Consider the following 57,671-nt stretch of genomic DNA (forward strand, 5'->3'; position numbering starts at 1 on the left):
CCGCAGTACGGTTTTCCTGCGCCGCGTATGGTCGCTGGATGCCAGCCGTCGCGACCTGTCCACGCCGCACCAGGCGTATTCGGACTTCAACATCGTGGTGGACCGCTACCCGAACAGCCGCTACGCCGCCGATGCGCGCCAGCGCATGCTGGAGCTGCGTGACGTGTTCGCCCAGCATGAGCTGGACAACGCCCTGTACTACATGCGCCGCGGCGCCTGGGTCTCGGCCGCCGGCCGCGCCAACTACCTGCTGGAAACCTACCCGCAGAGCGCCTTCCAGTACGACGCCGTGGCTGTGCTGGCCGATTCCTACACCCACCTGGGCAACAAGACCCTGGCCGACGATGCCCGCCGCGTCCTGCAGCTGAACCAGCCGGACCACCCGTGGCTGGAAGGCAAGTGGCCGAAGTACCCGTGGATGATCCGCAAGCTGAACCCGTTCGCCGGCGAGAAATCCGCCAGCACCGGCCAGCGCAACGCGCGACTGGAAAAGAAGTAAGAGAGGGCCCCGAAAGGGGCCTTTTCTTTGTCGGTAGATCCACGCCATGCGTGGATGGTTCGTACGCCCATCGACCACGACACTAGGAATTCTACGAATTCCCGGCGGATGCGACGCCGGTCGCATCCCGCTCCGGCGACGCCCTCCACACTGCGGCGCAACGGCCATCCCGGCCGTGAAGGAGCGCCCCATGACCCTACCGCCCCGCCGTTTCCGCCCCCTCGCCTGCCTCCTTGCCACCGCCCTGCTGGCGCTGTCCTCGGCCCCCCTGGCTGCCGCACCGGGTGCACCGGGTGATCTGCTGTCTGCTGCCCCCTATCGCGCGTCATGGGTGCCGTCCAAGGCTGCGCAGGCCTACAAGCTCCACTACCGCACCCCGGATCTTCGCGGCCAGCTGGCCGAAGGCACCGGCCTGCTGTACCTGCCCGCCGGCGCGGCTCCAGCGGGCGGCTGGCCGGTGGTGTCCTGGGCACATGGCACCCAGGGCATCGCCGATCGCTGCGCGCCCTCGGTGTCCGGCCCCTACCAACCCGAACGCGACGGGCGCTTCCTCGATCAGTTCCTGGCCCAGGGCTATGCGGTGGTCGCCGCGGACTACCAGGGGCTCGGCAGCCCCGGCGAGCATGCCTATCTGCATGTGCGCACTGCCGCGCGCAATGCCATCGACCTGGTCAAGGCCAGCCGCCAGTACCTCGGCAACGCAACGCTGTCGCCGCGCTGGGTCTCGGTTGGTCATTCACAGGGTGGCGCTGCAGCACTCACAGCCGGGCATCTGGCGCCCACCTATGGCGGCCCTTCCCTGCACTACCGCGGCAGTTTCACCACCGGCACGCCCACCGCCGTCGAGCTGACTGCGCTGGTGATGAAGCCGGACAACCGCACCGCCAATCCTGGCGCGCTCAACGCGTATCACGCGTATCTGCTCGACGGTCTTTTGCAGGTTGCGCCACAGATCGACCGCGTCCTCAGCGACACCGGTCGCGCCCGCGTGGCAGTGGCACGCGAACAGTGCCTGGGCGAATTGGCCACCACGCTGGACGGTGCAGATACCGGCAGCATGTTCACTGCACCGCTGACCAGCGTGCCGGGCATCTGGGCGGTGCTGTACGACTATCTCGGTGTACCGCGCCGCGGCTTCAGCCAACCGCTGATGCTGGGCCACGGCAGCGAGGACCGCGATGTGCCCTATCTGACCACCCTGCTGTATGCCGCAGGCCTGGCCCTGCGAGGCGAGCCGGTCGCGTTCCGGCGTTACCCGGTCGACCACCGCGGCACGCTGGATGCGGCGGCGGCGGATGGCCTGGCGTTTGTGCGGGCACGACTGGGGGACGGACGCTTCAACGACGCTGCGGAAACTGCCAGCCTCGAACAACTGCTTGAGGACGCCCGGTAGATCCACGCCATGCGTGGATGCGCGCTATACGGGTTGCCGGCCAGCGGCCGGCACTACCGAACGGAGTAGAGCCACGCCATGCGTGGATACGCGGTATAGGGGGTTGCCGGCCAGCGGCCGGCACTACCGAACGCACTAGAGCCACGCCATGCGTGGATACGCGGTATGCGGGTTGCCGGCCAGCGGCCGGCACTACCGAACGCAGTAGAGCCACGCCATACGTGGATACCCGGTGTGCGGGGTTGCCGGCCAGCGGCCGGCACTACCGGACGCAGTAGATCCACGCCATGCGTGGATACGCGGTATGCGGGTTGCCGGCCAGCGGCCGGCACTACCGAACGCAGTAGATCCACGCCATGCGTGGATACGCGGTATGCGGGTTGCCGGCCAGCGGCCGGCACTACCGAACGCAGTAGAGCCACGCCATGCGTGGATGCACGGTACACGGGTTGCCGGCCAGCGGCCGGCACTACCGAACGCAGTAGATCCACGCCATGCGTGGATACGCGGTATGCGGGTTGCCAGCCAGCGGCCGGCACTACCGGATGCAGTAGAGCCACGCCATGCGTGGATACGCGGTATGCGGGGTTGCCGGCCAGCGGCCGGCACTACCGAACGCACTAGAGCCACGCCATGCGTGGATACGCGGTATACGGGTTGCCGGCCAGCGGCCGGCACTACCCGCCAACCGCAGCTTCAGCCCTTGTAGCCGTTGCTGATCGGGTAACGGCGCTCGCGGCCGAACGCACGGCGCGAGACCTTCGGGCCCGGCGCGGCCTGGTGCCGCTTCCACTCGCTGATGCGCACCAGGCGCAGCACCCGGTCGACCACGGCCGCGTCGTAACCGGCCGCAACGATCTCCGTGCGCGACTGCTCCTGGTCGATGTAGCGGTACAGGATGCCGTCCAGCACGTCATAGGCCGGCAGCGAATCCTGGTCCAGCTGGTTCTCGCGCAGTTCGGCCGACGGCGGGCGGCTGATCACCGCCGGCGGGATCACCGGCGCGCCGCCCACCGTGTTGCGCCACTTGGACAGGCCGAACACTTCGGTCTTGTACAGGTCCTTCAGCGGCGCATAGCCACCGCACATGTCGCCGTAGATGGTGGCGTAACCGACCGCGTATTCGCTTTTGTTGCCGGTGGTCAGCAGCAGGCCACCGAACTTATTGGCCAGCGCCATCAGGATCACGCCACGGCTGCGCGACTGCAGGTTCTCTTCGGTCACGTCCGGCGCAGTGCCTTCGAACATCGGCGCCAGCGATTCCATCAGGCCCTTGAACGCCGGCTCGATCGATACCGCCTCCAGCTTCACGCCCAGTGCCTGGCACTGTTCGGCGGCTAGGTCGTTGGACAGGCCCGCGGTATAGCGCGACGGCAACCGCACGGCGGTGACGTTTTCCGCGCCCATCGCGTCCACGGCCATGGCCAGCACCAGCGCCGAATCGATGCCGCCGGACAAGCCCAGCCACACCTTCTTGAAGCCGTTCTTGCGGCAGTAGTCCTGGATGCCACGGGTCACTGCGCGCCAGGCCAGCGCGTCCATGCTCTCGTCGCCATCGTCCATCCACACGTGCGGCATGAAGCGCCGGCTTTCACCGTCGTACTCCACCACCAGCCACTGGTCGACGAAGGCGGCGGCGGCCGGGTGCACGGTGCCGTCGCCATCGGCCACCACCGAGGCGCCGTCGAACACCAGCGCGTCCTGGCCACCGACCACGTTGAGGTAGGCGATCGCCGCCCCGCTCTCACGGGTGCGTGCGGCCAGCACCGCATCGCGCTGGGCATGCTTGCCACGCTCGTAGGGCGAGGCATTCGGCACCACCACCAGCTGCGCACCGGCGCGCACGGTGTCGGCCAGCGGCTCGGCGAACCACAGGTCCTCGCAGATCAGCAGGCCGACCGGAATGCCGTTGACCTCGAACACGCAGCTGCCGCCATCCGGATCGACATCGAAGTAGCGGCGCTCGTCGAACACCGCGTAGTTGGGCAGCTCGCGCTTGCGGTAGGTCTGCTCGACCAGGCCGTCACGCAGCACGCTGGCGGCGTTGTAGACCACCGCACCGGCCGCCTGCGGCCAACCGACCACGGCGGTGATGCCACGGCAGGCAGCAGCGATGCGGGCCATCGCCTGCTCGCACTCGTACAGGAAGCCCGGGCGCAGCAGCAGGTCTTCCGGCGGATAACCACTCACCGCCAGCTCGGGGAACATCACCAGCTCGGCGCCGTACTCGTCGCGCGCCTGGCCGATCATCTCGATGATGCGCTCGGTGTTGCCGGCGACATCGCCGACCGGGAAGTCGAACTGCGCCATCGCGATGCGGATCGAAGCCATGGGAATCCAGCCTGTGGTTGCAATGTGCCCATTGTAGCGCTGCGCCATGCGCGCGCCGGGCGCGCTCACTGCGTGGACAGCCCCGGCTCAGTAGATCCACGCCATGCGTGGATGGGGTTACCGGGATGGTCAGGGCACCAGACGCAGAAAGGCCGCCCGGAGGCGGCCCTTCTGTTTGAAGCAAGAGCGTCAGTCGAGCATGGCTCGACTCTACACAAGCGGTCTTATTTCACCAGCTTGGCGATGGCAGCGCCCAGGTCGCCCGGCGAGCGGACGGTGACAACACCGGCAGCTTCCATGGCGGCGAACTTGCCTTCGGCAGTGCCCTTGCCGCCCGAGGCGATCGCACCGGCGTGGCCCATGCGCTTGCCGGCCGGAGCCGACGCACCGGCGATGAAACCGACGACCGGCTTCTTCACGTGGTTCTTGATGTACTCGGCGCCGGCTTCTTCAGCGTCACCGCCGATTTCGCCAACCATGATGATGCCTTCGGTCTGCGGGTCTTCGTTGAACAGCTTCAGGCAGTCGACGAAGTTCAGGCCGTTGATCGGGTCACCACCGATGCCGATGCAGGTGGACTGGCCCAGGCCGACTTCGGTGGTCTGCTTGACCGCTTCATAGGTCAGGGTGCCCGAACGCGACACGATGCCGATCTTGCCCGGCTGGTGGATGTGGCCCGGCATGATGCCGATCTTGCACTCACCCGGGGTGATGACGCCCGGGCAGTTCGGCCCGATCAGCACGGTGTCCGGATGCGAACGGGTCAGCACGTTCTTGACGCGCAGCATGTCCAGCACCGGGATGCCTTCGGTGATGCAGACGATGACCTTGATGCCGGCAGCAGCGGCTTCCAGGATCGCGTCGGCCGCGTACGGCGGCGGCACGTAGATGACCGAAGCGTTGGCGCCGGTGCTCTGCACGGCGTCGGCAACGGTGTTGAAGACCGGCAGGTCGATGTGGGTGGTGCCACCCTTGCCCGGGGTCACGCCGCCAACAACCTGGGTGCCGTACTCGATCATCTGAGTGGCGTGGAAGGTGCCCTGCTGGCCGGTGAAGCCCTGCACGATCACCTTGGTGTTCTTGTTAATCAAAACAGACATGGGAATTCCTTGGTGTCGAATCAGGCAGCGTTCTTGACAGCTTCAACGATCTTCTTGGCGCCATCGTTGATGTTGTCAGCCGGGATGATGGCCATGCCGCTGTCACGCAGCAGCTGCTTGCCTTCTTCCACGTTGGTGCCTTCCAGGCGCACCACGACCGGAACCTTGACGCCCACTTCCTTCACGGCGGCGATGATGCCTTCGGCAATCATGTCGCAGCGGACGATGCCGCCGAAGATGTTGACGAAGATGCCTTCAACCTTGTCCGAGGACAGGATCAGCTTGAACGCTTCGATGACGCGCTGCTTGTTGGCGCCGCCGCCCACGTCCAGGAAGTTCGCCGGCTCGCCGCCGTTGAGCTTGATGACGTCCATGGTGGCCATGGCCAGGCCTGCGCCGTTGACCATGCAGCCGATGTTGCCGTCCATGGTGACGTAGTTGATGTCCAGCTCCGAAGCGATCACTTCGGTCGGATCTTCCTGGGTCTTGTCGCGCATGGCGACCAGGGCCTTCTGGCGGAACGCGGCGTTGTCGTCGCTGTCGAACTTGCCGTCCAGCGCGTACAGGTTGCCGTCGTCCAGGATGGCCAGCGGGTTGATTTCAACCAGCGCCAGGTCCTTTTCGTTGAACAGGCGGTACAGGTTCACCATGATGCTGGCGAACTGGCCGGCCTGCTTGGCGGTCAGGCCCAGCTTGAAGCCGAAATCACGGCCGTGGTAACCCTGCACGCCTTCGACGAAGTCGACGTTCAGCGAGTGGATCAGCTCCGGGGTTTCAGCGGCGACCTGCTCGATCTCCACGCCGCCTTCCGAAGAGGCGATGTAGGTGATGGTCTTGGTGCCACGGTCGACCAGCACCGACAGGTACAGTTCCTTGACGATCTCGCCGGCGGTGGTCACCAGCACCAGGTTGACCGGCAGTTCAACGCCAGCGGTCTGGTAGGTGGCCATCTTGGTGCCGAGCATCTTGGCCGCAGCGGCCTTCACGTCGTCGGTGGTCTTGCAGAACTTGACGCCGCCAGCCTTGCCGCGGCCGCCAGCGTGGATCTGCGCCTTGACCATCCAGGGGCCCTGGCCCAGGGAGTTGGCAGCGGCAACCGCTTCGTCCGGGGTCGCAGCGACCTTGCCGGCCGGGACCGGGATGCCGTACTCGGCAAGCAGTTGTTTTGACTGGTATTCGTGGAAATTCATGCGTCACCGTGGGAATAGGAACGACCGCACGCAATTCCTCAGGGCCCCGGCGGGGCGCCGGCATGGACCGCGGCGGGCCCACTATTGTGGCCGAGCCGGCGCCGGGGCGCAAAGAAGTCTGTACAAAACGCCACACCCGGCCAGATTTCCACCGCCATTCAGGCAGTTGCGCCCGGGCCGGCGCTGACCACCGGTATCCACGGCAGGCCAAATGCGCGATCCGGGCGGCTCCGGCGGCATCCTGCCGGGGGCCCTATACTGGTCAACCAAGGTGTGTAGTGTCGGGCTTGCCCGGCGGCTTCCACCGCAGGCCACATAGAAGCGACGAACCCGCCCGGCTTCAGGGGATGCCAGGCAGGGCCGCCGCAGATTCCAGACCCAGGCAGCCAGAAGGGGAGTTCCGGCGTGTCACCCAGTGCTTCATTGATCGACCGCATCGAATCGATTCCGCGGCGTGAGCTGTACTTCTTCGCGCTGTACCGGGTGCTGATCGCCGCGGTCATCGCCGGCCTGCTCTACAGCCCCCTGTCCGGCATGGTCGGCGAGGCCCATCACCCGCGTCTGGCCGATACCGTCGCGGCGATCTATCTGCTGCTGTCGCTGCTGGCCCTGGCGATCGGCCGCAACGAACGCTGGCTGCGCCCGATCGTGGTCAGCAGCGTGCTGGTGGACATCATCGCCGCCACCCTGCTGGCGCATGCCCTGCCCGGTGCCAGCGCCGGCATTTCGATGTCGCTGCTGTTCAACATCGCCGCCGCCGCCACCCTGCTGCCGCTGAGCTGGGGCCTGGGCCTGGCGGTTGCGGCCAGCCTGGCCACCGGTACCGAATACCTCTGGAAGGTGCTCGAAGGCGGTGACCCCACCCGCACGCTGGCCGAGCTGGCCATGTTCGCCACCAGCTACCTGGCGCTGGCCTTCATCAGCTACCAAGTGGGCAACCGCGCGCGCCGCAACCAGCAGCTGGCCAACCAGCGCGGCGACGAAGTGGCCAACCTGTTCCAGATCAACGAACTGATCATCCGCCGCATGCGCACCGGCGTGCTGGTGGTGGACGCCGACAACCGCATCACCCTGGCCAATGAAGCGGCCTCGATGCTGCTCGGCGACAACGACGGCATCGGTGAGACGGGACGCCTGGATCTGGCCAGTGCCGCGCCGGAACTGGCGCGCCGCCTGCAGCGCTGGCGCAACGGCTGGGCCCAGGACGAACTGCCGCTGCAGCTCAACCCCGACCAGCCGGAAGTGCAACCGCGCTTCGCCCGCCTGCTGGCCGGCAGCGAACTGGCGCTGGTATTCCTGGACGACTCCAGCGTGGTCTCGCGGCGCGCCGAATCGCTCACCCTGTCGGCGATGGGCCGCTTCTCGGCCAGCCTCGCCCATGAAATCCGCAATCCGCTGGCGGCGATCAACTACGCCGTGCAGCTGCTGGAGGAAGGCACCGGTTTCAACGAAAGCGACCGCCGCCTGCTGCAGATCATCCGCCAACAATGCCAGCGCACCAACGGCATCGTCGAGAGCGTGCTGGGGCTGGCACGGCGCGAGCGCGCCACACCCGAGAACGTCGACCTGGTCGCCTTCGTGCGCCGCTTCGTGCTGGAGTACAAGCAGGGCCAGACGCTGGAAACCGACAGCATCGAACCGATCATCAGCGACACGGCGGTGATGGCGCAGGTCGACAGCAAACACCTGTACCAGGTGCTCACCGTGCTGGTTCACAACGCACTGAAATACGGCCGCATCGGCCAGCAGCCGGCGCGCGTGCGCCTGCGCGTGGCGCAGCACGAGCGCAGCGCGGTGATCGACGTGATGGACCGTGGCCCGGGCATTCCCGAGAGCGTGGCCGCACAGCTGTTCCGCCCGTTCTTCACTACCTCCGAGCACGGCACCGGGCTGGGCCTGTATATCGCCCGCGAGTTGTGCCGCGCCAACCAGGCACGGCTCGACTACATCCCGGTGCCCGCCGGCGGCTCCTGCTTCCGCCTGGTGCTGCCTGGCCCGCACACGCTGTTGCCCACCTGATTCCAATTCTGTGCGTCAAACATTTGTCGCTTCCAGCCCCCTCGTTTATCTTTCACGCCCATGAACGAAACCCGCAGCGCCCTCGTCGTCGACGATGAACGCGACATCCGCGAACTGCTGGTACTGACCCTCGGCCGCATGGGGCTGCGCATCAGTACCGCCGCCAACCTGGCCGAAGCGCGCGAGCTGCTGGCCAGCAACCCGTACGACCTGTGCATCACCGACATGCGCCTTCCGGATGGCAACGGCATCGAGCTCGTCAGCGAGATCGCCCAGCACTACCCGCGCACACCGGTGGCGATGATCACTGCGTTCGGCAGCATGGACCTGGCCGTGGAAGCGCTGAAGGCCGGCGCCTTCGACTTCGTCAGCAAGCCGGTGGACATCTCGGTGCTGCGCGGCCTGGTCAAGCACGCGCTGGAACTCAACAACACCGAACGCCCTGCGCCCGGCCCCGCCACCGAACAGGCTGCACGCCTGCTCGGCGCTTCGCCGGCCATGGACGTTCTGCGCACCACCATCGGCAAGGTCGCGCGCAGCCAGGCGCCGGTCTACATCCTCGGTGAATCGGGCGTGGGCAAGGAACTGGTCGCGCGCACCATCCACGCCCAGGGCGCGCGTGCGGCTGGTCCGTTCGTGCCGGTCAACTGCGGTGCCATTCCCGGCGAGCTGATGGAGAGCGAATTCTTCGGCCACCGCAAAGGCAGCTTCAGCGGCGCCCATGCCGACAAGCCGGGCCTGTTCCAGGCTGCACACGGCGGCACCCTGTTCCTGGACGAAGTGGCCGAGCTGCCGCTGCAGATGCAGGTGAAGCTGCTGCGCGCGATCCAGGAAAAGTCGGTGCGTGCGGTGGGTGCGGCCAACGAAGAACCGGTGGACGTGCGCATTCTCTCGGCCACGCACCGTGACCTGGCCGAACTGGTCGAGGACGGGCGCTTCCGCCACGACCTGTATTACCGCATCAACGTGATTGAACTGAAGGTGCCGCCGCTGCGCGAGCGCCGCCAGGACCTGCCGGAACTGGCTGCCGCCGTGCTGGCGCGGCTGGCCCGAAGCCACGGCCGTGCCACACCGCTGCTGGCGCCGTCGGCGCTAGAAGCGCTGGCCCACTATGCGTTCCCGGGCAATGTGCGCGAGCTGGAGAACATTCTGGAGCGCGCGCTTGCACTGGCCGAAGAAGACCGCATCGGTGCCGACGACCTGCGCCTGCCGCAGCACGCCCCACGTGCGCCCGGCGGCGCTGCTCCCGCCGAAGCGGTGGCCGACCTGCAGCCGGGCGGTGCCGCCCTGCCCTCGTACATCGAGCAGCTGGAGCGCAGCGCCATCCAGCGCGCGCTGGAAGAGAACCGCTGGAACAAGACCCGCACGGCTGCGCAGCTGGGGATTACCTTCCGCGCGCTGCGCTACAAGCTGAAGAAGCTGGGGATGGAGTAAGGGCCGAACGGCCCTGGTAGGTGCCAACTTTGGTTGGCGTGCGCCGCCGCGCCATCCACGCATGGCGTGGATCCACCCACCAACGTGGTAGTGCCGGCCGCTGGCCGGCAACCTCATGCATCGCGTCATCCACGCATGGCGTGGATTTACCTCAATCCTTGGTAACGCGATTGATCTCGGCCAGGCTGGTCACACCCGCTGCCGCCTTCTTCAACGCCGACTGCCGCAGGTCATTCACCCCGATCTGCTGCGCCGCCTCGGCAATCTGCAGTGCGTTGCCGCCGGCCAGCACGATCGTGGCGATCTCATCGGTCATCGGCATCACCTGGTAGATACCGGTTCGGCCCTTGTAGCCCTCGGTGCACTCATCGCAGCCCACCGCCTCGTACAACTGGATGCCCGCATCCAGCTGCGCCTGGGTGAAGCCCTCGGCCAGAAGCGCGTGCTCCGGCAGGTTGGCCGGTCGCTTGCAGTTGCCGCACAACCGGCGTGCCAGGCGCTGGGCGATCACCAGCGTCACCGAGCTGGTGATGTTGTACGGCGCGATGCCCATGTTCATCAGACGCGCGATGGTCTGCGGCGCATCGTTGGTATGCAGCGTGGACAGCACCATGTGGCCGGTCTGCGCCGCCTTGATCGCAATCTCGGCCGTCTCCAGGTCGCGGATTTCGCCGACCATGATGATGTCTGGATCCTGTCGCAGGAACGAGCGCAGCGCCGCAGCGAAGGTCATGCCGCGCTTGTTGTTCTGCTGCACCTGGTTGACGCCGGGCAAGCGGATTTCCACCGGGTCTTCGGCGGTGGAGATGTTGCGCGTCTCATCGTTGAGGATGCCCAGCGCGGTATACAGCGACACCGTCTTGCCCGAGCCGGTCGGGCCGGTCACCAGCACCATGCCGTAGGGTTTGTGGATGGCGTCGTGGAACAGCTTCTGCTGGTCCGGCTCGTAGCCCAGCTTGTCGATGCCCAGCTTGGCCGCGCTGCCATCCAGGATACGCAGCACCACCTTCTCACCGAACAGGGTCGGCAGCGTGCTCACGCGGAAGTCGATCTGCTTGCTCTTGGAAAGGTTCAGCTTGATGCGGCCGTCCTGCGGCACGCGCTTCTCGGCGATATCCAGCTGCGCCATCACCTTCAGGCGCGCAGCGATGCGCTGGTTCAACTTGACCGGCGCGCGCGCCACCATCTTCAGCAGGCCGTCGATGCGCAGGCGCACGCGGTAGTCGTCTTCGTAAGGCTCGAAGTGGATGTCCGATGCGCCCTTGCGGATGGCATCGACCAGCACCTTATTGACGAACTTCACCACCGGGGTGTCGTCGCCCTTGGCGTCGATGCCTGAGTCGGTACCCGCGCCATCTTCGTCACCCAGGCCGACATCGAGGTTGGCCATGCCCTCGTCGTCGCCGCCCAGCGCATCGCCGATGGTGTCGTGGCTGGCGTGCCACTGCTCGAGCGTGCGGCGGATCTGGTCTTCATCGACCAGGATCGGTTCCACCACCAGATTGGTGTGGAACTTGATCTCGTCCAGCGCATGGGTTGGATTACTAGTACCCACAAACAGCTTGCCACCGCGCTTGAACAGCGGCAGCACGTTGTGTTTGCGCAGCAGCTCCTCGCTGACCAGGCTCATGGCGTTCTGGTTGGCATCGAACGTGGACACGTCGAACAGCGGCATGCCGAACTCGACCGCGTTGGCGGCGGCGAGCTGCGAGGCGCTGACCAGCTTGTTCTGCGCGAACCACGTAGGCAGCGGCTGGCGGGCGGCCGTGGCCTTGGCCATGGCGTCGCGGGCGGAGGCCTCGTCCAAGGCACCGTCCTGGACCAAGCGGCGGGCCAGGCCGGTGATGCCGACGAGGTTGGGGGGGGGGGAACGACGCTCATGGTATTCCTTGTTCTACTCTTACCCTGACGGTAGGGATGCAGCATTGGTAGCGGGTACAGGCCCCTATAAGGCCGGGTAGCTCGGCAGGCGTAGTGGCCCGTTCCGTCGAGCATCAAGCGCAAGCGCCTGCCAGTACTGGTCCGTCAGCTGCCACGACGCTACGGTATCCGCCAGCGATCAGTCGCCATGTTGCATTCCTCAGAACAGATATTAGCCTGATGCTGGGTCAGCCAACTGCTCGGCACCGCAATTTCCCCGCAACAATCATCTTCGTCCCGTGAGCACAGCGTAATGGTCATCGGCTGCCCGTACTGATCATGCGCAGGTTCACCAGACTTGCACCCAGCGCGATGCTGCTTGTAACCAGCGACGGCTCCATGGACTTTCTACGAACAATCTCGGATACAGGGGCCATATGGACTGGCATATCAACCCGACCGACCCGGCATCAACCATGACCATCATCTGGTGGATGGTCGGATGATTGCGAACTCCCCAGTCGCATTCGAATTGCAGGGCTTCGACATCAGCCTTGCAGATTGACTGGAAGGCCATAGAAACGCGCGTAACCGTACCAAAGCGTTCTATAGCGCAGATCCAGCCCCTTTCTTTGATCGAGCAATAGCAACTAATCGACATTAAGCCGAATCTTCGCGATCAGGCCATACCTCCTCACCCATGACGAATACTGGCGATAGACCGGATCCTGACTAAGATGTCGTTCTTCGGTGCGAGCCCTCACCCAGTAGATAGCGTTAATTGCCAACATCGCTAAGCAGGAGAAAAGTGCAGGCCACGCCCCTGACGTTGATAGAAATGGAACGGAGATTAGCCACCAAGAAAGATTTTTACTTATATACGCGGGATGTTTGCTCCAGCGATAGGGCCCATGCGTGATGATTCCTCTATGTGTAAGGTTCGAAAAACGAGGGCCAAAAGCGACCGTTGACCAAGTATAGACCCCAGTAAGCAAGAGGATGCAACCTGCCCACAGCCCTGACACAACTCCACTCGATTCAAACCAATCCCGCCAGTGATTCATATTGCGGGCAATTAACCAGGTATCGACTACCAAGGCACTCAGAGGCGGATAGCACACAAGGGCTGAAAGCCAGCCTGAAATGGTACTGTCCACAGAACGTATTTCACCACCAATACACTTGGCGGTCGAAAGATAGCCGATCAAGCCAAAGGCAGTATCAACCGCATACAGAAGGGCAATGCCAATCGTATAAAAGTAAATTAGGCCAACACTAGTGGGTTGATACTCGAGCCCTGCGATCCAGTTCCATGACCAAGCGAGCATGAGAGGCAGAAAGAAGCACTTCACCCCCCAACCAAGGAGTGCTAAACGCTCATCGTTTGCCATGCTACGTCCACGCAACAATGAAAGTGCGGCTCTTCCAGTTGCTGGTAATGTTTCGCCTAGCAGTTCCGGTCGAAACATAGCCAACATCAACAGAACACTGCCACCGCCGAGCAATACCGGCAGCACTTGTGCGACAGCGCCTCCTGCCCTACCACCCAATTCCATTTGCAATGTCAGGATCACTGACTGCAACACTGCAATCGTAGCTACTCCGAGCAAGACTTGCTTTCGATCCAGCGCTGCAACCGAAGCAGCGACGCCACGAAACTCAAGCCACCACATTGGTAGAGCAGCACCTAACATGAGCGACAGCCACTGCACGAATGTATCGCCGCCAGCAACATATGCCCCTGCAAAGCTCAAAACCGCCCCTAATGCCCCGCAGAAACCCACCTTCTGTGAGACAGCGGATTGAGGACGACTAATCACCATTGCCTCCGCTAAACAGAAACGGGGGCCGATGGCCCCCGTTGGCACAACAGTATCGTTCAACCGCGATTAGCTGCCGCTGGAGGAACTGGTAGCCGGAGCGGTTCCCTGGCAGCTGCCCGGACGGTACTGCGCATCGATCGTACCGGTGCAGTTCCAAGCAGGAACCACGCCATCGGTAACCTTCGAGGCATCCGGAATCAGATAGATGAATTTGCCATCAATCTTGGCAGTATCAATGCCCTTTGCTTCGGCAATGATCTTCGCGCCATCCCACTTCACAGAGGCAACGTACTGCGTAGCCTGAGTTTCCGGCTTCCAATCGGTGCCCGGCAGCTTATTGTTGCTGGCCACGTATTCCGACACGTCGGTACGCAGCGAAGAAGCAGCCAGGATCACTTCCGAGACCTTGGCCTTCTTGGTGTAGTTCGAGTATGCCGGCAGCGCAATGGCAGCCAGGATGGCGATGATCGCGACGACGATCATCAGTTCGATCAGGGTGAAGCCCTTCTGGTTCTTCATGGTGGTACATCCCCAAGATAAGTGGTGGTTGATGTCGGGGGTGGCTGCCGGCCGGCCAAATGACCGGATGAGCAGGCTGCCCGTCCCCGCGGGTGGATCAACGCAGGTTACGTGCCAATCTCCCATGGCAGCGTCTCCCCGATTTCCCCGCGCCAATGATGGCAGCAATTTCGCGGATGGGAACCCCCCAGAAGCGAATCTGCGATGGACGCGGCAATGTGACGCGGTACGTCACCTTTCGTCTCGCCAGGTCGAAAACCCTGCGCGGCGTCACGCCAGCAGGCTCCCCGGACGGCCCTGAACCGGCTACCATCGCCGGTCAGGATGCCCGCCTGGGGATGGCGGGCCTTGGGGAGCCAACATGTCTGTCAGTCGCAGTGCGATCAAGAAAGAGCCCGTGGCGCGTAGCACCATGGAGCTGCAGCCGTTTGTCTGGGAGGGGACCGACAAGCGGGGGATCAAGATGAAGGGCGAGCAGTTGGCGAAGAACGCCAATCTGCTGCGCGCCGAACTTCGCAAGCAGGGGATCAATCCCGGCCAGGTCAAGCCGAAGCCGAAGCCACTGTTCGGCGCGGCCGGCAAGCCCGTGGGCGCTAAGGACATTGCGTTCTTCAGCCGGCAGATGGCTACGATGATGAAATCCGGTGTTCCGATCGTCTCGGCACTGGAGATCATCGGCAGCGGGCACAAGAACCCGCGCATGAAGAAGATGGTGGACGGGATTCGCGCCGACATCGAGGGCGGTTCTTCGTTGAACGAGGCGATCAGCCGTCACCCTGTCCAGTTCGACGAGCTCTACCGCAATCTGGTCCGCGCCGGTGAAAGCGCCGGTGTGCTGGAAACGGTGCTGGACACGATCGCCTCCTATAAGGAGAACATCGAAGCGCTGAAGGGCAAGATCAAGAAGGCCCTGTTCTACCCGGCCATGGTGCTGGTGGTGGCCTTCCTGGTCAGTACCATCCTGCTGGTCTGGGTGGTGCCGCAATTCGAGGAGGTCTTCAAGAGTTTCGGTGCCGACCTGCCAGCCTTCACCCAGATGGTGGTCAACCTGTCCCGCTTCATGGTGTCGTGGTGGTGGCTGATAGCCATCGTCGTGATCGGAGCGGTGGTGGCCATCGCCATGACCTACCGGCGTTCGGAGAAGATGCAGCACACGGTCGACCGGCTGGTGCTGAAGGTGCCGGTGATCGGCCAGATCATGCATAACAGCTCGATTGCCCGTTTCGCCCGCACCACGGCGGTGACCTTCAAGGCCGGCGTGCCGCTGGTGGAGGCGCTGGGCATCGTGGCTGGCGCCACCGGCAACAAGGTCTATGGCGAAGCCGTCCTGCGCATGCGCGACGACGTCTCGGTGGGCTATCCGGTCAATATGGCCATGAAGCAGCTGAACCTGTTCCCGCACATGGTCATCCAGATGACCGGCATCGGCGAAGAGGCGGGCGCCCTGGACGCCATGTTGTTCAAGGTGGCTGAATACTACGAGCAGGAAGTGAACAATGCCGTGGATGCCTTGAGCAGCCTGCTGGAACCGATGATCATGGTGTTCATTGGTACCATTGTCGGTGGCTTGGTCATCGCGATGTACCTGCCCATCTTCAAACTCGGCGCCGTCGTCGGCTAAAGGTATCAATGGCATTTCTCGACCAGCACCCCGGCCTCGGCTACCCCGCCGCGGCCGCCCTGGGACTGCTGCTGGGCAGTTTCCTGAACGTGGTCATCCTGCGGCTGCCCAAGCGGCTGGAGTGGCAGTGGAAGCGCGATGCGCGCGAAGTCCTGGAGGAACCGGACTTCTATGAACCACCCCCACCGGGGATCGTGGTGGAGCCGTCGCATTGCCCGCACTGCAAGCACAAGCTGAGCTGGTACGAGAACATCCCGCTGTTCAGCTGGATCATCCAGGGCGGCAAGTGCCGGCACTGCAAGGCGCCGATCTCGCTGCAGTACCCGCTGGTGGAGGCGCTGACCTCGGTGCTGGTGCTGGCCTGCGTCTGGCAGTTCGGCTTCGGCTGGCAGGGCTTCGGGGCCATCGTGCTGACCTGCTTCCTGATCGCCCTGTCCGGCATCGACCTGCGAACGCAGCTGCTGCCCGACCAGTTGACCCTGCCGCTGATGTGGCTGGGGCTGATAGGCAGCATCGACAACCTCTACATGCCAGCCAAGCCCGCACTGGTGGGCGCGGCGGTGGGTTACCTGTCGCTGTGGACGGTCTGGTGGCTGTTCAAGCAGCTGACCGGCAAGGAAGGCATGGGCCACGGCGACTTCAAGCTGCTGGCGGCACTGGGCGCCTGGTGTGGCCTGAAGGGGATCCTGCCGATCATCCTGCTGTCGTCGGTGCTGGGCGCCATCATCGGCTCGATCTGGCTGTACAGCCGCGGCCGTGACCGCGCCACGCCCATCCCGTTCGGGCCGTACCTGGCCATCGCCGGCTGGATCTACTTCATGTGGGGTGCGCCACTGGTGGAGCAGTACCTGGTGATGAGCGGGCTGCGCTGAGGGGAGCCCCCATGAGCCGCTATGTGGTTGGCCTGACCGGAGGCATCGCCTCCGGCAAGAGCGAGGTGACCCGGCGCTTTGAGGCGCTGGGGATCGTGGTGGCCGACGCTGATCTGGCCGCACGGGCCGTGGTGGCTGCCGGCAGCCCGGCGCTGGCCCGCATTGCCGAGCGTTTCGGCGCCGACATGCTGCTGGCCGATGGCAGCCTGGACCGGGGGCGCCTGCGCGCCCACGTGTTTGCCGACCCGGCCGAGCGGACGGCGCTGGAAGCCATCACCCACCCCGCCATCCGCCTGCTGATGCAACAGCAGTGCGAGCAGGCTGAGAGCCCCTATGCGATTGCCGCGATTCCGCTGCTGACCGAGGTCGGTGGGCAGAAGGCCTACCCGTGGCTGGACCGGGTGTTGCTGGTGGATGCGCCCGAAGCCGTGCAGCATGCGCGGCTGATGCAGCGCGATGGCATTGATGCCGCGCTGGCCGACCGGATGATTGCTGCGCAGGCCAGCCGCGCACAGCGGTTGGCGCTGGCCGATGACGTGGTGGTCAATGATGGGCAGCCGGAGGACCTGCAGGTGCAGGTGGAACAGCTGCATGCGCGGTATCTGGGGTTGGCCGGGGGGTGAGGCCTGGTTGCCGGCCAGCGGCCGGCACTACCGAAGCGCATCCACGCATGACGTGGATCTACACGCGCGGGGCGCGGCAGCGATCACGGTGGTGGCACAAGCGACACAGGGCGCGATGCAAGGTCGGCGGGGTTCGTGCCGACCAAGGTCGGCACCTACCGCTTACAACGGCTTCGGCGAGAACGTCAGGGTGGCAATCACGCCACGCTGGCCGCCGGGGCGCACGCTTACCTGCCAGCCGTACAGGTCGCACAGGCGGCTGACGATCGACAGGCCGATGCCGCCGCCCTGCGAGTGGCCGGCATGCGTGCCGCGGTAGCCACGCTGGAACAGCTTGGCCGCGTCTTCCTCGCTCAGGCCCGGGCCACTGTCGGTTACCGACACCGAGTTGGTGCCGACGAACACGCGCACCTCGCCGTCCTGCGAGTACTTCACCGCGTTGCCGATCAGGTTGCCCAGTGCCACCGACAACGCCGCCTCGGGCGCGTCGATCACCAGATTGCGCTCACCTTCCAGCAGCAGCTCCAGCGGCTTGCCACCCAGCTGCGCACGGTGTGCGTCCAGCAGCTGCTCGGCCACGCGGGCGACGTTGCTGGTGCCCTGCCCGCGCTCGTTGCGCGACAGCAGCAGCAGCGCGCCGATCAGATCGCTGCACTGCTGTTCGGCGCGCTGGATGCGCTGCAGGCGCTGCAGCACCTTCTCGTCCAGGCCGGGCCGGGTCAGCAGCAGCTCGGTGGCGCCACGGATCACTGCCAGCGGCGTACGCAGCTCATGGCTGACGTCTGCATTGAATTCACGGTCGCGCTGCACCACTTCGGTCAGCCGCGAGGAATAGTCGTCCAGCGCCTGTGCCAGCTGCCCCACTTCGTCGTCGGGGAAGCGTGGCGCCAGGGGTTCGGGGTCACTGGTGCCGCCGCGATAGGCACGCAGCCGCGCGGCCAGATCCGACACCGGCTTCATCACCTTCGAGGCCGACCACCAGCCCAGCACCAGCGACAGCACGCTGAACACCAGCACCGACAGCACCAGCGCGCGGTTGAGCTGCTTGCCGCCGCGCACGCTGTCGGTCATGTCATAGGCGAGGAAGAACCAGGCGTCGGGCGTCTTGCGCACGGCCAGCTTGTAGGAGTACGGCTCGCCGTGCTCATCGCCGCTGACGCTGTGGATGCCATCGGAGAAGCCCGCCCACTGCGCGCGCTCTTCGCGCACCCGGTCGAACTTGTCCTTCGAATAGGCATAGGCCTTGATCTGCAGCACCGGTGCGTCCGGGTTATGCCCGGGGTGCTCGTAATAGCGGCGCGCATACTCGTCGATGTTGCGGTTCATCAGCTCTTCCACCAGCTGGTTTTCCACGCGCAGGCGGGCCCAGTTGGTGGCGAACGCAAACAGTGTCGTCAGGCAGAAGCCCAACAACACGAACGAAACGATGATGCGGCTGCGCAGGCGCCGCCGATAAGGCGTGCGCCGGCGCTCCCCCTTGGTTGCCACCGAATCAGGCTTCCGGGGTGGCGATGCGGTATCCGATGCCATGGCGGGTCTGGATCAGCGGCACTTCAAACGGCTTGTCGACCACCGCGCGCAGGCCATGGATGTGCACGCGCAGGGAATCCGAATCGGGCAGTTCTTCACCCCACACACGGGTTTCCAGCTCCTGGCGGGTCACCACGGCCGGGGCCGCTTCCATCAGCGCCTGCAGGATCTTCAGTGCGGTCGGGTTGAGCTGCAGCAGCTTGCCCTGGCGGCGCACTTCCAGCGTATCCAGGTTGTATTCCAGATCGCCGGTTTCCAGCACGCGGGTCTGCACGCCCTTGCCGCGTCGCGACAGGGCGTTCAGACGCACTTCCACTTCCTGCAGCGCGAACGGCTTGATCAGGTAGTCGTCCGCGCCGGAATCGAAGCCGGCCAGCTTGTTGTCCAGCGAATCGCGGGCGGTGAGCATCAGTACCGGGGTCTGCTTGCGCGCTTCATTGCGCAACTTGCGGCAGACCTCGATGCCGTCCATGCCTGGCAGATTGAGATCCAGCACGATCGCGTCGAACTCGTGCACCACGGCCAGGTGCAGACCGGTAACCCCGTCAGCCGCGAAGTCCACGGTGTGGCCCCGGTCCTCCAGGTAGTCGCCCAGGTTGGCCGCAATGTCGCTGTTGTCTTCGATTACCAGGATTCTCACTGTCACCTCTAATTTACGAATTTGCCGATGCGCTGGGCCTGGCCCATATCACGCTGTGCCTTGTCCTTCCGCCGGGCGCGCTCGGCAACGGTAGTGCACTGCGTCGTGGACCGGTTCGAACCCGTGGCCTTTTCACGTTGGCATATTAGACGACTATCCTCACGTGCCTGTGTCAAAACCGTGTTCACGATCTGCTGGTCGTTGAAGACATCGGTTCGTACCTGTTCAGGCATGGAATCGCGGTCAGGATGCTGCTCGACGGCCGTACGCATGCGCACCAGCGCCTCGCGTACGCGGCTGCGGTCGGTCTGCTTCAGTTCGCTGTAGGTCTCGCCATCGTTGAGTTCGATTTCGATGCGCTCGATCTGCTGCTGCAGCGGCTTGCCGGGGACAAAGACCTCACCGGACTGGTTCGATGCAGAGGCGGCGGTGGCCAGGGTCAGGCCCGAGATCAGGACCGCCGACATCAGGAGGGACTTCATGACAAACGAATCCTTGTTTGAGTTGAGTGTTGACTGTATTCGCACCACCTTCACGCCAGCAAGTGCCATGCGCAGGGGCATCGGACGGCCTAGTGGTTGGTGGCAGGGTTGAAGTTGTTGAAGGTGCGCTGGTCGTTGAGCAGGGCCTTGCCCTTTTCCTCGATCCGGCGGCGCTCGGCCACGGTCAGGCAGCGGCTTTTAGGCATGTTGCTGCCGGTGGTGCGGGTGTGCTGGCAGATCTGGCGGCTGTCCTCGTGGGCGCGGACAAGAACGGTATTGATACGCTCCTGGTCGTTGAACACCTCCGCCTGGACCTGCGGCGGGAGCTCCTGAAGCGTGCGGTGGTCGCCCATGCGCTGGGTGATGCGCGCCAGTGCCTGCTGCACCTGGGCGCGGTCATCGGCGGAAATCTCGCTGTATTCGCCGTCATCGAGGGCCTTCTCAACCCGCCGGACCTGCTCGGCCACCGGGGCCTGCCCGTCCATCTGTATGGCGGTCTTCTCCGGCTTGGCGGAGACAGCACCAGACAGCCCCAGCAACAACGCGATCATCGTGATGCGGTACATCGCCAGCCTCCGGATCCATCCAGGAACGATGGGCGCCACTCTACGGCCGTCACGCCGCCTCCACAAGGGACTTCCGGCGGCATAAAAAAGACCCAGGCGGTGCCCCGCCTGGGTCTGAAGTCGTATCCCGATACCGATCCTGCTGAGAGGCAGAGCTGCGGTTCGCTGAAGGCTACGCCGGCGCCGATTAAAGGCGCGTTAAAGCCGGCCTCATTTGCCCATGAGAATTTCAAGCCATTGATTAATCATGGCTTTTTGATCTTCTCGACGTGCTCGATGATGCGCGTGGCCACATCCACCCCGCAGGCGGCTTCGATGCCCTCCAGCCCTGGCGTGGAGTTGACCTCCAGCACCAGCGGCCCACGCGCGGAGCGGATCAGGTCCACGCCACAGACCGACAAGCCCAGCGCCTTGGCCGAACGCACCGCCACCTGCTGTTCGGCGCGGCTGGCCTTGGCCGCAACCGCGGTGCCGCCGGCATGCAGGTTGGAGCGGAAGTCACCCTCCGGCGCCTGCCGCTGCATCGACGCCACCACCTGGTCACCGACCACGAAGCAGCGCAGGTCGGCGCCCTTGGCTTCGCCGATGAACTCCTGCATCAGGAAGTTGGCGTACAGGCCCCGCAGGGCCTCGACGATGCCACGCGAAGCGCTGGCCTTCTCGGTGAGGATCACGCCCCGTCCCTGGGTGCCCTCGTTGAGCTTCACCACGTGCGGCGGCGGGCCGAGCATGGACAGCAGGTCGACGGTGTCATCGGGGTTGTCGCCGAACACGGTGACCGGCATGTCGATGCCCTTGGCTGCCAGCAACTGGTGCGCGCGCAGCTTGTCGCGCGAACGCAGGATCGCATCGGACGGGTTGGGAGTGCGCGCGCCCATCAGCTCGAACTGGCGCAGCACGGCGGTGCCATAGCGGGTGATCGAGGCGCCGATGCGCGGGATGACCATGTCCACGCCGGTCATCGGCCGGCCCTTGTAGTGCATCGAAAAACCATCGGCGGCGATGCGCATGTAGCAGCGCAGCGGGTCGAGGATGCGAACGGTGTGGCCGCGCGCGCGGGCCGCCTCGACCAGCCGGCGGGTGGAGTACAGGGAGCTGTTGCGGGACAGGATGGCGAGCTTCATCGCGGCAGGATCGGACGGCAGGCGCGCAGCATAGCGCGGGCGTGTGGCGGGCGGATGATGCCCTGCAGGCCGCCGTATCTGCGTGCCTGCCGAGGCTGTGCGAAGATGGCTGTTGCCGGCTACAGGACAGGACACGGTCGGCTTACACAACCCAAGGAGAACCACAGATGCGAATGGGAATTCCGCTGTTGTTGCTGTTTGGCCTGATGGGGAGCGCCGCACACGTACAGGCTGCGCCCACCCACGCAGTCTCCCGGCTCTACTTCGATGCCAACAACACCCTGATCGGCCAAGGCCTGCGCTACTGCACGGGCAAGACACAGCACCAGGGCGTTGCCTCACACGCCAATACCCGCTGGATCGATGTTTCCTACGCCTGCCAGGGCGACTCGACCGACGTTTCCTATGGCAGCTGGGTGCCTGCACAACTGCGGCAGGACTTCTGCACGCTGTATGACGCCTGCACGTCACTGATGCCGTGGCCGGAACCCGGCCTGCCCGGCACCCTCGGCAACGGCTTCTACTCAGACTGACAGCCGGTAGTCGCCGCACTGTCTCCGGCGATGGCAGCACCGTCGCCGGAGACCCCACCCACTATACCCCGGAGACTTCATGCCGTTGACGATCCTTCCGCGTTTCTCCGAAGTGGATGTACTCGGCCACGTCACCAACACCGCCCTGCCCGTCTGGTTCGAGGAAGGTCGCCAGGAGATCTTCCGCCATTTCAGCCGCGAGGCCAGCATGCGCGACCTGACGCTGATCCTGCGCCGCTACGAAATCGACTTCCTGCAGCAGATACAGCCGGGACACGAAGTGCGCATCGAGACCCGCATCGAAAACATCGGCCGCTCCTCGCTGTCGATCGTGCAGCAGGCGTTCCAGTTCGAGGCCCTGGTGGCCAGCGGGCGCTGCGTGATGGTGCATTTCGACTACACAACCAACGCCTCGCGCGCCATCGATGCAGAGCAGCGCCGGGCATTGTCAGGGCTGTTTACCGAGGAGTATGCGCAACAGGTGCAGGCGGCAGGCGCATGAGCCATACGGAAGGCCGGTCATCCGCACCCGGTACTGCCCGCAGCCCATTTCTTCAGCTTTTCCAGCACTTTCCCGGCCTGCATCGACGACGCATGCCGGAACCTCCTTGTTTGCTTCGACGCAGTCTAACCTGTGACTGAGGGCCGCTGATCCGCGCGGGGCAGGCGCAGCGAGAAGCCCCCATCGCGGACACGCACGGCCAATGCGGTTTCCCGCCATTCCACAGGCAGCGCCAATGCCGTATATGGCGTGGGGATGCGTGTGATCGCCTCGAACGTCCAGTGTTCCTCATAGGCTTCGCAGCGAAGCGTTCCGTCATCGCCGACCGCGATGACATCGATCCAGGCCCCACTCCGGGTCTTGCCAGTGCCGCCCATCGCACGGCGGCCAATGGCCTGCCAACCCCCCTGCCAGTGGACGAGCCATACGCCCTCGATGGGACGCAGATCCCCATCAAGCACGCTTCCCGCCACCACCACGCATCGACCGGACGGGCTGGCAATGACCGTCTCCAGATCGCAGGCGTGACGGTCACTGGGCTCGCCATCAAGACAGAGCGCGTACGGGCAGATGCGCGCGAACAAGGTCGGATGCGCAGTCAGGCGCAGGTCATCGGGAAGCAGCGGGATGGCCTGCAGCACCCGGGCATCAGGCAGGACATGCCGCAACACCGGCGGCACCCCGGCGGCCAGCGCCGGATGCTCCTGTTCCAGCCATAGACCCCGGCAGGGGCGCAGCGTGGTCGATCGACTGGGAATATCCCGCAACCACATCGCGGCTTCGGCATCCCCGCCAAGCTGCCGGCGCTCGTGCAGCTCCTGCCAGAACAGGCTGGGAACAATCGCCAGCAGGTGCATCACCCTCTTGTCCGCTTCGTCGTAGACGATCACCGCTTCGCTGCGATCACTGTAGCCACTGGCCACACGCAGCGCGCTGCCCGCCAGCGCCAGCCACTCGCCGCTGGCATCGTGGCTGCCTGCGGTGGATACGCCCTCGACAATGGCGCCATCGCGCAGCATCAGGGTGCCGTAGGCCGGCCCGCCCATGCCCAGCTCGCCCCAATCCAACAGCACATCATGCGTGGGCGGCCGGGGGGCGAAGGGCAGCTTCGCCCGCGAGCGCAGCAGTGCGCCCCCTACGGCATCGCCGACCAGATCGAAGTGCTGCAGCACGCCGCCCAGGGCAAGGCATGCGGCCAGGCCAACGACCACACTCCAAGGCGACCACCACACCACGCAGATCGCTACCCATATCAGGAACGGCAGCCACTGGGTGAAACGGCGGAGGGCGATTCGATCAACGGTCATGCAGGCTGGGTGGCGGCGACTGTGCACCATTCAAACCTTCAACGCTGTGCCAGGCAATGGGGTTCGAACCGGCAATGCCGCTAGACTCTCGCTGATGATGGAATCGATGACTGCCGCGAATCACCGGAATCTGCTGCAGGACATGCTGCCGCGATGGAGAGCACTGGCCAAGGCCCCGGGCCAGCCGCGCCGCACGCTTCGCCTGCCGGATTGGCAGGCGGACTGGAACGCAGGCATGGCCTTGCTTGCACGCCATGCGCGCAATGGCGGTGAATCTGTGGAGGAACCGCTGCAGGGACATGCGGCCCTGGAGCATGCCTACGGCTGGGAGACGGTTGCACAGACCGGCAGCAACCTGCTGCTGAAAGGCGTTGACCGCGGCTTCGCCCCCACGGCGTTGCAGCAGATGCATGCCGACGTAGCAGATCTCTGGCTCGAGCATGCGCATTTGCTGGCCCTTGCCCGGGACAGCCTGCAACAGCAAGGCCACGACATCGCGCTGGCTGCGTCGTTGCAATCGCGTACAACGCAGCACTACGAATACGCACTGCAGCTGTTGTCACTGGGCGTGCTGCTGGATGCGCAGGAACGCCTGCCGGCGCTGGTGGAGAAGGTGCTCTGTTTCGACACCGACCGCGTGCTGGACTACCTCAGCGCGCCGGCGCTGGGCCTGGTGGAAGCCAGTGATGAGGTCTTTCATCCGCGACCGTTCGCCGAGCTGTTCGCGCCGCTGCGCGACGGTGAAGCGTTCGACCCTTCACTGCTGGCCGGCTACCTGCAGGTGCAGTACCGCGACTTCTTCCTGCTGCCGCCAAAGGCTCAAAAGCGGACCCGGCGCCTGATCGGGCCGAACGCGTGGGGCTACTGGGCATTTGAAGTGGCTGCGCTGGTGGTGCTGTATGGCGGTGACGACGCCACGCTACGCACCTGCCCCCACTACCCTTCCGACCTGGTGGACTTCGCCCGGCGTTGAGTCAGGCACCCGGCAGGCCGGAAACACCGCCGAATCGATTCTCTTCCTCGTTGCCCGGCAGAAGCATGACCGGGAAGAGGACGAACACACCCAACGGGATGAAGGCGATCACGACGTACCAGCCGGACTCGTCGATGTCGTGCAGTCGTCGAACGGCCAGGGCCAGCATGGGCGGAAGGAGGACGATGACCGCGCAGACCGTCATGACCCACCCCAGCGTCCGGAATGGCTCGAAGGCCTCCCCATCGAGCAGCACGGTGCCCGTCAGCCAGTATCCGCCGTCCATCAAGGTGTAGCCCACTGCCACCACAAGGGCAGCAGACAGGGAGTACGACCAGAACTCCTTCCGGTTGGATCGCCCTGAAAAATCAAAGCAACGCCTGAGGGGCAAAAGTGCGGGGATCATTCGCGCTCCGGGCAGCGGACGATGGGAGGCAAGGGTTAACGATCTTTTAGCATCCCCAAGCCCAGCACCAACTGAACCCTGCGGCCCAGCGGGCCCGGCAGACAGCGGAGGTTGCAGGAGCCCGCCGCGGCAGCCGCGCAGCCAGAGACGCAGCGCGAACTACCGCACATTTCCATAGACGTGGGCATTCTGAATCGGATCACTGGCTTGCAGCACTGGCGGATTGGTCGAATTCCAGTTTTCCAGAATGGCGCCTCTGCTAGCGTCACGACTCACTCATGGATTCGAGGTTTTGAATGGCTGCGATTTCTTTTCCGCTGATGCTGGCACTGCTTTCCACCCAGGCCCCGATGGCCGCAAACGCGGAAGGTGACTACACCAGAGCCGCGGGGGCTTCGATCGGGCCTGGCATCTGCGACCCCGGCATGGACATGCTGCCGAACGGCGGAGGGGTGGTGATCCGGCGCTGCGGCACGAATGGAACGGTCGCTGGCGTTGGCAGCAATATCGATGCTGCGACGGCCAACGCCAATGGCTTCCTTGCCGTCGCCGAGGAAGGACCCGTCTGCAGTGTCTTCGCACGCGATCCCTATGTCAGCATCCCGGCACCGGGTGTTGGCATCAAAGCGGAATGCAGTTCCACACCGCTTTCCGCCTATGGCATGACGACCACCACTGCGGGACAGAACGTACTTGAGCTGGCCATCAACCTGGCGGCGACGCAGGCCTGGTGCAATGTCGACTACTACTATGGGTCGGCGCATGGCTATAAGTATCCCTACACCTGCAACCGCCCGGGCCAGTCCTGGAGCGTTGCCGGTCTTGGCTCCAGCGTCGACGATTCAAACGCAATGGCAATGCGGCTTGTGAAGAAATCATCCAAGACCGGTACGCACTGCTATTTTGACAACGCCGAGTTGAATGGCGTCGTCTTCCGCGCATACCTGCACTGCAACGGATCGACCTATACCGGTTTCGGGAGTTCCGTCACTGCCGCGGCCAAGGACGCGGCTGCGCAAGCGGGCGCATAAGCCACCCGGGCTGTGGTTCGGAAGAGCCACAGCCCGACGCATTGAAGAATGAGGTTCCGGCGCCGTTGCCACACGCTGGACTGGGGTGTGGTTCAACGATTGCGCCGCGTCTGCCTGGGGTGAACACCCTGGAGACATGGAGCGGGCGATGGGAATCGAACCCACGTCAGTAGCTTGGGAAGCTACAGCTCTACCATTGAGCTACGCCCGCATTGCGGGTGAAAGTCTATGCGGAGCGGCCGGTGTTGCGCAATGGTGGCCGCCGCACCCGCCGGGCATGGCCCGGCGCTGCCGTGCAGGCATCCCAGGCACCTTGCGGTGCCCGGGATGTTGCATTCATCAGAAGCTGCCACCCACGGTGGCGAAGATCGTCGCGTCACGGGCACGCTTCTGCGCGGCCGTGGTGCTCAGGCCAACGTTGCCCTGCAGGCCGAACAGGTCCATGCGCGCACCCAGTACGGCAGTGGCGTAGTTCTTGTCGAAGTCCAGGCCCGGCACGCGGTAGCTGCCCAGTTCCGGCAGGGTCTGCAGCCACGCGCTGGCCTGCTTGGTGTCCTCGAACTCGTGGTCGTAGGTCACCTGCACGTACGGCTTGACGGTGCCGCCATCGAAGCGGGCCTGCCAGCCGATGCGGCCGACGGTCGAGTCGACGTTCTGGCGGTCGTAGCCCAGGGCGGTGGCCAGCGTGCCCGCAGCGGCGCTTTCGCTGTAACCGTCGATCTTGACCTTCTGCCAGATCACCGCAGCGATCGGGCCGTGGCGGAAGCCACCCTCGGTGCCGAACTCGTAACCGGCATTCAGTGCGGCGGTCAGGTTGCTGCCATCCGGCGAGCCACCGTGTTCGCGGGTAGCCGGGCCCAGCTGGACCTTGCGGTTCACGTCATACGACAACCAGGTGTAGCTGACCTGGCCGTTGACCCAGACGCGGTCGCCATACCAGGCAGCGAACAGGCCGGCGGTGGTGTCCTTCTGGGTGAAGTCGCCACGGCTGTTGCCGAAGTCGGCACTCATGCGACCGAAGCCGGCGAAGCCGCCGACCACCACGCCGTTGCGTGCCCAGTCGACACCAAACAGGCCGGCCGGCGCCACGCCGTCGTACAGGTCGGCGTGGTCATAGCGCTGCAGGTCACCGCGCACGCCACCCCACCACGACAGGCCATCGGCCGGACGGGCGCCGAGGTGGTTGCTGACCTGGTCGGCACGCGAACGGCCGACGGTCTGTGCCGAGTGGCTCAGCACCTGCTGCAGGCGCGGAGCCTCCAGCACCGAGACGGCGTACTGGCCCAGCAGCTGGTGACCGGTAACGGTGGGATGCACGCCATCGGCGAACAGATAGGTCTGGTACGCATCGGGGCTGACGTAGGTGGTCGGGTTGCAGCCGATGATGCTGCCCGTGGTGTTGGCCGGGTTGATCTTGCAGGCGGTGCCGGTGACGTTGGTGAAGCCGTACATGCCCGGGTTGGCGGTCACTTCACGCAGGATGCTGAAGGTATCGAGCGGAATGAACTCGATGCCCGCCTGCTTCAGGCCGCCATACAGCGCCTTGTTGTAGCCGACCGACATGGCGGTGGCGGCTGCTGCATTGGGGCCGCGGAACTGCGGGGTGATGCCCACGTCCGGCAGGTTCGGCACCAGCACGTACTGGGCACCGGCCTGCTTCAGGGCACCGACCAGCGCGATCTGGTCGGTGACCGCCGCACCGATGATGCCCTGCACCTGGGCCGGCGGCGCACCCGCACCGGCAGCGCCGGCGGCGGCAAACAGGTCGTTTGCGCCACCCCAGACGGTATACAGGGCGTTACGGTCAGCCTTGCCACCGTTTGCCGCCAGGTAGCGGGCCGCCTGCGACTTCAACGAAGGGATCGCGCCGAGGGCACCACTGCCTTCGACCGACACGCGGGCCCCGCCGACAGCATAGTTGTCGCCGTTCTGGCCGTTGCCGTTGGGGTCCTTGTTAAGGCCGTAGTAGTTGGCGACCTGCTGCGACCACACCCAGCCCGGGTTGGTGGTGAACTGGCCGGAGAGCCCCTGCGTGGCCTCGGGCAGCAGCGGGCGGAAGTAGCCGGCGTCGGTGAGGCTGTCACCGAAGAACACCGCCTTGGAGTACGGATTTTCGCCTGCCATGGCCGGCAGCGCGGCCAGTGCGATCGCAGCCGCCATGAGGGAGCGGATCGGGTGTTTGCTGAGCTGCATCTAGGAACTCCTGTGGGGTAAACAAGTTGGAATCCGGCGCACGTACGCCGGCGCACGGTCAATGGTTTCACCGCGCCGCCGTTTGCTCACGCTGCGCCGCCGCATGGATTGTCGCCTGACCACGCCGAAACCTGCTGTGCCGGAGCTGGCGCCCGGTTCAAATTACAAACGTTCCGATCCCGACGGGCTATCAGCGACAATGCAGGGATGAACATCCAGCTCAACGGCGAACCCCGCACCCTGCCCGCCTCGGCGACCCTCCACGACCTGCTTGAGGCCGAGCAGCTGCTGCAGCGCCGGGTGGCGGTGGAGGTCAACGGCGAGATCGTCAGCCGCAGCCGCCATGGCGAGCATGTCCTGGTTGAAGGCGACGTGGTGGAGATCGTGCACGCGCTGGGCGGGGGCTGAGGCCATCCCGGGTAGTGCCGGCCGCTGGCCGGCAATCCGACGCCGTCAGGCACCCTGCATCTGCCGGCCAGCGGCCGGCACTACCTTTACCCTTCTGCTGGCTGCACGCCATTGCGTGATCCCATCTTCAGGCGGATAAGCGATAATCGCGCCATGAACGTTCATGTCTCCCCCGATTCGCTGGTGATCGCCGGCAAGACCTATGGCTCGCGGCTGCTCACCGGCACCGGCAAGTTCAAGGATCTGGAAGAAACCCGCCTGGCCACCGAGGCTGCAGGCGCCCAGATCGTCACCGTGGCCATCCGCCGCACCAACATCGGGCAGAACCCGGGCGAGCCGAACCTGCTCGACGTGCTGCCGCCGGAGCGCTACACCATCCTGCCCAACACCGCCGGCTGCTACACCGCCGAAGACGCGGTGCGCACCTGCCGGCTGGCGCGCGAACTGCTGGACGGCCACAACCTGACCAAGCTGGAAGTGCTGGGCGACCAGAAGTCGCTGTACCCGGACGTGGTGCAGACCCTCAAGGCCGCCGAACAGCTGGTCAAGGACGGCTTCGAAGTGATGGTCTACACCTCCGACGACCCGATCCTGGCCAAGCGCCTGGAAGAGATCGGCTGCGCTGCAGTGATGCCGCTGGCTGCGCCGATCGGTTCGGGCCTGGGCATCCAGAACAAGTACAACCTGCTGCAGATCATCGAAGACGCCAAGGTGCCGATCATCGTCGACGCCGGCGTGGGCACCGCGTCGGATGCGGCGATCGCGATGGAGCTGGGCTGCGACGGCGTGCTGATGAACACCGCCATTGCCGGTGCGCGCAGCCCGGTGCTGATGGCCAGTGCGATGCGCAAGGCGGTCGAGGCCGGCCGCGAGGCCTTCCTGGCCGGGCGCATCCCGCGCAAGCGCTACGCCAGCGCCTCCTCCCCGGTGGATGGGTTGATCGGCTGATGACCAATCCCTTCGACAGCGCCGGTTCCAAGGCCCCGCCCAAGCCCTTCACCGTGAGCGAGGGCCGCCGCGAGGTCCGCAGCTTCGTGTTGCGCCAGGGCCGCTTCACGCCTGCCCAGCAGCGCGCGTTCGACGAACGCTGGCCGCGCTTCGGCATCGACTACAACGGCCAGCCGCGTGATCTGGACGCCACCTTCGGCCGCCCGGCGCACAAGGTGCTGGAAATCGGCTTCGGCAATGGCGCGGCCATGCGCTTTGCCGCCCAACACGATCCGTCGCGCGACTACATCGGCATCGAAGTGCATGCGCCCGGCGTGGGCCGGCTGCTGAACGCGCTGGCCGACGACAACGCCGACCACGTGCGCCTGTACCACCACGATGCGGTGGAAGTGCTGCAGAACGAGATCGCCGATGGCGCGCTGGATGAAGTGCGCATCTACTTCCCGGACCCGTGGCACAAGAAGCGCCACAACAAGCGCCGCCTGCTGCAGCCGGCGTTCGCCGAACTGATCGTGCGCAAGCTGCGCCCGGGCGGCCGCCTGCACTGCGCCACCGACTGGGAAGACTACGCCGAGCAGATGTGGGACGTGCTCGACGCCACCGCTGGCCTGGTCAACCGCGCCGGCCCGCGTGGCAGCGTGCCTCGCCCCGACTGGCGGCCGCAGACCCACTTCGAGACCCGCGGCCAGAAGCTCGGCCATGGCGTCTGGGACCTGTTGTACGACCGCACCTGATGATCGCCTGAGGACGCTGCGCCCCACATGGATACCGCGCTGACGCTGACCACTGACATGAAGCTCGTGCTCGGGCTGGTCGGCTTCACGATGGCGATGTTCCTGTTCGAGCGCATCCGCGCCGACGTGGTTGCGCTGGTGGTGCTGGTGGTACTGGGCGTGACCGGCCTGATCGCACCAGAGGAGATCTTCGGCGGTTTCTCCGGTAACGCGGTGATGAGCATCATCGCCACCACCATCCTCGGCGCCGGCTTGGACCGCACCGGGGCGCTGAACCGGCTGGCCGCCTGGCTGCTGCGCCGTGGCCATGGCGTCGAGCAACGGCTGCTGATGATGACCACGGCCATCGCCGGCCTGAACTCGTCCTTCATGCAGAACCCGTCGGTGATGGCGCTGTACCTGCCGGTCGCCTCGCGGCTGGCGGCGCGCACGGGCCTGACCATGCAGCGGCTGCTGCTGCCGATTTCGGCGGCGATCGTGATGGGTGGCGCGCTGACCATGGTCGGCAACTCGCCACTGATCCTGCTGAACGATCTGCTGGCCTCGGCCAACAACAACCTGCCCTCGGGCCTGGCCACCATCGAACCACTGCGCATGTTCGCGCCGCTGCCGATCGGCGTGGCGCTGCTGATCGCTTCGCTGCTGTACTTCCGCTACTACGGCGACCGCAAGCTGGTGGAAGAGGAAAGCCTGGTCAACGACGGGGTCACTCCGGCGCGCACCGAAAGCTACTTCGCCAAGACCTATGGCATCGAAGGCGATGTGTTCGAGCTGGTGGTCAGCGCTGAAAGCCCGCTGGTCGGCATGACGCTGGGCGAGGCCGAGAACCTGCATGACGCGCCGCTGCTGCTGGCCCTGAAAACCGGCAACGACACCCGCCTGGCGCCACCGGCGGAAATGCGCATCTGGGTCGGCAGCGTACTGGGGGCGATGGGCCCGCGCGAGCAGATCCACGATTTCGCGCAGAACCAGTTCCTGCGCATGTCCTCGCGCCTGAAGCACCTGGGCGACCTGTTCAATCCCAGCCGCGCCGGCATCTCCGAGGCGGTGGTGCCGCCTACCTCGAACGTGATCGGCAAGAGCGCGGCCGATCTGCGCCTGCGCAAGGAGCGCGGCATCAGCCTGCTGGCGATCAACCGCGACAAGCAGGTGATCCGCGAGGACGTGCGCGACGTGCAGCTGCGCGCCGGCGATATGCTGGTCTTCCACAGCATCTGGACCGACCTGGCGCAGGCCGCCCGCAGCCGTGACTTCGTGGTGGTGACCGACTACCCGACCGGCGAGCAGCGCCCGCACAAGTTCAAGATCGCCATGGCGATCTTCGCCTTGACCATCCTGATCGCGCTGACCAGCAAGCTGCCGGTGGCGCTGACGCTGATGACCGGCGTGGCCGGCATGCTGCTGACCGGCGTGCTGCGCATGGACGAGGCCTACGCCTCGATCAACTGGAAGACGGTGTTCATGATGGCCGGGCTGATCCCGCTCGGCTGGGCGATGGATTCCAGTGGCGCGGCGGCATGGGTGGCCGGCCATACCATCGACAAGCTACCCACCGGTATTCCGGTATGGGTACTGGAGGTGGCGCTGGCGCTGCTGACCACGGCGTTCTCGCTGGTCATCAGCCATGTGGGCGCCACCATCGTGATGGTGCCCATTGCGGTGAACCTTGCGCTGGCGGCGGGCGGCAACCCGACGGCATTCGCGCTGATCGTGGCGCTGTCGGCGTCCAACAATCTGATGACGGCCTCCAACCCGGTGATTTCGATGATCACCGGCCCGGCCAACTACACCCCGCGCGAGATGTGGCGGGTCGGCGGCCCGCTGTCGCTGATCTACACCTGCGTGGTGGTGCTGATGATCAACCTGATGTTCTGAGGGTTGGGTTTGTTGGCAGGGCTGCGCCCTGCACCCGCAGAGGCCGAAGCAACGGCAACGGCAAAAGCGTGCATTTCGTGGGATGGCGGGGTGGGTCCGGTTGCGGGGGACGCTGCAAGTACGTCCCTGTAAGCTCGGTCGCCGCTTGCTCGTGTGCGCTTTCCTGCGCACACGGCAAGACCGGGGTTGGGCTTCCTGCCCAACCCGCCCGAGGCATGCCTCGGGCCCATGCGGCTCACGCCCCCGCAACCGGACCCACCCCGCCTTCGACAGATTTCTGCGATCTGTCGGAACGGCGTCGTGCACCGCTTTAGTAGGTGTCGACCTTGGTCGACACGGTAGATCCACGCCATGCGTGGATGGATCTCTGGATATCTGTTGATCCGGTGGGTGCGGACCGTTGGTCCGCACACCGATAGGTCAGGCCAGGTAGATTTGCCCGTCGCGCACATCCACCGGCACGGCGCGCAGGCGGTCGCCCTTGCAGGGGCCGGCGATGCAGTCGCCGCTGTCCAGCGCGAACGAGGCGCCGTGGGCGGCGCACACCAGGTGGCCTTCGCGGCTCTTCAGGAACTGGCCCGGCGCCCAGTCCAGGCGACGGCCGGCGTGCGGGCAGATGTTCAGGAACGCACGCACCTGCGCGCCGTCGCGGTACAGCACCAGCGATTCGGCATCGCCATCAACCACCGCTTCGACCTCGGCAAACGCGCCATCGGCAATGGCATCAAGGGCGATCAGGGCAGCGGCGGCAGTCATGGCGAAGGCTCGGACAGTAAACGCGCATTGTCGCACGCCCGCTCAGGTGACTGGCTGCAACATGAACACAAGTCATTGATTCGTAATAAGCACAGGCTATATTTAACGAGTTTTTCACTCAATGACAGTGGCACCTCCCGATACTCTGGTTTCGCTGATCCCAGCCTATCGAGCCGTCATGTTCAATCGCGCATCCGCCTTCAACCAGTTCCGCACCCTGTTCGCGCCGCGCAAGCCGCGTCACCCGCTGGTGCGCGTGGCCGTGGGCCTGCTTGGCCTGGCGATCCTGGCCGCGATGGTGTTCATCGGCGTATTCGTCGGTGCGGCAATGATCCTGGTCGGCCTGGCGTGGAAGCTGCTGGCCTCGCGCAAGCCGGGCGTTGCCCGTCCGGTCGATCCGACCGTGGTCGAAGGCGAGTACCGCGTGGTGCGCAAGCCGGTGCTGCCGGCCTCGCGTTGATCCACGCCCTCCGCGCCCGCTGACGGCGGGCGCCATGCGTTCTAGACTGCGGGCACGCCCTTCCTGGATGCCCGCATGTCCGATGTCTCCGATGTGATCCCTGCCGTAGCCCTGCCGCGTGTGCCGGTAGCCGGTGGCGGCAGCTTCCCCGTGCACCGTATCTACTGCGTCGGCCGCAACTTCGCCGACCATGCCCGCGAAATGGGCGCAGCAGTGCCGGCGGCCGACGATCGCGGCCGTCCGATGTTCTTCAGCAAGCCGGCCGATGCGATCGTGGTCGGCCACGACGATGCCATCCCCTATCCCCCGGCAACCGCCAACCTGCACCACGAAGTGGAGCTGGTGGTGGCGATCGGCCGTGATGCGCCAGCCGGCGAACTGGCCGTGGCCGATGCCGATGCTCTGGTCTACGGCTATGCCGTCGGACTGGATCTGACCCGCCGCGACCTGCAGGCCGCCGCCAAGGACAAGGGCCATCCGTGGGATGCAGCCAAGGGCTTCGATGCCTCGGCACCGATCAGCGAGATTGTCCATGCCGCTGAAGTGGGCGACCTGGCCGCGCTGAACCTGTCGCTGGAGGTCAACGGCGAAGTGCGCCAGCAGGCGCTGCTGGACCAGATGATCTGGAACGTGCCGGAGATTCTGCATGAGCTGTCCAAGCTGTGGCAGCTGCGTGCCGGCGACCTGGTGTTCATGGGTACCCCGTCCGGAGTGGCCGCGCTGAAGCCCGGCGACCGCTTCAGTGCCCGCCTGGAAAACGTGGCCGAGCGCCACGGCGTGATCGCCGGCTGACATCACCTGCGCTACCCTGCGCGCTGTCCACTTCCCCCACCGGAGAAAAACAACAATGGGAATGCTCACCGAGTTCAAGGAATTCGCGATGCGCGGCAACGTCATCGACCTCGCCGTCGGCGTGGTGATCGGCGCGGCCTTCGGCAAGATCGTGACCGCACTGGTCGAGAAGATCATCATGCCGCCGCTGGGCATGCTGATCGGCAAGGTGGATTTCTCGCAGCTGGCCTGGACGTTGTCACCGGCCAGCATCGGTGCCGACGGCAAGGAAATCCCGGCCGTGGTGATCGGCTACGGCGACTTCATCAATACGCTGATCCAGTTCGTGATCGTGGCCTTCGCCATCTTCCTGGTGGTCAAGACGATCAACCGCCTGTCGCGCAAGCAGGAAGCCGCCCCGGCCGCACCGGCCGAGGAAGTGGTGCTGCTGCGCGAGATCCGCGACAGCCTGAAGAAGTAAGGGTGCTGGGCGCCGACTGGCGCCCCACCCATCTGTAGAGTCGAGCCATGCTCGACTGGGCGAAATGAAGCAGTCGAGCATGGCTCGACTCTACATAAGCATGTGAAAGCCCCGCCCTGGCGGGGCTTTCGCTTTGCCGGTCATGGCGGAAAACAGCGTTCGCGCCAGCCATGACCTCCCGCCCATGCGCCGGGCTGAACGACTGTTAAGCTCCAAGGCTTGGTCCCTTCCCGGAGCTGTCCATGCGTCGCCGCGTCCTTGCCATCGCATCCTCCCTCGCCCTGCTGGCCGCCCCGGCCTTCGCGGCGCCGCACACCACCACCCTGCCCCCGGCGTCGCTGGCCACCGCCGCGCAGCTGCGCGACCAGGCGCTGGCCGATGACACCGGCTGGAAAGTGGTTGAATCGCTCACCACCGAAATCGGCCCGCGCATCGCCGGCAGCGAGGCCGACGCCCGCGCCGTGGCCTGGGCCGAAGCCAAGTTCAAGGCCCTCGGCTTCGACAAGGTGTGGAAGGAACCGGTGACGTTCCCGAAGTGGGAGCGCCGCAGTGAACACGCCGCGGTGACCGGCAGGAACCCGCAGCCGCTGCAGATCACGGCGCTGGGTGGCAGCCCGGGCGGCACCGTTGAAGCCGAAGTGGTCCGCTTCGCCGACCTGGCCGCACTGCAGGCCGCACCGGCCGGTTCGCTGAAGGGCAAGATCGCGTTCGTCGATTACCAGATGCTGCCGTTCCGCGATGGCCGCGACTATGGCCGTGGTGGCGCGATCCGCAGCAAGGGCCCGTCCGAAGCAATTCGCAAGGGCGCGGTCGGTTTCCTGATGCGCTCGGCCGGTACCGACTCGCATCGCGTGCCGCACACCGGCATCACCCGCTTCGACGACGGCCTGACCCCGGTGCCGTCTGCAGCACTGTCGGTGCCCGACGCCGACCAGCTGGCCCGCCTGCTGGCACGTGGCAGCACCACGGTGAAGGTGGCGCTGGACTGCGGTTGGGATGGCACCGCCACCTCGTACAACGTGATCGGTGAGATCACCGGCCGCAGCCTGCCGAAGGAAGTGGTGGTGATCGGCGGCCACCTGGATTCCTGGGATCTGGGCACCGGCGCGGTGGATGACGGCGCAGGCGTGGGCATCACCATGGCTGCGGGCCATCTGATCGGCCAGCTCAAGCAGGCGCCGAAGCGCACCATCCGCGTGATCGCGTTCGCCAACGAAGAACAGGGCCTGTATGGCGGCAAGGCCTACGCCGAGGCGCATGCCAAGGACGTGGCCCTGCACCAGCTGGCGGCCGAGAGTGACTTCGGTGCCGGCCGCATCTATGCCTTCAATACCGGTTCGCCGAACCCGGAAGGCTCGCGCGAAGCGACGAAGCAGATTGCCGAAGTGATGAAGCCGCTGGGCATCGAGTACCAGGCCGACAAGGGTGGCCCGGGCCCGGACGTCGGCCCGTTGGCCGCCAAGGGTGGCGCGTGGGCATGGCTGGCGCAGGACGGCTCGGACTACTTCCACCTGCACCACACCGCCGACGACACGCTGGACAAGATCGACCCGAAGGCGCTGGCGCAGAACGTGGCCGCGTACACCGTGTTCGCGTACCTGGCCGCGGAAGCCGATGGCAGCTTCGGCAGCGAGGCCAAGGCGACCACGCCGCCGAACGAATGATGCGGTAGCGCCGGGCCATGCCCGGCGAAAGCAGCGGGAAGAGCGGTGCGAACCAAGGTTCGCACCCACCTGGCAAGGGCGCACCCACCGGGCGATGGCGTGGGTCAGAGCCCTCGCCGTGGCGAGGGATCTGCCCCGATCCTGTCAGCCCTCCCACACGCTGGTGTTGCGCACACCCAGCAGCTTCGGGTTGAACAGCGGATCCTTGCCCGCCTGGCGATGCTGTTCGTAGTCGCGCAGCGCCGCCAGCGCTGGCTTCTGCAGCAGCAGGATGGCGATGATGTTCAGCCAGCTCATCAGGCCGACGCCGATGTCGCCCAGCGACCACGCGATCGTTGCACTGTTCACCGCTGAGTAGCCGGTCGCGGCCAGGAACAGAAGCTGGAACCCGCCCATCACCCACGGCGCGGGACGATCACGGCACAGGTAGCTGATATTGGTCTCGGCCATGTAGTACAGCGCCAGGATGGTGGTGAACGCGAACGGCAGGATCGCCAGCGCCACGAACGAGCGGCCGAAGCCCGGCAGCGCGGACTCCACCGCGTGCTGCACGAAGCGCGGCCCGGCCTCGACGCCAGGCAGATTGCCCAGCAGCAGGCGCGCCTCATCCGGAATGCCGTTCACAGCCGGGTCGTAGACGTTGTACAGGCCCGTGGACAGGATCAGGAAGGCGGTAGCACTGCACACCACCATCGTGTCGATGTAGACCGAAAATGACTGCACCAGGCCCTGCTTGACCGGATGGGTGACTTCGGCGGCGGCGGCTGGATGCGCACCGCTGCCCATGCCGGCCTCGTTGGACAACACGCCACGGCGCACGCCCCACTGGATGGCGGTGCCGATCATTGCACCGAACGCTGCATCCACACCGAATGCACTGCGCAGCACCAGCATGATCACCTCCGGCACTTTCTCTGCATTGAGCACCATTACCAGTGCCGCCACCAGCAGATACGCCACCGCCATCAACGGCACCACCCACTCGGCAACCCGCGCGATGCGGCGCACACCGCCGATCAGGATCACGCCCAGCACCACCAGCAGAACCGCCGTGGTGGTCATCACCGGCACGTCCCAGGCTTCGTTCACCGCACTGGTGATCGCATTGGACTGGGTGCCGGCCAGCATCGCACCGGCCAGCACGGTGACCAGCGCAAACAGCACTGCATACCAGCGCTGGCCCAGGCCTTTCTCGATGTAGTACGCGGGGCCACCGCGGTACTGGCCCTTGGCATCGCGGTCCTTGTAGATCTGTGCCAGCGTGGATTCGATGAAGGCGCTGGAGGCGCCGAGGAAGGCGACGATCCACATCCAGAAGATCGCGCCCGGGCCACCAAAGGCGATGGCCATGGCAACGCCGGCGATGTTGCCGACGCCGACGCGGCTGGACAACGACAGCGACAGGGCCTGGAACGGTGACACACCGGCTTCGGAGCGCTCGTGCCGGAACATCAGGCGCAGCATCTCCGGCAGCGCGCGCAACTGGATGAAGCGGGTACGCACGCTGAAGTACAGGCCGGCGAGCAGGCAGAGCACCACCAGGTACGGGCTCCAGACGATGCCGAGGATGGTGTTGACGATGGATTCGATGTTCATCGGCAGCCCCTCAGAAGAACATGCCCAGGGCGACCTGGGGGCTGATGATGCGGCCGGTGTTGCGCCCGGCCACGGTGAATTCGACGCCGGCGATCAGGCCCAGCGACGGGCTGAAGTGATACTCCACCGCCGGCGCCAGGCTGACGTTGCGGCTGGCCGGACGGTGCTCTTCAATCCGCTCGATCGCACCACTGCCGTTGCGTGCGAAGCCGCTCAGACGCTGGCCGGTCTCGCGGCTGGCGGCCATTTCCATCACCCCCACCCAGCGCGAATTGAAGCTGTACTCGGCGCCTACCGACAGGCCCAGTACCGAGCCGCGCGAAATGTGCCCCTGGAAGCTGTCATCGGTGCCGTACACGCTGGTGCCGGAAATGGCAGTGCGCGACGGTGCCGGCCCGGCGCTGAGCTGGGCGCGCCAGCGCACGGGGCGGTCATTGCCCAGCCACACCACCTGCTGCACGCCCAGCGCCGCGGTGGTGCGCTGCACGCCGTCACCCTGCGCATCCAACGGATTGCCGGTGATGCGATCGTGGCTGCCGGTACTGAAGCGCTGCACAAGCGCGACCGAGATGGCCGGCCGGGTGCCATCGGCATTCGGCGCCTGCAGCAGGTACTGCAGGCGCGCGGTGGTGTCACCGGCGCGGAAGCCGCTGCTGCGCGCACTGCCGGATTCGGAGCGCGAGGCGCTGAGATTGACCTGGCCCATCACCCGGTCACTGAAACCATAGATGATCGGCACCACCGTGGCCCAGGCGCCACTGTGCTCGGCACTGCGGCGACGATCACCGTTGTTGTCGTAGTGGTCGCGGCTGTCGACCCGCACCAGATAGGGCTCGATGTACCAGTTGCCCTGCGGCAGGCCGGCGGGATTGGGAGTGATCAGCGGTCCCGTGAAATTGACGCCATCCAGACTGCGTTCCGCGGCCTGTAGCGATGGTGCGGCAAGCGCAGCGAGTGCCAGCACCAGGCAAGTGCGACGTGTGCGGCGTTGGATTCGATGCATGGAACCACTCCTGTACGACGTTGGAAGGAACTCCACCGTGCGGCGCGGGAAACGGCCCAGCAATGAGACAAATACTAAAATCGCTTGCGTACCCATCAAGCGTGTTTGAAGCAACGTAAGCTGACGCAGATGACCCAGTTTGCTGCGCGTGCATTGTTTGCGCTCTTGCGCCGCGCAAAAGAAAACCCGGCCGCGAGGGCCGGGTCAGGAGATCAACACAGCATCAGCACGACGGGATCAGCCGTGGCGGCGGCTCGCCCACTGCGCCAGCAACACGGCCGTGGCCGAGGCCACGTTCAGGCTTTCCACCGCGCCGCTGCCGGGAATCGACAGCTGCTGGTCACACTGACTGGCCAGGCCGCGGTCCATGCCCTCGCCTTCGGCGCCCATCACGTACACCAACCGTTCCGGCAGCGACGCACGGAACACGTCGTCGCCACCATCAACGAGGGTCGCAGCCAGCCCGAAGCCGGCCGCACGCAGCTGCGCCATCGCCTGGGCGGTCTCCGGCAACTGCACCAGCGGCACCGACTCCGCACCACCTTCGGCCACGCGCGCAGCGGCACCGGACAGCGCCAGCGTGCTGCCAGCCGGCAGCAGCAGCGCCTTGACGCCGAAGTGAGCGGCCGAGCGCAGGATCGCACCGAAGTTGTGCGGATTGCCGACACCGTCCAGCCACAGCGCCAACGCCGGGCCTTCGCCCAGATCCTCCAGCCACTGCGCCAGCGGTACGACAGGCGCGCGCAGCACGTCGGCCACCAGGCCTTCGTGGTGCGTGGTAGCGGCCAGTTTGTTGAGGTCGCCCTCCTCCACCACGCGGTAGCCCACACGGTTGGCCACGCACCACTTCAACACCGGCTGCATGCGCGGAATCAGCGCGTCCACCAGGTACAGCTTGCGCAGCGCCTGCGGGCGCTTGGCGAACAGGGCCTGCACGGCGTTCCAGCCATACAGGCGCAGTTCGTCATTGCCACGCCCCGGCGGTGGCGGGGTGCCGCCCTCACGCGGTGGCAGCGGGGTGGCCCGCGGCGGTCGCGACGACGGGCGGCGGGCGTTCTTCCAGGGATCATTCACTACGGGACAACTCCAGCTTGCGTTGACGCCAGAAATCGGCGTTCTTGATGCCCAGGGCATCGGGGTCGAAAATCGGATCCAGGCCCAGCTTCTTCTGCCGCTCGTAATCGCGCAGGGCCAGGATGGCCGGCTTCTGGATGATGAGGATGGCGATGATGTTCAGCCAGGCCATCAGGCCCACGCCGATGTCACCCAGCGCCCAGGCCAGGGTTGCATTATGGAACGCGCCGAACACCACCATGCCGATGATGCCCAGGCGCAGCACCAGCACGGTCAGCGGACGCTTCTTGTTGTGGTTCACATAGCTGAGATTGGTCTCGGCCATGTAGTAGTACGCCATGATGGTGGTGAAGGCGAAGAAGAAGATGGCGATGGACACGAACGCCGAGCCCCAGCCCGGCAGCACGGCTTCCACACCCGCCTGGGCATAGCCCGCGCCTTCCGGAATGCCGGCCAGGCCCTGGAAGATCGGCGGGGCGCCGGCACCTGCCGGCGAGTACACGTTGTAGGTGCCGCTGGCCAGGATCAGGAACGCGGTGGCGGTGCACACCATCATGGTGTCGAAGTAGATGGCGAAGGCCTGCACGTAGCCCTGCTTGGCCGGGTGCGAGACTTCCGAGGCGGCTGCCGCGTGTGGGCCCGAGCCCTGGCCGGCTTCGTTGGCGTAGATGCCGCGCTTGATGCCCCACTCCACCGCCAGGCCCATCATCGCGCCGAACGCGGCGTGGGTGCCGAAGGCGCTGCTGAAGATGATGCCGAACATCTCCGGCACGCGATCGTAGTTGATGATCATGATGACGATGGCGGTCAGGATGAAGGCTGCCGCCATGAACGGCACCACCACTTCGGCGAAGTTGGCGATGCGCTTGACGCCACCGAAGATCACCACGCCCAGCAGCAGCGCCACCACGATGCCGATGCCCAGCTTCAGCGCCTGCACCGACTCCATGCCGAAGGCCTGGCCATCGAGCGGGCCGCACAGTGCGGTGCCACGGCAGGCGTTGATGATGCTGTCGGCGATGGCATTGGCCTGCACGCCGGGCATCAGGAAGCCGGCGGCAATGATCGTGGCGATGGCGAAGGCCAGCGCGTACCACTTCAGGCCCATGGCCTTTTCGATGTAGTACGCCGGGCCACCACGGTAACGGCCTTCGGCGTCCTTGGTCTTGTAGATCTGTGCCAGCGTACATTCCACGTACGAGGTGGATGCGCCGAGGAAGCCCATCACCCACATCCAGAAGATCGCACCGGGGCCGCCGAAGGCGATGGCGGTGGCCACGCCGGCGATGTTGCCGATACCCATGCGCCCGGCCATCGACATGGCCAGGGCCTGGAAGGACGACACACCGGCGTCGGATTTCTCACCCTTGACGGTGAGGCGGCACATCTCGAGGAAGCCGCGGATCTGCATGAAGCGCGTGCGCAGGCTGAAGAACAGGCCGGCGCCCAGGCACACGAAGATCAATGCCTTGCTCCAGATGATGCTGTTGATGAAATGTACGGTAGCTTCCACGCGCGCTCTCTCCAGTCGGCGGGTTGTGAGGACGTCCCGTCGGCTGGAAGGGACCGGTCGATTCTCCCTGATCGAAGGCCGCTGCGGTAGCGCTGTGTTGTAGAGCCGAGCCCATGCTCGGGGTGGTGATGACGGCGGCCGGGCACGGCCTCGGCTCTACCGCGGCCGGCCCGCGTGTTCAGGGCAGCTGCGTGCGCACCCGGGCGAAGCGGCGCAGGTCGTGCAGCACGCCGCGCTTGTAGACCGCGCAGCGGTCCACGCCTTCTTCCTGGAAGCCGTTCTTTTCCAGCACCCGGGCCGAGCCGAGGTTGAAATCGACCACCCCGGCCTGCAGCCTGAACAGGCACAGCTCGTCCATCACCCAGGGTGCGAACAGTCCGACCACCCGGGTCATCAGCCCCTGGCCCCAGTACGCCTGGCCCAGCCAGTAGCCCAGTTCCGCCATGTGCCCGCGCTCGGCACTGCCCTGCTGGGCCCCGACGCTGCCGCAGGCCTGGCCGTCGATCTCGATGGCCAGGTTCAGGGTGCCGGGGGCCAGCACGCGACCGGCGAGGAAGGCCTCGCCATCCTCGCGCGTGTACGGGTACGGGAAACGATCACGCAGGCCCCGCGATACCTCGGCGTCGTTGGCATGGCGCAGCAGCGATTCCAGATCATCCGGGCGCCAGGGGCGCAGTTGGAAGCCGTCGCCTCGCAGCACGGTGGTCGGATCAGGCATGACCACCCACCGACGGCGACTCCGCCTCCTGCTTCTCCAGCTCGCGCTTCACCGCTTCCGGCGAGCGGGTGTAGGGCGCCAGCCGCGCGTAGAACGCCGGCACCACGAACAGCGACAGGAACGTCGAGAGGGTCACACCGAAGATGATCACGATGCCGATGGTGCCACGGCTGGCCGAACCGGGGCCACCGGCCACCACCAGCGGAATCGCACCGACCACGGTGGCGATCGAGGTCATCAGGATCGGGCGCAGGCGCACCATCGCCGATTCGATGATCGCCTCGCGCACGGTTCTTCCGTCGTCACGCAGCTGGTTGGCGAATTCAACAATGAGGATGCCGTTCTTCGCGGCCAGGCCGACCAGCATGACGATGCCGATCTGGCTGAACAGGTTCACGGTACCGCCACTCACCCACAACCCGACCAGCGCGCCGAGCACGCCCAGCGGCACGGTCAGCATGATGGTGAGCGGGTGGATGAAGCTCTCGAACTGTGCGGCCAGCACCAGGTACACCACCAGCAGCGCCATGGCGAAGGTCAGCAGCACCGCGCCGCCGGCACTCTGGTATTCGCGCGATTCGCCCTTCCAGTTCACCTGCGCGTACTGCGGCAGCTCTTCGCGCGTGACCTGCTGCGCCCAGGCAATCGCCTCGCCCAGCGGATAGCCCGGCGCCAGGCCCGCGTTGATGGTGATCGAGCGCAGGCGGTTGAAGCGGTTCAGGGTGCCGGCCTCGGCCACCTCACTCAGCGTGACCAGGTTGGACAGCGGCACCAGTTCGCCGGACGTCGCGCGCACGCGGATGGCGGCCAGGTCGGCCGGGCTGGCACGGCCATCGCGACCGGCCTGGACCAGCACGTCGTACTCTTCGCCGTTGTCGACGAAGGTGGTGACGCGGCGCGAGCCCATCATGGTTTCCAGTGCCGAACCGATCGCGGTGACCGGCACGCCGAGGTCGGCCGCACGCTGGCGGTCGATGTTGACCCGCATCTGCGGCCGCGTTTCCTTGTAATCCGAGTCCGGACCGACCAGGCCGGGGTTGTCGGCCATGCGCAGCAGGATGCGGTCGCGCCACTGCGCGATCTCGGCATATTCCGGGCCGCCCAGCACGATCTGGAACGGCTGCCCGCCGCTGCGCACCAGGCCACCGCCCACCTGCGTACGCACGCGCACGCCGCGGATGGTGTCCAGTTCCTTCTGCAGTTCGTTGGCCACTTCCGGCGTGCCTTCGCTGCGCTGGCGCCACGGCTGCAGGAAGATGCTGACGCGGCCGGTGTGCATTTCCTCGCTGGCACCCCAACCACCGGGCACGCGTGGATTGGCGCGCACGATCGGTTTGTCCGGGCCAACATGCGGTGCCAGCATCGATTCCACCTGCTGCACCTGCTGCACGGTGTAGTCGTAGCCGGCGCCTTCCGGGCCATCGATCATGATCTGGAACGAACCGCGGTCTTCGGCCGGCGCCAGTTCCGACGGCAGCAGCTTGAGCAGGCCCCAGCTGGCGGCCAGTGCGGCCACCATCACCAGCAGGTAGATCCAGGTGCGGTCCACGTGGTGGTCGAGCACCCGCCCATAAGCCCCGGCCAGGCGCTCCAGGTTGCGGTTGATGAAACCATGCAGGCCACGCGGCGCCTGCCCGGTATGCGGCTTGAGCAGCTTGGAGGCCATCATCGGCGTCAGCGTCAGCGCCACGAACGCGGACAACGCCACTGCTGCGGCCAGCGCCACTGCCAGTTCGCGGAACAGCCGTCCCGTGTTGCCCTCCAGGAAACCCACCGGCAGGAACACCGCCACCAGCACGGCCGTGGTGGCGATCACTGCGAACGCCACCTGCGCGGTACCGCGTTTGGACGCCACCAACGGCGGTTCACCCAGATCGATGCGGCGCTGCACGTTCTCCACCACCACGATCGCATCGTCCACCACCAGGCCGATGCACAACACCAGGGCAAGCAGGGTCAGCAGGTTGATCGAGAAGTCGAACGCATACAGCGCGATGAAGGCGGCGACCAGGCACACCGGCACCGTTACTGCCGGAATCAGTGCAGCACGGAAACTGCCGAGGAACAGCCAGATCACTGCCAGCACCAGGATCATCGCCTCCACCAGCGTGGCGTAGACGCGGTCCACTGCGGCTTCGATGAAGGTGGTGTTGTCGAAGGCAACGAAGATCTGCGTGCCCTTGGGCAGGGTCAGCGCGACCCGTTCGGCTTCAGCGCGCGCAGTACGCGCCACGTCCAGCGAGTTGGCGGTGGAGGTCTTGACGATGCCCAGGCCGATGCCCGGCTCGCCGTTGCTGCGGTAGTACGCGCGGCGCTCGGCCGAGGCCAGCTCGATCTTCGCCACATCGCCCATGCGCACCACGTAACCGTCACGACCCTTGCCCAGCGGGATGGTCGCGAAGTCTTCGGGCTTGATGTAGTTGCGCTCCACGCGCAGGGTGAAATCGCGGTCGGTCGACTCGATGCGGCCGGCCGGCAGTTCCACGTTCTCGTTGCGCAGCGCGGTTTCCACGTCGCCGGTGGTCAGTCCGCGCGCCGCCAGCTGGTCACGGTCCAGCCAGATCCGCATCGCATAGCGCTGGCGGCCGCCGATGCGGACCTGGGCCACGCCGTCGAGGCTGGAGAAACGATCGACCACGTAGCGGTCGGCGTAGTCGCTCAGCTCCAGCGTGTCCATGGTCGAGGAGACCATGTTGAACCAGATGATCGGGTCGGCATCGCTCTCGACCTTGGCGATTTCCGGCGGCCGCGCCTCTTCCGGCATGCGGTCGGCGACGCGGCTGACCGCATCGCGCACATCGTTGGCCGCCGCTTCGATATCGCGGTTGGAGGTGAACTCGATGCTGACCTGCGAGCGGCCGTTGGTGCTGCGCGCGTTGATCGTATCGATGCCTTCGATGCCGGCCAGCGCATCTTCCAGCACCTGGGTGATGCGGCTTTCGATGACCGCGGCCGAAGCGCCGGTGTAATCCACTGATACCGAAACGATCGGCGGATCGATGGCGGGCAGTTCGCGCAGGGTCAGGCGGGTGAAGGACATCACGCCCAGCACCAGCAGCAACAGGCTCATCACCACGGCGAACACCGGCCGCTGGATGGAGATGTCGGACAGCTTCATCCGCCGTGGCCCTCGGCCGCGACCGGCGCCGGTGCATCAGCCGGCTTCGCACCCGTGACCGGTGCCGCGTCCTTGGCCGCGACCTTCAGGCCCGGGCGCAGCTTGCCGGTGCCATCGACCACGATGCGCTGGCCCGCTTCCAGGCCCTGCCTGATCTCGACCACGCCGGCACGGCGCGCGCCGGTGACCACATCCACGCGCTCGACGCTGTCGTCGGCGGTGATGCGGTACACGAAGGTATCGCGACCGACCTGGACCACGGCGATTTCCGGAATCACCAGCGCCGGGCGCTCGGGGTGGAACAGGCGCACGTCCAGCAGCATGCCCGGGCGCAGGGCATGGTCGCCGTTGGCGAAGTCGGCCCGTACGGTCACCGCACGGGTAGCCGGATCGATGCGTGCGTCGACGGTGCTGACCACGCCCTCGAAGGTACGGCCTGGCCACGCCACGCTGGTGGCACTGACCTTGTCACCGACGCCGAGCGCGGCCAGTTCCACTTCCGGCACCTGGAAATCGATGTGCATGTGTTCGATGTCGTCGAGCGTGGCGATCACCGTGGTCGGCGTCAGCAACGTGCCCGGGCTGACCTGGCGGATGCCGAGCACACCGGCGAACGGTGCACGCACGCGGCGGTCACCGATGTCCGACTGCATCTGCGCCACACGCGCCTCGGCGGCATCGCGGATCGACTTCTGCGTATCCAGCGTGGCGCTGGACACCAGCCGCTGCGTGGCCAGCTCGCGCTGGCGCTTGTACAGCTGGTCGGCCTCATGGAAGGTGGCCTGCGCCTGCACCAGCGCGGCCTCCTGGGCCTGCCCGCGCAGGGTCACGATCGGCGCACCGGCGGCAACATGCTGGCCGCTTTCGAAGTGCACCTTCTCGACGATCTCGCTGACCTTGGCGGTGACGCTGATCGATTCGCGCGCCTTGGCCGTACCCAGTGCCTGCAGCGTGTCGTTCCACTGCGTGGACTGCACGACCTGCGCGGTGACCGGCACCGCTTCTCCCTGCCGACGGGCGGCGGCCTCCTGTTTGCCCGCGCACCCGGCCAGCACGGCCAGGCTGAGGCCAAGGGCCAGGGTCGAAGCGATGCGAGCCAACATGAACGGTCCTGAGTGATCCACGGCCGCCGAGTGTAGGCAAGCGCCCACAGAAGCGATATGTGCCAAGCGTTTACTGGCGTGGAACCGGCGTCGCGATAGCGCCGTGAACCCGTTCCGTGCAAGGCTGACCGCAGCGGTGTCGGCATGTGTCGAGGTGTATCCAGCCGTGCACCGCAGGCGTTGCCATCGTAGAGTCGAAGCTGCCCGGCAGAGGGCGTCGGGCGGGGGCGGATCCTGGCGGGGATCCGGCCCCGGTTTTTTTTTACACCCGGCGGATCAGTACCGGTAGTTCACCTTCATCCACAGGCTGCGGCCCGGCTCGTTGATGCGCACCGGGTCAGCCGGAAAACCGAAGTCGGCGCTGCCGGCCAGATTCAGGTGCTCGCTGTAGGCACGGTCGAACAGGTTGTCGACGCCCGCGCTGAGCTGCAGCTGCGAACTGAAGCGGTAAGCAGCGTTGAGCGCGAAGGTGGCGAAGCCGGCACTCGGCCCCAGGTCCTGCGCGACCACATTGCCTTGGCCATTTGCGACACGATGCTGGTGGGTCACCGCGCGCAGCAGCGCACCGGCACTCCAGCGCTGGCCTTCCCAGTTCGCGCTCAGGCGTGCTTCCAGTGGTGGCATCTGCGGCAGCGGGCGATGCTGGTCGCGGTTCTCGCCCCAGGCATAGGCCAGCGTGCCGCCCAGCTTCCACTGCTCGGCCACGCTCACTTCCAGGCCCGCCTCGGCACCGGCAATGCGGGCATCGACGTTGCGGGCCTGGCTCATGCCCATCATGCCGCTGCCGTGGTAGGTGAACAGGATGTAGTCCTGGATCTGCCCGGCGTACGCCGACACCCACGCCTGCACACGGGGCCCCTTGTATTGCATGCCCACATCAAGCTGGGTGGTGCGCTCGGGCTGCACGCCGGTGAACGCGTTCACCGCACCGGCCGGGCCGTGGTTGGGCGAGAACAGCTCCCAGTAGTCGGGCATGCGTTCACTGTGGCCGAGGCCGGCGTACCAGGTCAGGCCATCGGCCAGGTCCTGCTCGTAGCGCAGGAAGCCGCTGCCAAGCCATTCCTTGCGCTGCAGGCCAGCGGTCGGGTTCGGCCGGTTGCCCATCATCCCGCGCACCGACTGCCGCTCATCGCGGACGCTGGCGCGGTCGATGCGCAGGCCGCTGATCCAGCGCTGGTCGGTGCCGGCGCCGAGGGTCAACTCGGTGAACACGCCATAGCGGCGGAAGTTGGCATCGGTTTCCCAGGCGGCCTGGCGGTAGGTGTCGCGGCCCATGCCCATGCGCCCACGATGGCGGCTGTCTTCGCCATCCACACCCGCCACCAGCTGCACGTCCTGCCAGCGCCACTCGGAACTGACCCGGCCGCCCTGGGTACGGCGGTCCACGTTCGACGCCATCGGCATCGGCATCATGCTGTTCGGGTTCGGCGTGCGCAGCGTGTAGTTGTCCATCACATGGTCGGCGTTGTTGTAGTACACGTTGGCCTGCAACGTGTCCCATGCCCCCGGCAGGTTGCGCTTCTCGAAACGCGCCGCGTAGCTGGTGCGTTCGAACGCGGCACCGTCCATGCCACGGCCCGCGTAACGCGCGATCGCATCACCGGCACCGGCGGAAATTTCCAGCAGCGTGTCGGCATCCGGCGTCCAGCCGATGGCTACGTCACCGTTCCACTTGCGCCACTTCGACGGCACCACGTCACCGTGGCCGTCCTTGTAGTCATCGGCTTCGGAACGGTTGCCGCTGGCGCGTACGTAGCCGGTCGGGTTGCCCAGGGTCAGGTCCAGCACCTGGTCGTTGCGGTTGCGCGAACCGACCAGCGCACTGGCATCGGCACGCAGGCCCGGTTCCTCGAAGCGCGGCGTATCGCGCTCGAAACGCACGGTGCCGGCCGACGCGCCCGCCCCCCAGCGCACGCTCTGCGGGCCCTTGATGATGGTCAGCCGGTCGAAGCTCTCCGGCGCGATGTAGGACAGCGGATTGTCCATGCGCGACGGGCAGGCACCGATCAGGTTGCCATCGTTGCTGAGGATGTTCAGGCGCGAACCGAACATGCCGCGCAGCACCGGGTCACCGTTGGTGCCGCCGTTGCGGATGGCGGAAAAACCGGGAACGGTCTTCAGGTAATCGGCACCGTCGCTGGCCGGCACCGGCTGCCGCGGCAGACGCGGATCGGTCACCCAGTGCAGCGGGGACGACGGTGCGGCGGCGGTGACCACCATCGTGTCGAGCGTACGTGCCTCTTCGGCAGGCGCAGCGTGGGCCAGTGACGCGGCCACGGCCAGGCCAAGGGCAACCGGCAGGCGCGCGCAGGCGCCCGCGGGGCGGGAAGTCATTTTCATCGGAACAGCTCCAAAGTACGCACGCGCGCACGGCGCCCGGTCAGGCGTCGTGCGGCAGATTCGATAGGGATATCAGCGGACGAAGGAGAAGCGCGGTGGCCCGCGCGCGGCATGCGCCGGCCAACGCAGTGCCGGCAGCACCTGCTGCGACCACGGGAACACCAGCCGCGGCCGCCACAGCAGCGGCAACAGCAGCACCAGCACCGCCAGCCACGGCAGCAGGCGCATGGCCAGCACGCAGTATTCGCAGGCTTCGCCGTGCATGGCGTGGGGGTCGGGCGGGCGGCTGGGCGCGGCCGGCGCGGCGCCGTGCTGATCGTGCCCGGCCATGGCCATGTCGTGCATGTCATGGCCCATGGCGGCGTGGTCCATGCCTGCCATCGCGGCATGCTCCATCGGCTGCGCCTGCAGCGCGCGACTGACCAGTGGCGCAAGCACCATCAACAGCGTCGCCAGGACGGCGAGCTGGAGCAGAAGGCGCTGCGGGCGGGACAGGCGGGTCACCCCGCTAGTGTAGAGCCGGGTCCAGGGTTGCCCGTGCGACGAACCGTCGCAGGAGGGGTTTTCGGCAGGGCTGCGCCCTGCACCCGCAGAGGCCACGGCAGGTGCCGAAGCAACAGCAGAAGCTGGTTTCCTGAGGGATGGCGGGGTGGGTCCAGTTGCGGGGGACGCCGTAAATCCGTCCATGGAGGCTCGGTCGCGCCATCCATGGCGCTCACGCCCCCGCAACCGGACCCACCCCGCCTTCGACAGATTTCTGCGATCTGCAGTAGATCCACGCCATGCGTGGATGAATCTCCATCGGAATCGAATATTTCGAATTGGAATCGAAATGCATCCACGCATGGCGTGGATCTACCGTGTCGACCAAGGTCGACACCTACCAACAGCCGCCGGAATCTGTCAGAGGTGGGGCGGTGTCGGAGTGCGGGGTGTCAGCCGCATGGATGCGGCTGCCAAGCCTACAGGGACGTACTTGCGGCGTCCCCGCACTCCGACACCGCCCCGCCACCCCACGCAATGCCAGCTTCTGCTGTTGCTGTTGCTGTTGCTGTTGCTTCTGAGGTTGCCGGCCAGCGGCCGGCACTACCCGCGGGTGCAGGGCTGCAAGCCCTGCTCGACCCACCTCACACCGTGATGGTCTGGGTCAGTGACTCCCACGTCGGTGGCACCGGCCACGCCGCCGCCTGGTTGCCATCCAGCACCCTGCGCAGATCACGCGGATCGATCTGCGGTGCCAGCACGTGCACCAGCTCCAGCGCGTAATCACGCAGCACGCGATCGCGAGGCAGCACCGCCCAGGCAATGCACTCAGTGATCGGCTCCGGGGCCGGCCACGACCTCAGGTCTTCGTCGTTGGAACTGACCGCCATCTCCGCCAGCAGGCCCACGCCCAGACCGGTACGCACGTAGGTCTTGATCAGGTCGGCATCGAGCGCGGTCAGCGCCAGATCCGGCACCAGGCCGTTCGCAGCGAAGGCGCGCTGCAACGAGGAATTCGGCCGGGTCGAGGATTCGTAGCTGATCAATGGCTGCCGGGCCAGCGCGGCCAGGTCTGGGGCGCGGCCGGCGCGGTCCAGCGGGTGGCCCTTGGGTACCACCACCAGACGTCGCCAGCGGAACAGCGGCACCGCGATGCCATCAGTGGGCTCACCGCCAGCGGTGCTGATGATCGCAATATCGGCATCCCCCTGGTTCAGGCGGTCCAGCGCGTCGGCTTCACCGGCCTGCTGCAGATGCACGCTCACCTGGGGATAGGCCTGCTTGATCGCTGCCACCGCCGGCGGCAGCACGAAGCGCGCCTGGGTGTGGGTGGTGGTCAGGATCAGCTGGCCCTGGCTCTCGCGGCGCTGGTTGGCCGCGTAGGTGCGGATGTTGTTGGCCTCGGCCAGCACCGCGCGGGCGCGGGCGATGACCTCGGTGCCGGCCGGGGTGACCGACTCCAGGCTGCGGCCCTTGCGCACGAACAACAGGAAACCCAGCTCGTCCTCCAGCTGCTTGAGCTGCTTGGACAGACCGGGCTGGGTGGCGTGCACGCGCGAGGCGGCCAGCGTGATGTTCAGCTCGGCGTCGGCGATGGCAACCAGGTAGCGCAGCTGGGTCAGCGTCATGGGAGGGAGGCGGCGTGGGGCGGAGGTCCACTCTAGGGTCAATTGCCGTCACCAGCTTATAACCAAAGGTTGTTTAAGAAAGGTATCTGGTCATTTCCGGGCGTCATATGCCGGCGCTACGGTCAGCCGGCAGCCGCTGGCCTGAACAGCCAGCCCTCCCCCTTCGCCCGCCGAAGCCCGGCGCGGCCCCGTTTCCGGAGCGCTTCCATGGCCCTGTACGACTCCATCCTCGATACCGTCGGCAACACCCCCATCGTCAGGCTGCAGCGCCTGGCGCCCGCGCAGGTCAGCGTCTACGCCAAGGTCGAGTCGTTCAACCCGGGCGGTTCGGTGAAGGACCGTCTGGCGCTGGCGATCATCCTCGACGCCGAGGCACGCGGCCTGCTCAAGCCAGGCGACACCATTGTCGAAGCCACTTCAGGCAACACTGGCGTGGCACTGGCGATGGTCGCCGCCGCGCGCGGCTACAAGTTCGTGGCCACCATGGTCGAGACCTTCTCGGTGGAGCGCCGCAAGCTGATGCGCGCTTACGGTGCCAAGGTGATCCTGACCCCGGCCGCCGAGCGCGGCAGCGGCATGGTGCGCAAGGCGGCCGAACTGGCCGAGCAGCACGGCTGGTTCCTGGCCAGCCAGTTCGCCAACCCGGCCAACCCGGCCTATCACCGCAACACCACCGCTGCCGAGATCCTGCGCGACTTCGCCGGCAAGCGGCTGGACTACTTCGTCAGTGGCTGGGGCACGGGTGGCACGCTTACCGGCGTGGGCGAAGTGCTGAAGGTCGCGCGCCCGCAGACCCGCATCATCGCCACCGAACCGGCCGGTGCCGCGCTGCTGAAGGGCGATGACTGGAAGCCGCACAAGATCCAGGGCTGGACCCCGGACTTCGTGCCGGACGTGCTCAACCGCGATGTGGTGGACGAACTGGTCTCGGTCGAAGATGACCGCGCGATCGCCACCGCGCGTCGCCTGGCTGCGGAGGAAGGCATCTTCGTCGGCATCTCCGCCGGCGCCACCGTGGCCAGCGCGCTGGACGTGGCCGCCCGCGCTGAACCGGGCTCGGTGATCCTGGCAATGCTGCCCGATACCGGCGAGCGCTATTTCTCCACACCGCTGTTCGCCGATGTGAATGAGGGTTCCGACGACGACTGGCTGGCCGGCCTGCCGTGATGCATCGGGTCGGATCCCTTTCCTGCAGGGAAAGGGCTCTGACCCGGTTCGCCAGAACCATGGATCGCAGGGGTCAGAGCCTTTTCCGTGCGGAAAAAAGCTCTGAGCCCTTTCTGCTTCAGCCTGCGTGAAGGCGTCGCCCGCCATCGTGCGTGAAGGCCGTCGGATCGCAGCGCGTGAGACGGTCATGACGCAGTATCGATGCCCTGTCCCCTACCGTGGGAACAGCCGGCGCAGATGCTGCGCGGAACACCTCACAGGCAGGAGACGGACGCATGAAGATCGAAGTTTGGCAGGGCGATATCACGACCCTGGCGGTGGATGCGATCGTCAACGCGGCCAATGAAACACTGCTCGGCGGCGGCGGCGTCGACGGCGCGATCCATCGCGCGGCCGGGCCGGCATTGCTGGCCGAGTGCGAGCAGTTGCCGGAACTGCGTCCGGGCGTGCGTTGCCCGACCGGTGAAGTGCGCGCCACCGACGCTTACGCATTGCCTGCGCGGCATGTACTGCACACGGTGGGCCCGGTCTGGCACGACGGCCAGCGCGACGAACCGGCATTGCTGGCCAACTGCTACTGGAAATCGCTGCAGTTGGCCGAGTCGTTGGGCGTGAAGTCGATCGCGTTCCCGGCGATCAGCTGCGGTGTGTATGGCTATCCGCTGTACCAGGCCGCGCAGATCGCAGTGACGGAAACACTGGCGTGGCAGCGCAGCCATGCACAGCCGATGCGCATCGTGCTGGTGGCGTTCAACACTGCTACGGCGAAGGCCTACCAGCAGGCATTGAGCGCCGCGGGACAAAGCACGGACAACGAACCGCGCGGATCGATGCTGCCGCCTCTGGGCGATGCGGGCTTCGCCGCTGCGCACTGAACCGCAGCGCTTCCGGTAAAAGGAAAGGCCGGGCATTGCCCGGCCTTTCCCGTTGCGGCCTTGAGGTCATCCACGCTACGCGTGGATCACCTCAACGGCTGGCTGCTTCCACCGCAGCAGCGGCGTCATCGGCCACGGCAGCAGCTGCATCGGCAGCGGCGCGTGCGGCCGAGGCGGCAGCACCGTCGGCGCTGGCACCTTCGACCTGCACGCGCACTTCCACCAGGCCCGCACCGTTGTTCAGGCTGGACACGTCGACGGTGTAGTGACCGGCCGGCAGCGTCTCTTCCAGGCGTGCATTGGTGCCATTGCCACTGTCGTCGTCGGTCAGCTCAACGTCGCCGCCGACCACGCGCAGCACGGTATCGACCTGGCTGGAAATCGCGTCCAGGCGCACATCGGCCGGACGATCCAGGGTCAGCAGGAAGCGGCGGCGGCCTTCGTTGTCCAGCATGGTGTACGCGCTGCCCGACTTCGGCAGTGCCGTGCCATCGCGATCCACCAGGTTGCCTGGCAGTTCAATGCGGGTGGCCGACAGGGTGAACATGCCATTGACGCCGTCGCCGAGGCCGCGTGCAGTCAGGGTGTACTTGCCCGGCTTCAGCGAGAGGTTCAGGCGCGAGTTGGTGCTGTCGCCGCCGTCATCGTTCTCGGCATCCACGCCCTGGCCGGACAGCTTCAGCACCGGATCGAAGACATCCGAGACCAGGCGGATCTCGTACAGGCCTGCCTTCTCCACCTGCAGGGTGTAGTCCTGCGAGTTGCTGGCCAGCATGTCGACGATCTCACCACTGCCCACCAGCGGCTTGCCGTCGTACGGCTTCAGCTTCTCGGCGCGCAGGCGGTACGGGCCAAAGGCGCTGGGACCGTTGGCGTTGACCGCCACCTGGTAGGTGCCGCCACCGTTGGCACGGAAGGCCAGCGAGACATCGCCTTCGCGTTCGTAACCGGTATTGCTGGTGGACACCAGGCTGCCGTTGTTGAACACGGCGATCGAACCGGTCAGTGCGCCGGTGAGCTTCAGGCCGACCAGTTCCCTGTCTTCCAGCTTGATCTGGTACAGCTGGTGATGGCTGCCGTCGTTGAAGTTGATGCCGCTGCGCGAGGTGATCTCGCCGGACACCGGCTTGTCGAAATCGAGCGACGCGGCCTTGCCTGCGTCACCACCGCCACCGATGCGGTTGCAACCGCCAGCGATCAGGACCGTGGCGACGGCCAGTGTGATTACTGCCAAACGCATGTTTTTTCTCCTTGGCCTTCCATGTATGTCCCGCACACCGGCCCGGTGCGTGGGGGCGGAAAAGATACCCGCAAAAGCAAACGCCGGCGTGATGCCGGCGTTGCCCTGTTCATCCTGCGATGGGACGGATCAACCGTTCCACTTGCCCAGCGCGGCCAGGCCGTTGTCCTTGGCGCGCTCGTACACGGTCTTCTGGGCGGCAGCGTAGTTGCCCTTCATGTCCTTGGCCCACAGCTTCAGCGCGGCCTGCTGCATGGCGCGGCCGTAGGAGAAGCTCAGCGGCCACGGCAGGTTGCCCAGCTGGTTCATCGCGTTCAGATGCTCGGTGGACTGCTCGTCGCTCTGGCCACCGGACAGGAACACCACGCCCGGCAGGATGGCCGGCACGGTGCTCTTCAGGCACATCACGGTCGACTCGGCCACTTCCTCGACGTCGGCCTGCTCATCGCAGCCCTTGCCGGAGATGACCATCGAGGCCTTCAGGATGGTGCCTTCCAGCAGCACGTTCTGCTGGTACAGGGCATCGAACAGCGAACGCAGGGTGGCTTCGGTGACTTCGTAGCAGGTCTCGATGTCGTGGTCGCCGTCCATGATCACTTCCGGCTCGACCATCGGCACCAGGCCGCATTCCTGGCACAGGGCGGCATAGCGGGCCAGCGCGTGGGCGTTGGACTCGATGCAGGTGCCCGACGGAATGCTTTCGCCGATGTTGATCACCGCACGCCACTTGGCGAAGCGCGCACCCAGCTTGTAGTACTCCTGCAGGCGCTCGCGCAGGCCGTCCAGGCCTTCGGTCACCAGCTCGCCCGGGCAGCCGGCCAGCGGGTGCGCACCCTTGTCCACCTTGATGCCCGGAATCATGCCGTGGTCGGCCATGTACTTGGCGAACGGCACGCCGTCCTTGGTCGACTGACGGATGGTTTCGTCAAACAGGATGGCGCCGGAAATGTGCTCGTTGAGCTTCGGCGTGGTCAGCAGCAGTTCGCGGTAGGCACGACGGTTCTCCTCGGTGTTCTCGATACCGACGCCAGCGAAACGCTTGGCGATGGTAGCGGTGGATTCGTCGATCGCGATGATGCCCTTGCCCGGGGCAACCATGGCCTGGGCGGTTTCAGCCAGCTGTTCGATGCTCATGTACTTCCTGTGGCGGGTGCGGGAAAAACGTAAGTATAGCCCCGCCGCCCGTTGCACCGACGTGCAGGGCAGTCTGGAAACGATTCCAATGTCCGCACCGGACAGGCGATGTCCTGTTGCGCCGGGTCACGACCCCTTCGGGGATCTGACCCCGGGTCGGACCCGCGCAGCGGCTCCGACCCGGGGCCGCCTGGGTTTACAGATCGCCCAGGCCGCTGGCGCGGCCGTCTTCGCCCACTTCCAGCAGGCGCAGGGTGTTGGTCGCGCCCAGGGTTTCCATGTGCTCACCGCTGGTGAACACGACGCGGTCACCGGCCTGCAGCAGTTCGGCTTCCACCAGCAGGCGGATGCTGCCGCGTGCGGCTTCACGCGGGGTCAGGCCACGGCTGTCGAAGTTGATCGGGTAGACATCGCGCATCAGCGCCATCTGGCGGCGTGCACCGTCGTGGCGGGTGACCGCGAACACCGGCGCCTTGGCGCGGAAACGCGACAGGTAGCGGGCGGTGCCACCGGATTCGGTCATCGCCACGATCGCGCGCACGCCCACGTGCTGCGACAGGAACATGGTGGCCATGGCAATGGCCTGGTCGGCACGTTCCAGGTTGCGCGGCGAAGCGTTGAAGTCGGTCTCGGTCTGGAACTGGCGCTCTGCACCCAGGCAGATGCGCGCCATCGCTTCCACGGCCTTGACCGGGTAGGCACCGGCAGCAGTTTCGGCCGACAGCATGACCGCATCGGTGCCGTCGATGACCGAGTTGGCCACGTCCAGCACTTCGGCGCGGGTCGGAATCGGGCTTTCGACCATCGACTGCAGCATCTGCGTAGCGGTGATGACCACCTTGTTCTGCGCCAGCGAGGCCTTGATGATCTTCTTCTGCAGGCCCGGCAGTTCGGCATCGCCGATTTCCACGCCAAGGTCGCCACGGGCCACCATCACCACGTCGCTGGCCTCGACGATCTCTTCCAGGTTCTCGATCGCCTCGGTGCGCTCGATCTTCGACACCAGCGCGGCATCGCAGCCGTGCGAGCGGGCGATCTCACGCGCGTCGTTCATGTCCTGCGCATTGCGGCAGAACGACACGGCGATGAAGTCGACACCGATCTTGGCGACGATGCCGATCAGTTCCTTGTCGCGCTCGGTCAGCGCGCCCAGCGACAGGCCACCGCCCTGCTTGTTCAGGCCCTTGCGGTCGGACAGCACACCGTCGTTCAGTACGGTGTTGATGATGCGTTCGCCCTGCACTTCCACCACCTGCAGCTGCATCAGGCCGTCGTCGAGCAGCAGCACATCGCCCGGACCCACGTCCTGCGGCAGGCCGAGGTAGCTCACGCCCACCTGGGTGGCGTCACCCGGGCCGGCGCTGGTGCTTGCGATCAGGTCGAAGCGGTTGCCCGCCTTCAGCTGTACCTTGCCTTCGGCGAAGCGCTCGATACGGATCTTCGGGCCCGGCAGGTCGGCCAGGATGCCGACTTCCACGCCCACGCGGGCCGCGGCAGCGCGCACTTCGGCAGCACGCTTGGCCTGGCCGGAGGGATCGCCATGGCTGAAGTTCAGGCGCACCACGTTGACGCCGGCGCGGAACAGATCCTCCAGCACGCCCGGCGGATCAGTGGCCGGACCGAGGGTGGCAAGGATCTTGGTGCGACGCTGACGCTCGAACATGGTGAATGGGCCTCTCCCGATAAAGAATGGAAATTAGCACATCCTTCACGCCGCATGTATACGGTTACAGCCTTGTGCCGCCTGACTTCGCGGGTCATGGAACGGACATCGGCCGGACATACGCTGGCGCAGGGTGGTGGTGGCGCCGGGCATGGCCCGGCGTTACCGATCAACGGCGCATCACGCCAGCAGCGTTTCCAGCTGCGCCGGCTCACGGGCCAGCTGCCCGGCACCGGCTTCGGTGAGTTCGGCCTCACCGCCAAAGCCCCACAACACACCGACGCTGCGCAGGCCATGGTGACGCGCGCCTTCAATGTCCATGCGGCGGTCGCCGATCATCCAGCAGTG

Annotated in this window: 50 protein-coding genes and 1 tRNA gene (2 of these 51 cut by a window edge); 21 read left to right on the forward strand and 30 right to left on the reverse strand. The window is 65.9% G+C overall.

Annotated features, from left to right (window positions below):
• Together ACZK13_RS16525 and ACZK13_RS16530 are read left to right on the forward strand one after the other, a co-directional pair.
• Positions 1-499: the 3' portion of an outer membrane protein assembly factor BamD gene (locus tag ACZK13_RS16525; RefSeq protein ID WP_029379759.1), read on the forward strand. The gene continues 389 nt to the left of window position 1, outside the view; 499 of the gene's 888 nt are visible here — the last part of the coding sequence; the start codon falls outside the window, past its left edge; its stop codon occupies positions 497-499.
• A 190-nt stretch (positions 500-689) separates the two neighbouring features.
• Positions 690-1,892 (forward strand): lipase family protein, encoded by a 1,203-nt coding sequence (locus ACZK13_RS16530; protein WP_478481949.1) that lies wholly within the window; start codon positions 690-692, stop codon positions 1,890-1,892.
• 696 nt (positions 1,893-2,588) lie between these two features.
• On the opposite strand, the gene ACZK13_RS16535 is transcribed toward ACZK13_RS16530, so the two are convergent.
• From ACZK13_RS16535 to sucC, 3 genes are all read right to left on the reverse strand, one after another.
• Positions 2,589-4,223 carry an NAD+ synthase gene (locus ACZK13_RS16535; RefSeq protein ID WP_032128820.1) on the reverse strand — a complete coding sequence of 545 codons (1,635 nt, stop codon included), beginning with the start codon at positions 4,221-4,223 and terminating at the stop codon, positions 2,589-2,591.
• A gap of 224 nt (positions 4,224-4,447) precedes the next feature.
• Positions 4,448-5,323: a succinate--CoA ligase subunit alpha gene (sucD, locus tag ACZK13_RS16540; protein ID WP_005410793.1), complete on the reverse strand. Its 876-nt coding sequence runs from the start codon at positions 5,321-5,323 to the stop codon at positions 4,448-4,450.
• 20 nt (positions 5,324-5,343) lie between these two features.
• Positions 5,344-6,513 (reverse strand): ADP-forming succinate--CoA ligase subunit beta, encoded by a 1,170-nt coding sequence (gene sucC, locus ACZK13_RS16545; protein WP_004154430.1) that lies wholly within the window; start codon positions 6,511-6,513, stop codon positions 5,344-5,346.
• A 405-nt stretch (positions 6,514-6,918) separates the two neighbouring features.
• Between sucC and ACZK13_RS16550 the strand changes: the two genes are divergently transcribed.
• Complete coding sequence (locus ACZK13_RS16550) at positions 6,919-8,532, forward strand: sensor histidine kinase (protein ID WP_049401617.1); 1,614 nt, start codon at positions 6,919-6,921, stop codon at positions 8,530-8,532.
• 60 nt (positions 8,533-8,592) lie between these two features.
• Entirely contained in the window at positions 8,593-9,966 is a 1,374-nt protein-coding gene (locus tag ACZK13_RS16555; protein ID WP_032128822.1) for a sigma-54-dependent transcriptional regulator, read from the forward strand.
• A 151-nt stretch (positions 9,967-10,117) separates the two neighbouring features.
• Here ACZK13_RS16555 and pilB read toward each other — a convergent pair whose 3' ends face one another.
• The 3 genes from pilB to ACZK13_RS16570 form a co-directional block, all read right to left on the reverse strand.
• A complete protein-coding gene (pilB, locus tag ACZK13_RS16560; protein ID WP_478482527.1) occupies positions 10,118-11,812 on the reverse strand; it encodes a type IV-A pilus assembly ATPase PilB in 1,695 nt (564 codons plus the stop codon).
• A 664-nt stretch (positions 11,813-12,476) separates the two neighbouring features.
• Entirely contained in the window at positions 12,477-13,709 is a 1,233-nt protein-coding gene (locus ACZK13_RS16565) for a methyltransferase family protein (RefSeq protein ID WP_478481951.1), read from the reverse strand.
• Between the two features lie 6 nt (positions 13,710-13,715).
• A complete protein-coding gene (locus ACZK13_RS16570) occupies positions 13,716-14,294 on the reverse strand; it encodes a pilin (protein WP_478481952.1) in 579 nt (192 codons plus the stop codon).
• A gap of 235 nt (positions 14,295-14,529) precedes the next feature.
• Here ACZK13_RS16570 and ACZK13_RS16575 point away from each other — a divergent pair, with 235 nt between their 5' ends.
• From ACZK13_RS16575 to coaE, 3 genes are read left to right on the forward strand one after another with little or no spacing between them, the layout of a single operon-like run.
• Positions 14,530-15,789 (forward strand): type II secretion system F family protein, encoded by a 1,260-nt coding sequence (locus tag ACZK13_RS16575; RefSeq protein ID WP_107432143.1) that lies wholly within the window; start codon positions 14,530-14,532, stop codon positions 15,787-15,789.
• Between the two features lie 8 nt (positions 15,790-15,797).
• On the forward strand, positions 15,798-16,661 hold the full coding sequence (locus tag ACZK13_RS16580) for a prepilin peptidase (RefSeq protein ID WP_242875030.1): 864 nt from the start codon (positions 15,798-15,800) through the stop codon (positions 16,659-16,661).
• An 11-nt stretch (positions 16,662-16,672) separates the two neighbouring features.
• Positions 16,673-17,284, forward strand: a complete 612-nt coding sequence (gene coaE, locus ACZK13_RS16585) for a dephospho-CoA kinase (RefSeq protein WP_346484935.1) — start codon at positions 16,673-16,675, stop codon at positions 17,282-17,284.
• A gap of 162 nt (positions 17,285-17,446) precedes the next feature.
• On the opposite strand, the gene ACZK13_RS16590 is transcribed toward coaE, so the two are convergent.
• The 5 genes from ACZK13_RS16590 to rimK all read right to left on the reverse strand — a co-directional run bounded on the left by ACZK13_RS16590 (position 17,447) and on the right by rimK (position 21,626).
• On the reverse strand, positions 17,447-18,814 hold the full coding sequence (locus tag ACZK13_RS16590) for a sensor histidine kinase (RefSeq protein ID WP_032128829.1): 1,368 nt from the start codon (positions 18,812-18,814) through the stop codon (positions 17,447-17,449).
• Complete coding sequence (locus ACZK13_RS16595) at positions 18,777-19,454, reverse strand: response regulator transcription factor (RefSeq protein ID WP_005410804.1); 678 nt, start codon at positions 19,452-19,454, stop codon at positions 18,777-18,779. Before ACZK13_RS16595 ends, ACZK13_RS16590 begins: the two co-directional genes overlap by 38 nt.
• Before the next feature lie 8 nt (positions 19,455-19,462).
• Positions 19,463-19,936: a hypothetical protein gene (locus ACZK13_RS16600; protein ID WP_032128830.1), complete on the reverse strand. Its 474-nt coding sequence runs from the start codon at positions 19,934-19,936 to the stop codon at positions 19,463-19,465.
• Positions 19,937-20,025: 89 nt separating this feature from the next.
• On the reverse strand, positions 20,026-20,502 hold the full coding sequence (locus ACZK13_RS16605) for a hypothetical protein (protein ID WP_010481495.1): 477 nt from the start codon (positions 20,500-20,502) through the stop codon (positions 20,026-20,028).
• A 245-nt stretch (positions 20,503-20,747) separates the two neighbouring features.
• The gene (rimK, locus tag ACZK13_RS16610; RefSeq protein WP_005418651.1) at positions 20,748-21,626 is read right to left on the reverse strand and encodes a 30S ribosomal protein S6--L-glutamate ligase; all 879 of its coding nucleotides are present in this window, start codon (positions 21,624-21,626) and stop codon (positions 20,748-20,750) included.
• A gap of 167 nt (positions 21,627-21,793) precedes the next feature.
• On the opposite strand from rimK, the gene ACZK13_RS16615 reads away from it, so the two are divergent.
• Complete coding sequence (locus ACZK13_RS16615) at positions 21,794-22,159, forward strand: hypothetical protein (RefSeq protein WP_223224661.1); 366 nt, start codon at positions 21,794-21,796, stop codon at positions 22,157-22,159.
• Between the two features lie 79 nt (positions 22,160-22,238).
• Positions 22,239-22,661, forward strand: a complete 423-nt coding sequence (locus ACZK13_RS16620; protein WP_032128832.1) for an acyl-CoA thioesterase — start codon at positions 22,239-22,241, stop codon at positions 22,659-22,661.
• A gap of 125 nt (positions 22,662-22,786) precedes the next feature.
• Here ACZK13_RS16620 and ACZK13_RS16625 read toward each other — a convergent pair whose 3' ends face one another.
• Positions 22,787-23,968: a hypothetical protein gene (locus ACZK13_RS16625; RefSeq protein WP_478481954.1), complete on the reverse strand. Its 1,182-nt coding sequence runs from the start codon at positions 23,966-23,968 to the stop codon at positions 22,787-22,789.
• On the opposite strand from ACZK13_RS16625, the gene ACZK13_RS16630 reads away from it, so the two are divergent.
• On the forward strand, positions 23,967-24,941 hold the full coding sequence (locus tag ACZK13_RS16630; RefSeq protein WP_478481956.1) for a PoNe immunity protein domain-containing protein: 975 nt from the start codon (positions 23,967-23,969) through the stop codon (positions 24,939-24,941). The two genes, ACZK13_RS16625 and ACZK13_RS16630, sit on opposite strands and share 2 nt — an antisense overlap.
• Before the next feature lies 1 nt (position 24,942).
• On the opposite strand, the gene ACZK13_RS16635 is transcribed toward ACZK13_RS16630, so the two are convergent.
• Entirely contained in the window at positions 24,943-25,347 is a 405-nt protein-coding gene (locus ACZK13_RS16635) for a DUF805 domain-containing protein (protein WP_049425112.1), read from the reverse strand.
• Positions 25,348-25,643: 296 nt separating this feature from the next.
• Here ACZK13_RS16635 and ACZK13_RS16640 point away from each other — a divergent pair, with 296 nt between their 5' ends.
• A complete protein-coding gene (locus tag ACZK13_RS16640) occupies positions 25,644-26,378 on the forward strand; it encodes a hypothetical protein (RefSeq protein WP_125892726.1) in 735 nt (244 codons plus the stop codon).
• A gap of 137 nt (positions 26,379-26,515) precedes the next feature.
• Here ACZK13_RS16640 and ACZK13_RS16645 read toward each other — a convergent pair.
• Positions 26,516-26,589, reverse strand: a tRNA-Gly gene (locus ACZK13_RS16645).
• A 128-nt stretch (positions 26,590-26,717) separates the two neighbouring features.
• Positions 26,718-28,571 (reverse strand): autotransporter domain-containing esterase, encoded by a 1,854-nt coding sequence (locus ACZK13_RS16650; RefSeq protein ID WP_032128836.1) that lies wholly within the window; start codon positions 28,569-28,571, stop codon positions 26,718-26,720.
• Between the two features lie 207 nt (positions 28,572-28,778).
• Between ACZK13_RS16650 and thiS the strand changes: the two genes are divergently transcribed.
• From thiS to ACZK13_RS16670, 4 genes are all read left to right on the forward strand, one after another.
• Positions 28,779-28,979, forward strand: coding sequence for a sulfur carrier protein ThiS (gene thiS / locus ACZK13_RS16655; protein ID WP_125892724.1), 201 nt, complete (start codon positions 28,779-28,781; stop codon positions 28,977-28,979).
• A 153-nt stretch (positions 28,980-29,132) separates the two neighbouring features.
• Positions 29,133-29,927: a thiazole synthase gene (locus ACZK13_RS16660; RefSeq protein ID WP_010481470.1), complete on the forward strand. Its 795-nt coding sequence runs from the start codon at positions 29,133-29,135 to the stop codon at positions 29,925-29,927.
• Positions 29,927-30,661 (forward strand): tRNA (guanosine(46)-N7)-methyltransferase TrmB, encoded by a 735-nt coding sequence (gene trmB / locus ACZK13_RS16665; protein ID WP_006387461.1) that lies wholly within the window; start codon positions 29,927-29,929, stop codon positions 30,659-30,661. Before ACZK13_RS16660 ends, trmB begins: the two co-directional genes overlap by 1 nt.
• 27 nt (positions 30,662-30,688) lie before the next feature.
• The gene (locus ACZK13_RS16670) at positions 30,689-32,536 is read left to right on the forward strand and encodes an SLC13 family permease (protein WP_253144033.1); all 1,848 of its coding nucleotides are present in this window, start codon (positions 30,689-30,691) and stop codon (positions 32,534-32,536) included.
• A 420-nt stretch (positions 32,537-32,956) separates the two neighbouring features.
• Here ACZK13_RS16670 and ACZK13_RS16675 read toward each other — a convergent pair whose 3' ends face one another.
• Positions 32,957-33,292: a Rieske (2Fe-2S) protein gene (locus ACZK13_RS16675; RefSeq protein ID WP_049401603.1), complete on the reverse strand. Its 336-nt coding sequence runs from the start codon at positions 33,290-33,292 to the stop codon at positions 32,957-32,959.
• Positions 33,293-33,470: 178 nt separating this feature from the next.
• Between ACZK13_RS16675 and ACZK13_RS16680 the strand changes: the two genes are divergently transcribed.
• From ACZK13_RS16680 to ACZK13_RS16695, 4 genes are all read left to right on the forward strand, one after another.
• The gene (locus tag ACZK13_RS16680) at positions 33,471-33,752 is read left to right on the forward strand and encodes a hypothetical protein (protein ID WP_005410817.1); all 282 of its coding nucleotides are present in this window, start codon (positions 33,471-33,473) and stop codon (positions 33,750-33,752) included.
• 75 nt (positions 33,753-33,827) lie between these two features.
• The gene (locus ACZK13_RS16685; protein ID WP_107432150.1) at positions 33,828-34,544 is read left to right on the forward strand and encodes a fumarylacetoacetate hydrolase family protein; all 717 of its coding nucleotides are present in this window, start codon (positions 33,828-33,830) and stop codon (positions 34,542-34,544) included.
• Positions 34,545-34,599: 55 nt separating this feature from the next.
• Positions 34,600-35,004, forward strand: a complete 405-nt coding sequence (gene mscL, locus ACZK13_RS16690; protein WP_032130206.1) for a large-conductance mechanosensitive channel protein MscL — start codon at positions 34,600-34,602, stop codon at positions 35,002-35,004.
• A gap of 242 nt (positions 35,005-35,246) precedes the next feature.
• Positions 35,247-36,668 (forward strand): M28 family peptidase, encoded by a 1,422-nt coding sequence (locus ACZK13_RS16695; RefSeq protein WP_012481115.1) that lies wholly within the window; start codon positions 35,247-35,249, stop codon positions 36,666-36,668.
• Positions 36,669-36,812: 144 nt separating this feature from the next.
• Here the strand turns inward: ACZK13_RS16695 and ACZK13_RS16700 are convergent, their stop codons facing one another.
• From ACZK13_RS16700 to ACZK13_RS16745, 10 genes are all read right to left on the reverse strand, one after another.
• On the reverse strand, positions 36,813-38,264 hold the full coding sequence (locus ACZK13_RS16700) for an alanine/glycine:cation symporter family protein (RefSeq protein ID WP_180838160.1): 1,452 nt from the start codon (positions 38,262-38,264) through the stop codon (positions 36,813-36,815).
• 10 nt (positions 38,265-38,274) lie between these two features.
• Positions 38,275-39,267 carry a hypothetical protein gene (locus ACZK13_RS16705; protein ID WP_125892714.1) on the reverse strand — a complete coding sequence of 331 codons (993 nt, stop codon included), beginning with the start codon at positions 39,265-39,267 and terminating at the stop codon, positions 38,275-38,277.
• A gap of 237 nt (positions 39,268-39,504) precedes the next feature.
• Positions 39,505-40,341 carry a TrmH family RNA methyltransferase gene (locus ACZK13_RS16710; RefSeq protein WP_125892712.1) on the reverse strand — a complete coding sequence of 279 codons (837 nt, stop codon included), beginning with the start codon at positions 40,339-40,341 and terminating at the stop codon, positions 39,505-39,507.
• On the reverse strand, positions 40,334-41,854 hold the full coding sequence (locus tag ACZK13_RS16715) for an alanine/glycine:cation symporter family protein (protein ID WP_180838158.1): 1,521 nt from the start codon (positions 41,852-41,854) through the stop codon (positions 40,334-40,336). Before ACZK13_RS16715 ends, ACZK13_RS16710 begins: the two co-directional genes overlap by 8 nt.
• A gap of 178 nt (positions 41,855-42,032) precedes the next feature.
• Positions 42,033-42,572 carry a GNAT family N-acetyltransferase gene (locus ACZK13_RS16720; protein ID WP_180838157.1) on the reverse strand — a complete coding sequence of 180 codons (540 nt, stop codon included), beginning with the start codon at positions 42,570-42,572 and terminating at the stop codon, positions 42,033-42,035.
• Positions 42,565-45,690: an efflux RND transporter permease subunit gene (locus tag ACZK13_RS16725; RefSeq protein WP_049425136.1), complete on the reverse strand. Its 3,126-nt coding sequence runs from the start codon at positions 45,688-45,690 to the stop codon at positions 42,565-42,567. The genes ACZK13_RS16720 and ACZK13_RS16725 overlap by 8 nt, the downstream gene beginning before the upstream one ends.
• Positions 45,687-46,793 (reverse strand): efflux RND transporter periplasmic adaptor subunit, encoded by a 1,107-nt coding sequence (locus ACZK13_RS16730; RefSeq protein ID WP_253144035.1) that lies wholly within the window; start codon positions 46,791-46,793, stop codon positions 45,687-45,689. The genes ACZK13_RS16725 and ACZK13_RS16730 overlap by 4 nt, the downstream gene beginning before the upstream one ends.
• Positions 46,794-47,069: 276 nt before the next feature.
• A complete protein-coding gene (locus tag ACZK13_RS16735) occupies positions 47,070-49,133 on the reverse strand; it encodes a TonB-dependent copper receptor (RefSeq protein ID WP_253144038.1) in 2,064 nt (687 codons plus the stop codon).
• Between the two features lie 72 nt (positions 49,134-49,205).
• On the reverse strand, positions 49,206-49,637 hold the full coding sequence (locus ACZK13_RS16740) for a DUF2946 domain-containing protein (RefSeq protein WP_121504473.1): 432 nt from the start codon (positions 49,635-49,637) through the stop codon (positions 49,206-49,208).
• A gap of 623 nt (positions 49,638-50,260) precedes the next feature.
• The gene (locus ACZK13_RS16745) at positions 50,261-51,244 is read right to left on the reverse strand and encodes a LysR family transcriptional regulator (protein WP_043403003.1); all 984 of its coding nucleotides are present in this window, start codon (positions 51,242-51,244) and stop codon (positions 50,261-50,263) included.
• Between the two features lie 207 nt (positions 51,245-51,451).
• Here ACZK13_RS16745 and cysK point away from each other — a divergent pair, with 207 nt between their 5' ends.
• Together cysK and ACZK13_RS16755 are read left to right on the forward strand one after the other, a co-directional pair.
• Positions 51,452-52,411: a cysteine synthase A gene (gene cysK, locus ACZK13_RS16750; RefSeq protein WP_032127874.1), complete on the forward strand. Its 960-nt coding sequence runs from the start codon at positions 51,452-51,454 to the stop codon at positions 52,409-52,411.
• A gap of 275 nt (positions 52,412-52,686) precedes the next feature.
• Complete coding sequence (locus ACZK13_RS16755) at positions 52,687-53,286, forward strand: O-acetyl-ADP-ribose deacetylase (RefSeq protein WP_032127873.1); 600 nt, start codon at positions 52,687-52,689, stop codon at positions 53,284-53,286.
• A gap of 91 nt (positions 53,287-53,377) precedes the next feature.
• Here ACZK13_RS16755 and ACZK13_RS16760 read toward each other — a convergent pair whose 3' ends face one another.
• The 4 genes from ACZK13_RS16760 to ACZK13_RS16775 all read right to left on the reverse strand — a co-directional run.
• Positions 53,378-54,526, reverse strand: coding sequence for an ABC transporter substrate-binding protein (locus ACZK13_RS16760; protein ID WP_253144755.1), 1,149 nt, complete (start codon positions 54,524-54,526; stop codon positions 53,378-53,380).
• A 129-nt stretch (positions 54,527-54,655) separates the two neighbouring features.
• Positions 54,656-55,660 (reverse strand): class I fructose-bisphosphate aldolase, encoded by a 1,005-nt coding sequence (locus ACZK13_RS16765; protein WP_010481439.1) that lies wholly within the window; start codon positions 55,658-55,660, stop codon positions 54,656-54,658.
• 196 nt (positions 55,661-55,856) lie between these two features.
• Positions 55,857-57,323, reverse strand: a complete 1,467-nt coding sequence (gene pyk / locus ACZK13_RS16770; RefSeq protein WP_125892698.1) for a pyruvate kinase — start codon at positions 57,321-57,323, stop codon at positions 55,857-55,859.
• 180 nt (positions 57,324-57,503) lie between these two features.
• Positions 57,504-57,671, reverse strand: the end of a protein-coding gene (locus ACZK13_RS16775) for an HAD-IA family hydrolase (RefSeq protein WP_253144758.1). The gene runs 486 nt beyond the window's last position; 168 of the gene's 654 nt are visible here — the last part of the coding sequence; its start codon lies beyond the right edge, outside the window; the stop codon is at positions 57,504-57,506.

This window comes from Stenotrophomonas sp. 99219_Sma (assembly GCF_056480785.1).

Coding starts and splice junctions, on each gene's coding strand:
- ACZK13_RS16530 (WP_478481949.1), top strand. CDS start 690: ATGACCCTACCGCCCCGCCGTTTCCGCCCCCTCGCCTGCCTCCTTGCC.
- ACZK13_RS16535 (WP_032128820.1), bottom strand. CDS start 4,223: ATGGCTTCGATCCGCATCGCGATGGCGCAGTTCGACTTCCCGGTCGGC.
- sucD (WP_005410793.1), bottom strand. CDS start 5,323: ATGTCTGTTTTGATTAACAAGAACACCAAGGTGATCGTGCAGGGCTTC.
- sucC (WP_004154430.1), bottom strand. CDS start 6,513: ATGAATTTCCACGAATACCAGTCAAAACAACTGCTTGCCGAGTACGGC.
- ACZK13_RS16555 (WP_032128822.1), top strand. CDS start 8,593: ATGAACGAAACCCGCAGCGCCCTCGTCGTCGACGATGAACGCGACATC.
- ACZK13_RS16570 (WP_478481952.1), bottom strand. CDS start 14,294: ATGGGAGATTGGCACGTAACCTGCGTTGATCCACCCGCGGGGACGGGC.
- ACZK13_RS16575 (WP_107432143.1), top strand. CDS start 14,530: ATGTCTGTCAGTCGCAGTGCGATCAAGAAAGAGCCCGTGGCGCGTAGC.
- ACZK13_RS16580 (WP_242875030.1), top strand. CDS start 15,798: ATGGCATTTCTCGACCAGCACCCCGGCCTCGGCTACCCCGCCGCGGCC.
- coaE (WP_346484935.1), top strand. CDS start 16,673: ATGAGCCGCTATGTGGTTGGCCTGACCGGAGGCATCGCCTCCGGCAAG.
- ACZK13_RS16590 (WP_032128829.1), bottom strand. CDS start 18,814: ATGGCATCGGATACCGCATCGCCACCCCGGAAGCCTGATTCGGTGGCA.
- ACZK13_RS16600 (WP_032128830.1), bottom strand. CDS start 19,936: ATGAAGTCCCTCCTGATGTCGGCGGTCCTGATCTCGGGCCTGACCCTG.
- ACZK13_RS16605 (WP_010481495.1), bottom strand. CDS start 20,502: ATGTACCGCATCACGATGATCGCGTTGTTGCTGGGGCTGTCTGGTGCT.
- rimK (WP_005418651.1), bottom strand. CDS start 21,626: ATGAAGCTCGCCATCCTGTCCCGCAACAGCTCCCTGTACTCCACCCGC.
- ACZK13_RS16615 (WP_223224661.1), top strand. CDS start 21,794: ATGCGAATGGGAATTCCGCTGTTGTTGCTGTTTGGCCTGATGGGGAGC.
- ACZK13_RS16620 (WP_032128832.1), top strand. CDS start 22,239: ATGCCGTTGACGATCCTTCCGCGTTTCTCCGAAGTGGATGTACTCGGC.
- ACZK13_RS16630 (WP_478481956.1), top strand. CDS start 23,967: ATGCAGGCTGGGTGGCGGCGACTGTGCACCATTCAAACCTTCAACGCT.
- ACZK13_RS16625 (WP_478481954.1), bottom strand. CDS start 23,968: ATGACCGTTGATCGAATCGCCCTCCGCCGTTTCACCCAGTGGCTGCCG.
- ACZK13_RS16635 (WP_049425112.1), bottom strand. CDS start 25,347: ATGATCCCCGCACTTTTGCCCCTCAGGCGTTGCTTTGATTTTTCAGGG.
- ACZK13_RS16640 (WP_125892726.1), top strand. CDS start 25,644: ATGGCTGCGATTTCTTTTCCGCTGATGCTGGCACTGCTTTCCACCCAG.
- ACZK13_RS16650 (WP_032128836.1), bottom strand. CDS start 28,571: ATGCAGCTCAGCAAACACCCGATCCGCTCCCTCATGGCGGCTGCGATC.
- thiS (WP_125892724.1), top strand. CDS start 28,779: ATGAACATCCAGCTCAACGGCGAACCCCGCACCCTGCCCGCCTCGGCG.
- ACZK13_RS16660 (WP_010481470.1), top strand. CDS start 29,133: ATGAACGTTCATGTCTCCCCCGATTCGCTGGTGATCGCCGGCAAGACC.
- trmB (WP_006387461.1), top strand. CDS start 29,927: ATGACCAATCCCTTCGACAGCGCCGGTTCCAAGGCCCCGCCCAAGCCC.
- ACZK13_RS16670 (WP_253144033.1), top strand. CDS start 30,689: ATGGATACCGCGCTGACGCTGACCACTGACATGAAGCTCGTGCTCGGG.
- ACZK13_RS16675 (WP_049401603.1), bottom strand. CDS start 33,292: ATGACTGCCGCCGCTGCCCTGATCGCCCTTGATGCCATTGCCGATGGC.
- ACZK13_RS16680 (WP_005410817.1), top strand. CDS start 33,471: ATGTTCAATCGCGCATCCGCCTTCAACCAGTTCCGCACCCTGTTCGCG.
- ACZK13_RS16685 (WP_107432150.1), top strand. CDS start 33,828: ATGTCCGATGTCTCCGATGTGATCCCTGCCGTAGCCCTGCCGCGTGTG.
- mscL (WP_032130206.1), top strand. CDS start 34,600: ATGGGAATGCTCACCGAGTTCAAGGAATTCGCGATGCGCGGCAACGTC.
- ACZK13_RS16695 (WP_012481115.1), top strand. CDS start 35,247: ATGCGTCGCCGCGTCCTTGCCATCGCATCCTCCCTCGCCCTGCTGGCC.
- ACZK13_RS16700 (WP_180838160.1), bottom strand. CDS start 38,264: ATGAACATCGAATCCATCGTCAACACCATCCTCGGCATCGTCTGGAGC.
- ACZK13_RS16705 (WP_125892714.1), bottom strand. CDS start 39,267: ATGCATCGAATCCAACGCCGCACACGTCGCACTTGCCTGGTGCTGGCA.
- ACZK13_RS16720 (WP_180838157.1), bottom strand. CDS start 42,572: ATGCCTGATCCGACCACCGTGCTGCGAGGCGACGGCTTCCAACTGCGC.
- ACZK13_RS16725 (WP_049425136.1), bottom strand. CDS start 45,690: ATGAAGCTGTCCGACATCTCCATCCAGCGGCCGGTGTTCGCCGTGGTG.
- ACZK13_RS16730 (WP_253144035.1), bottom strand. CDS start 46,793: ATGTTGGCTCGCATCGCTTCGACCCTGGCCCTTGGCCTCAGCCTGGCC.
- ACZK13_RS16735 (WP_253144038.1), bottom strand. CDS start 49,133: ATGAAAATGACTTCCCGCCCCGCGGGCGCCTGCGCGCGCCTGCCGGTT.
- ACZK13_RS16745 (WP_043403003.1), bottom strand. CDS start 51,244: ATGACGCTGACCCAGCTGCGCTACCTGGTTGCCATCGCCGACGCCGAG.
- cysK (WP_032127874.1), top strand. CDS start 51,452: ATGGCCCTGTACGACTCCATCCTCGATACCGTCGGCAACACCCCCATC.
- ACZK13_RS16755 (WP_032127873.1), top strand. CDS start 52,687: ATGAAGATCGAAGTTTGGCAGGGCGATATCACGACCCTGGCGGTGGAT.
- ACZK13_RS16760 (WP_253144755.1), bottom strand. CDS start 54,526: ATGCGTTTGGCAGTAATCACACTGGCCGTCGCCACGGTCCTGATCGCT.
- ACZK13_RS16765 (WP_010481439.1), bottom strand. CDS start 55,660: ATGAGCATCGAACAGCTGGCTGAAACCGCCCAGGCCATGGTTGCCCCG.
- pyk (WP_125892698.1), bottom strand. CDS start 57,323: ATGTTCGAGCGTCAGCGTCGCACCAAGATCCTTGCCACCCTCGGTCCG.